This is a genomic window from Novosphingobium hassiacum, assembly GCF_014196055.1.
GTDB lineage: Bacteria > Pseudomonadota > Alphaproteobacteria > Sphingomonadales > Sphingomonadaceae > Novosphingobium > Novosphingobium hassiacum.
Genome location: NZ_JACICY010000002.1, coordinates 113,531 through 167,777 on the forward strand (window position 1 = coordinate 113,531; position 54,247 = coordinate 167,777).

Here is a 54,247-nt window from a genome sequence, read left to right on the forward strand (position 1 = left end):
GGCCAAGCCGACGATCGCACCCGTAGGGGCGCAGAAAAAGACAAGAAGAGCGAGACCATAAACGCATGACCGGACTTATGCAGGGAAAGCGCGGCCTGATCATGGGGCTGGCCAACGACAAGTCGCTCGCCTGGGGCATCGCCAAACGCCTGCACGAACAGGGCGCGGAACTGGCCTTTTCCTATCAAGGCGAAGCACTGGAAAAGCGCGTACGCCCCCTGGCCGACAGTCTTGGCAGCGATTTTCTGATCGAATGCGATGTATCGAACATGGACGCGCTCGACGCTACGTTCGACACACTCAAGGCGCGGTGGCCGACGATCGACTTCATCGTCCACGCGATCGGATTTTCCGACAAGAACGAGCTGCGCGGCAAATTCTACGACACCACGCTCGACAACTTCACGATGACGATGAACATTTCGGCCTACAGCCTGGTCGCCGTGACCAAGCGCGCGGTCGAGATGATGCCGGACGGCGGTTCGATCGTGACGCTGACCTATTACGGCGCGGAAAAGGTCGTGCCGCACTACAACGTGATGGGCGTGGCCAAGGCAGCGCTTGAGGCGAGCGTCAAGTATCTCGCCAACGACTGTGGCCCGGCCAATATCCGCGTCAACGCGATTTCCGCCGGACCGATCAAGACGCTGGCGGCCAGCGGCATCGGCGATTTCCGCTACATCCTCAAGTGGAACGAGCTGAACAGCCCGCTCCGTCGCAACGTGACCATCGAGGATGTCGGTGGTGCCGGCTTGTACCTGCTGTCCGACCTTGCCTCAGGCGTGACCGGCGAGACGCACCATGTCGATGCGGGCTATCACACGATCGGCATGAAGCAGGAAGACGCGCCGGACATCGCGCTGAGCTAGCGTCCAAACCCTTCCCACAGGGAAAGCGGGATAATTCGCGCAGAGGCCGCAGGGCACGCAGAGAGGTTGCGCTAAACTCTCTGCGGTCTCTGCGCGAAAAATTCTTGGGCTCTACCCAATGCCCGTTGGTAATCAGGGCTGCGGGGCGGGCAACGGCGCTGGTGGCTGGGCATCCGCAGCGGCGTCGCGTTCGCGCTTGAGACGGGCTTCGTATTCCTTTTCGATCTGCTCGACGCGGCCCTGTTCGGCTGCGGCGTCGGCGTCGATCGTCTGCAGGCGGCGGGCGCGTTCTTCTTCGATCAACTTGCCGAACTGAACGTCGGTCGAGTTGCGCTTTTCTGCGTAAGCCTTGTCGATCAAGCGCGTGAGGCAACCGGTGGCCCCGCCCGAACCGACGGCCGAGCATGAATTGGTGCCGAATGCTCCAACGGTTTCATAGGCCCTCACGCGCTGGCTCCACGCCTGGTTCACCGCAGCGTTGGGGTTGTCGCGCAAAGGTGCGGGGATGCGGAAGCGTTCTTCTTCTTCCTTGCGCGCGCAGACCGTGATCGTGCCGTCAGTTGAAGCAGGGCACGGATCGTCGCCGTAGATGATGATCTGGTTTACGCGTTCTCCCGCAGGGTCCGTCAGCGTGGTGTCCTGCGCGAGAGCCGGGAACGCGAATGCGCTGGTGGCAATCAGGGCGGCGGGCAACAGGCGCTTCATCTTGGATCTCCGGTAGGCTTGCCTGCAATATAGGCCGCCCGTGTAGTGAATGGTAGATGAAGCGGGACGTTCCCGGTTCAAATCCGCTTGCTGAGCGCGATCGCGGCGCGGCAACCGAGGCGGATGGCGTGAAACAGGACCGGATAGGCCGGGGCCTTTTCCGCGCCGGCCGCCAGCGCCGAGCCGAGGTGTTCGCGCTCATCATCGCGGAATTCGCGGATCATGGCGCTGAGCTCGGGGTCGTCCTCGCCCAGTTCCTCGAGCTGTTCGGTATAGTGGCGGTCGATCTCGGTCTCGATCGCAGCGGTGCAGGCCATGGCAGCTTCAGGACCGATCAGCGCGGTGGCCGCGCCCAGGGCAAAGCCCGCGGCGGACCACACCGGCTGGAGCGCGGTGGGCCGCACGCCGCGCTGCGCAATCAACGCGTCGAATTTCTGACGGTGCCCGGCTTCCTGTTCCGCCATCGCCGCGATTTCGGCCGAGTGCGGGGCACGGTCGCCCATCACCGCGAGCTGGCCTGCATAAATACGGGTAGCGCCGAACTCTCCGGCCTGATCGACGCGGAGCATGCTTGCGTGCTTCTGAGTCATGCCCTGCGTCCCTTACCAAGAGTTGCGAAAATCAGAACCGCGCCGGCCATCGAGATCAGGAAGTTGAAGCCTGCGAGGCTGACCCCGAACAGGGTCCACGGCGCGACATCGCAGCGCACGACCGGCGCGTTCATGATCGCGTCGAGCGGGTTGCCGCTGCCTGCAACGGTGGCGCAAGCGGTGACGCCTTCCCACCAGTTGTATTCGACGCCCGCATGGAAAGCACCGATCAGGCCCGATGCGGCAATGCAGATCGCGGCGAGGATCACGGCCATGTCGCCGCTACCCTTGCCCTTCATGGTAAAGGCCAGCAACGCCAGCACGATCGCGGCGATGTGCGGATAGCGTTGCCACCAGCACATCTCGCACGGGTACAAGCCGAAGCCGAATTGCGAAATCAGCGCACCACCCATCAGCGCGGCGGGCACGATCAGCGCAAGGGCATAGGCGGCGTTTCTGGACTGGACCGGTGTCATGGCCCCCAGCCCTATTACCGCTTCAGCTTGGCCGCAAGTGCACTACGGGGCGCAGTCCGGCCGAGCGTCTGGACAGCGTAGTAGAGCTGGAAGTCCTTGATGTTCTTCGCCTTGAGTTCCTCGGCCGTCATCTTGAACCGCGGATCGTCGAGCTTGTCCTTTTCAAGGTCCTTGTCGTCCAGCTTGATTTCGTTGATCAGATGGCCGCGCAGGTCGCTCTCACGGTAGGAACGCGCGGCGCGCTTGCGCAAGTCGGGGTCGGAAATCTGCGGCACAGCGATGTCGGGATCGATGCCGCCTTCCTGCACCGACTTGCCCGAAGGCGTGTAATAGCGCGCGGTGGTCAGCTTGATCGCGGTATCGCGGGTGAGCGGAATCAAAGTCTGGACGCTGCCCTTGCCGAAGCTGCGCTGGCCCATGACGACCGCGCGGTGCTGGTCCTGCAGCGCGCCCGCAACAATTTCCGAAGCGGAAGCCGAGCCTTCGTCGATCAGCACGATGATCGGCGTGCCCTTGGCGATATCGCCCTTGGTCATGATCTCGGCGGGATAGACCTCGTTATCGCGGGCATAACGGCCGCGCTGCGACACGATCGTGCCCTTGTCGAGGAACAGATCGGACAGCGCGACGGCTTCATCGAGCAAACCGCCCGGATTGCTGCGCAGATCGAGCACGAGCCCGGTGACCTTGCCGCCGGTCTTGACCTTGATGTCGTTCCACGCCTTCATCACCGAGGCACCGACATCGGCGCTGAAGCTCGATACCGAGATCACACCGACGTTGCCCTGGACTTCCCATTCGACGGGCTTCAGTTCGATGATCTTGCGGGTGATGGTCACATCGAAAGGCTCGTCGCGTCCCTGCCGGAACACGCTGAGGCGGATCTGGCTGCCGGGAACGCCGCGCATCTGATCGACCGCTTCGTCGAGCGAACCGCCGTAGATCAGCTTGCCGTCGAGGTGCGTGATATAGTCGCCAGCCTTGATCCCGGCGAGATCGGCCGGGCTGCCCTTGGTCGGCGCGATAACCTTGACCGCGCCGTCATCCAGCGTGACCGAAAGGCCCAGCCCGCCGTAAGAGCCTTCGGTCTGCGTCCGCAGGTTCTCGAAATCGCGCGCGTCGAGGTACGAGCTGTGGGGATCGAGCGTGGCGAGCATGCCGTCGATCGCGCCCTTGAGCAGCTTGTCGTCATCCACCGGCTCGACGTAGTTTGCTTTCACGCGCTCGTAGATCGCGACGAGTTTGCCGAATTCTGGCCCGGAGCGCGCGTCAACTGCGGCAAGGCCGGCGGTGGCGACAGGGATCAGTGCGACTGCGGTAACGAGTGCGCTGGCACGCAGCAGAGGTGCGAACTTCATTTGCCCTTGGGGCCTTTCGCGAAGAGTCGGGGTATCTTGAGGGTTGTATAACCACCAGTGGCTTAACGCCAGATGAGGTTTTTAACGGGGCGATCGACGAACGGCTGTCCGCGTTCGACCGGCGCTCTAACCACGCACCTGTTCGAGCGGGTTTACCGGCACCCCATCGCGGCGGACTTCGACGGTGAGGACGCTGCGACCCGCACCGGCGCTGCCGATGGGCGATCCCTGTACGACCCTTTCACCGACCGCGGCCTCGATACGCCCCAGATTGGTGACCAGTGTGGTCCAGCCGCCGTCATGCTCGACGATCACGATCCGGCCGTAGCCGCGATAGGGTCCGGCAAAAGCGATCCGGCCGTCGGCAGGCGAGACGACTTGCGCGCCGCCATTGGCCGCAAGCGCGATGCCCGAGGTCAGGCCGGTCGGCGACTGCTCGCCAAAGCCCGAGACGAGGCGGCCTGCGAGGGGAACGATCCAGGCGAGGTTGGAACCGGTCGGCGACACTGCGGCGGGCGAATCGACGACCATCAGCACTTCGCCCGGTCGGCTTGGCGGGAGCACCGGGCCGGGCAGCGCCGCAAGTCGGCTGCGCAACGCACCGTCGGTCTGAAGCTGGGCCATCAGCGAGGACAAGTCCCGGGCCTGTTCAGCCAGCGCCATCGCCTGATCGGCCTCGCGGCTGGCGACGCCTTGCGCGGCGCGCGAAGCGAGGCGCTGGCGGCTTTCGAGTGCGGCGAGTTCGACCTTGCGCGCGCTAAGCGCCTTTTCGCCCGCGCGCTGATCCCGCGCGGCGAGGCGCGCCTGTTCCTGAAGTTTGCGGCCACGCTGGATTTCGGCGCGCAGGCCTGCGGTGCGGCGACGCACTTCGGGCAGCATCGTTTCCATGACAGCGCGCAGATACACCGTGTCGCGCAAGCTTTCGGCGCGGACGAGGCTGAAGGCGAGCGGGCGGCGGGCCATCATCTGCAGCGCTGCGGTCAGGCGCACGACGGGTTCCTGCCGCTCAGCCATGCGATCGCGCAAGCTCTCACGCTGGCGGTCGATCAGCGCGATCTTGGCCTGCGCCAGTTCGATCTCGGCTTCGGACTGCTGGATGCGGGCGGCGACGGCGGCGGATTCACGCGCGGTGCGGTCTGCATCGGCGGTGGCGTTGCGCGCGGCCTGTTCGAGCTTCTCTGCGCGGGCGCGGGTCATCGCGAGCGATTGCCCGGCGCGGCGCAATGCCTCGCCCGCCTCGCCAGCGTCGGCAAACGGGGAAGCCTGCTGGGCAGACACCTGCCAGCCCGCGACCCCGGCCAGCGCCAGCATTGTGAGAATGAACGCGAAACGTGACGTCATGACGCTTGCTTATCCCTCGCGATGGTAGGGATGGCCAGCCAGAATGCTGGTGGCGCGCCACAGTTGTTCGGCGAGCATCGCGCGGGCGAGCATGTGCGGCCAGGTGGCCTTGCCGAACGCAATCAGCAGGTCTGCACTTTCGCGCGAGGCCTCGTCATGACCGTCGGCCGCGCCGATGAGGAACCGCGTTTCGCGCACACCATCGTCGCGCCAGCGGCCCAGAATCGCCGCAAATTCGCTGGAGGTGAGTTGCTTGCCGCGCTCGTCCATCGCGACGGTGCGCGATGGTGTCTGGCTGGGCGCGGGAATTACGCCACCCTTGTCGGGCAGCTCAGTGACCTTCCAGCCCCACGCGATCCGCTTGGCATAACGATCCACCAGCTCCGCCTCGGGCGAGCGGCCGATCTTGCCGCGAGCTATGATGTGGAGGAGCATTCGGGCGGTGTAGCGCGGTTAGGCGGGGAGTTGAATCCCCGAAGGGAAGAAGTACGGGGTTTCGCGCAGAGATCGCAGAGGACGCCAAGAGAAGGTTTCGCCACCTCTCCGCGTCCTCTGCGATCTCTGCGCGAAAATGATAAAAGCCCGAAGGGCTTTAAGCCGCGCCTGCGTCTCCGAAATTCCACATGCGTTCGAGGTTGTAGAACGTGCGGACTTCGGGGCGGAACAGGTGGACGACGACGTCGCCTGCATCGATCAGCACCCAGTCGGCAGCCGGCAGGCCTTCGATGCGGGCGTGGCCATAGCCACCGTGCTTGACGCGCTCGGCCAGCTTCTGCGCCATCGAGGCGACCTGACGGGTCGAGCGGCCCGAGGCGATCACCATGTAATCGGCGATCGAGCTCTTGCCTTCGAGGGCAAGGCTGACGACTTCCATCGCCTGGTCATCGTCGAGCGACGCCAGAATGAGATCGTGCAGGGCTGCGGCGGTCTTTTCGGCTTTTACCGGGACTTGGCTGGCTTTGTCGGCACTTGCCGAAATTGGTTGAACACTGGTCATGTCGCGCGAAATGGCCTCCGTGGCTCAAGAGTCAAGGAATAACGTTTGGATAGGACGTGAGTTTCGGGCTCGCGCCTGGCGGGCGCGAAGGCTTGGAGCAGGTGCAGGCTCAGGATTTGCCCCGCTTAACAGCGCGATGGGTGACTCCATCGCGCAGACCGACCGTGCCGATGCGGTCGGCCCAGTCCGGATCGGCGGCGCGAATCGCGCTGGCCGATCGAGAATCGGGATCGAAGCGAAGAATGGTCAGCGCCGGAACGCCTCGCACTGCGCCGGAAACGAGCTGTCCGGGCCGCTGACGCCAGCGGCGCAGCCAGGCCATGGCAGGACTTGCCAGGGCAGCGCCATCATATCCCGGCCTCGCGATCACTGCAATCGGCATCTCCCGTGCAATCAACCGCCAATCCTTCCAGCGGTGCAACTGGGCGAGATTGTCCGCACCCATCAGCCAGATGAATCGTCTTTTGGGATAGCGCCGCCGGATCGCGCGCAACGTGTCGATGGTGAAACGCGTGCCCAGTTCGCGCTCGATCGCAGTGGCGCGGATCGGCGCGTTGCGGGCCCGTGCCTGCGCGGAAGCAAGACGTGCGGCCAGCGGAGCCATACCCTTGGCGGGCTTGAGCACATTGCCGGGTGACACCAGCCACCACACTTCGACGAGGCCGAGAGCATGGTGTGCGAACAGCGAGATGCGGCGATGACCGCCGTGCGCCGGATTGAAACTGCCGCCGAGAAGTCCGGTAAACTTCAGGGACGCACCTGCCCCGTGCCGCGCACCAGCCACTTGTAAGTGGTCAGGCCTTCGAGCGCGACGGGGCCGCGTGCGTGGAGGCGCCCGGTGGCGATGCCGATTTCTGCGCCGAGCCCGAATTCGCCGCCATCGGCAAACTGGCTGGAGGCATTGTGCATGACGATCGCGCTGTCAGCCTCGGCAAGGAAGCGGTCGGCGACGGACTGGTCCTGCGTGACGATCGCGTCGGTGTGGCCCGAGGCGTGCGTCGAAACGTGCGTCAACGCGGCGTCGAGGCCGTCGACCACCGCGACCGAGAGGATCGCTTCGAGGTATTCGGTGTCCCAGTCCTCATCGCTCGCAGGCAGGATGCGCGGGTCGATGGCGCAGGCGCGGGCGTCGCCGCGCAACTCGCAACCCGCATCGAGCAGCGGTTCGACCAGGCCGTGCGGATCGGGGTAGGTCGCGTCGATCAGCAGCGTTTCCATCGCGCCGCAGATGCCGGTGCGGCGCATCTTGGCATTGAGCGCGATCGCTTTGGCCATCGCCGGATCGGCGGCGGCGTGAACGAAAGTGTGGTTGATGCCGTCGAGGTGGGCGAGCACCGGCACGCGCGCATCGGCCTGGACGCGGGCGACGAGGCTCTTGCCGCCGCGCGGAACGATCATGTCGATCAGCCCTGCCGCCGCAAGCATCGCGCCGACAGCGGCACGGTCCTGCGTGGGCATCAGTTGCACGGCGTCGGCGGGGACGCCGCCCTGTGTGAGGCCTGCAACCAGGGCTGCATGGATCGCGCGGTTGGAATGGACCGCCTCGGACCCGCCGCGCAGCAGCGTAGCATTGCCCGAGCGCACGCAGAGCGCGGCGGCATCGGCGGTGACGTTGGGACGGCTTTCGTAGATGATGCCGATCACGCCGACCGGGATCCGCACGCGCTGCAGGACCATGCCGTTGGGGCGCGACGATTCATCGATCACATGGCCGACCGGATCGGTCAGCACGGCGACTTGCGCCACCGCGTCCGCCATCGCGGCAAGGCGTTCGGGCGTCAGCTTCAGCCGGTCGAGCATCGCGGACGACAGGCCGTTGGCCGCGCCATTGGCCATATCGGTCGCGTTGGCGGCGAGGATGTCGCCTTCGGCAGCGCGCAAGGAGTCAGCGGCCAGCTGGAGAGCCTGCTCTTTTTCCGGAGAGGACATTCGCGCGAGTACCCGTTGCGCGGAGCGGGCGGCGCGGGCGATGCCTTCGACAAGATCGGTGACCGATTCGGCGGCTACGGTTTCAGCGGGCAATTCAAGCTGCGTGGACATGGGCGAGCCCTATCACCGTGCGGCGCTGGTGTCATCCGCCCGCACGAATCGAACCAGCTTTGCGCAATACATGCGCGACATCACAAAGCTGCAATCGATTCATCGGGCGACTCACACGCTTCGACCCGTGTAGGGACAATCCGATTCGCCACGGTTGGTTCCCGCAGGTAACGCGCCCGCCGACGGGATCGAAAAATAAATACGACGGGGGTCGCTCAATCTTGCCTACCATGAAGCTCGCCGGGGCAGTTGCCCGGATCCGGAGCTGGTTTCCCGAGCGTGAGTTTTTCATGCGCTCGCAGGGACAGGTCCGTTTCATTCGCATTTCATCGCGCCTGCAGATGGCAGTTGCGGGTGGAATTGCAGGGGCCGTGCTGCTCTGGCTGGTGGTCATGGCGGCAACGCTGATCTCACAGATTTCCGCGGCACAGGACCATGCTGCGCTGTTGCAGCGCGAGGCGGCCGTGGCATCGGCCGAAAGCCGCGTACAGAAGTATCGCGGTGGGCTTGAGGGCGTGGCGGACGACCTCGCCCGGCGGCAGGACTTCATCGAAAAGGCGATCCAGGGCACGATCGGCGAACTGCCCAAGGACCTGCCGCAGGGCACGGGTTCGGACAGCAGCGCCGAGGCCGCGAAAACCGTTCACAAGATCTCGATGGAACTGCCCGAAGCGCGACGGCTGGCACAGCTCGAAGCTCGGCAACTGGCTTTCATCGAACGCCTGACGCGCTACGCCGACGCGCGCGCCGCTGCGACCGAGACGGCGATTCGCCGGGTGGGGCTCAATCCCGCGCTACTCCGCGCCAGCGCTCGCGAGGCGCAGGGTGGTCCGCTGATCCGCCTGTTTACCGGACGCAACGACAGCCTCGATCCTCGCTTTGCCCGACTCGGCGCAAGCCTTGAGCGGATGGCGATGTTGCAAAAGGGTCTGGCGCGCATTCCCAACACGCTGCCCGCAAGCCTTGAATATATCTCGAGCGGCTTCGGCTATCGGTCGGACCCTTTCACTGGCGGCGCGGCGTTTCATGCAGGCCTTGATTTCCGTGGACCTGTCGGTGCGCCGATCTATTCGGCCGCTGCTGGCACGGTCAGCTTCGTCGGGGCGAAACAAGGCTACGGCAACTGCGTCGAGGTTTCCCACGGCAACGGCCTGATGACGCGCTACGCCCATATGTCGCGGACCGGCGCGCACGTTGGCGAAAAGGTCGACGCAGGCGCTGAAATCGGCAAGATCGGCAGCACGGGGCGTTCAACCGGCCCTCATCTTCATTTCGAGGTGCGGATCAACGACCGTCCGGTCAACCCGCGCCCATTCCTTGAGGCAGCCCATGTTCAATAAAAAGCCTGCGCCGCAAGCGCGCTCGCATAGCGGGAGTAATCCGATGGCCGCGACATTCTCGATTCTGGGCACCGACGTGTCGATCAAGGGCGATCTCAACGCCACTGCCGACCTTCACGTTGATGGCAGCGTCGAAGGCGACATCACTTGCGCCGCACTGGTTCAGGGTGAGAAGAGCACGATCACCGGCGCGATCCGCGCACAGAGCGCGCGGCTGTCGGGCACCGTGCATGGCTCGATCGAGGCAGGCGAGCTGGTAATCCTGAAATCGGCACGTATCCACGGCGACGTATCTTACGATGCGCTGACGATCGAACAGGGCGCGCAAGTCGACGGCAAGTTCGCGCATCGCGTCCATGCGGGCGAGGAACCCGCGCTGACTCTGGTGAGCTGACCCGCGCGGCGTCCCACAACTCAACTCTTGCTGATTCGGGCGTGGTCGCCTACATCGGCAACAAGCAAGGCCGCTCCGCAAGGGGCGGCCCTTATTGTATCCGCCGTTTTGGCACGCCTTTTCCGGGAGACCGCCGTGAGCACCTCGCCCACGTATCCGCTGATGCCACATGCGACCGCGTCGTGGCTCGTCGACAATACCGCGCTGACGTTCGAGCAGATCTCGGAATTCTGCGGTCTGCACATCCTCGAAGTGCAGGCGATGGCGGATGATCTGGCGGGCCAGAAGTACACCGGACGCGATCCGCTGCATTCGGGCGAACTGAACCAGGCCGAGATCGACAAGGGTCAGGCGAGCCCCGAATACAAGCTGAAGATGCAGCGCGCACCGATCGCGGTGAACCGCACCAAGGGCCCACGTTATACGCCGGTATCCAAGCGTCAGGACAAGCCCGACGGCATCGCATGGATCCTGCGCAACCACCCCGAAGTGTCGGACGCGCAGATCGGCAAGCTGATCGGCACGACGCGCACGACCATCGCCGCGATCCGCGATCGCAGCCACTGGAACATCAGCAACATCAACCCCAAGGACCCGGTGACGCTGGGCCTGTGTTCGCAGCGCGAACTCGATGCGCTGGTGGCCAAGGCCGCGAAGAAGGCGGGTTACGAGGACAATGGCGAGGCCGCACTGCGCCTCGGCACCGACCGCGACGCGCTGATCGAAGAACTGCGCGCCGAGCGCGATGCGCACGCCAAGGTCGCGTCTGCCGCCGCACAGGAAGCCGAAGCCGCAGCATGGCTCGCCCAGCGCCGTGCCGAGGGTATTTCGGACAGCTGATCTGCGATTGATTTTGAGAGTTTGAAAGGCCGCTCGGAAACGGGCGGCCTTCTTGCATTTGAGGTTGGCGCGATGCCCACCCCGCTGCGAGAGTGGGCTACCTTCTTCCCCCCTCCCGCAAGCGGGAGGGGTCGGGGGTGGGCTTCTTTTACCTCAACTTCAGCACGATCTTGCCGATGTGAGTGCCCTGCTCCATCCGCGCATGGGCAGCCCCCGCCTGATCGAGCGGGAAGCTCTGGTCCATGATCGGGCGCAATTCACCGGCAGCGATGATCGGCCAGACGGTTTCGCGGATTTCATCGGCAAGCGCGGCCTTGAACGCCTCGGTGCGAGGGCGCAGCGTCGATCCGGTGAGCGTAAGGCGGCGGCGCATGACTTCTGCCATGTTGATCTCTGCCTTGAGCCCACCCTGCACCGCGATCGTGACGTGACGGCCATCGTCTGCAAGGCATTTGAGATTGCGCGCGACATAATCGCCCGCAACCATGTCGAGCACCATCTCGACGCCCTTGCCGCCGGTAATGCGCTTCACTTCCTCGACAAAGTCGGTAGCCTTGTAATCGATCGCGTGCGCCGCGCCGATGGCGAGGGCTTGCGCGCATTTGTCAGGCCCACCGCATGTGGCGATTACGGTTACGCCGAACGCCTTGCCGAGCAGGATCGCCATCGAGCCGATGCCGCTGGTGCCGCCGTGGACGAGAATCGTCTCGCCACCCGCCACCATGCCGCGCTCGAACACATTGTGCCACACGGTGAACAGCGTTTCGGGAATCGCAGCGGCCTGATCGAGCGGAATATCGCCCGCGTTGAAGCACTGCGCGGCCTCGGCGATGCAATATTCGGCATAGCCGCCGCCTGCGACAAGCGCACAGACGCGCTGGCCGACGAACGGCACGACAACGCCCTCCCCCATCGCCACGACTTCGCCCGAGACTTCAAGCCCGGGCAGCGGCGATGCGTCGGCGGGCGGCGGATAGAAGCCCTGACGCTGGATCACATCGGGGCGGTTCACCCCGGCAAATGCGACCCTCACCAGCACCTGCCCCGGCCCCGGCGCCGGCACCGAGACGGTTTCGGGTCGCAGCACTTCGGGTCCTCCCGGCGTGTCCCAGCCCATTGCCGTCATCGTCTCGGGAAGGACAGTCATCGGGCAGCCTCGCGTTGGATCGAATACCAATTTCACATCGCTAGCCTACGCAGGGCGTTGACAGCAAGGCATTGCCGGGCACATTGTGCACTGCGAAGGAGATTGGTTCTAACAATGGACCTTGATGAGCGCCCACGCCCGAAAGGGGATCTGGCCAGCCAGCTGGCGACAGAGGCGCTCGACCCTTATTCGCATGCCGAATTGAACGAGCGCATTCAACTGCTTGAGCAGGAAATCATGCGCACTGTCGCGCACCGTGACAAGGCCAGCGCCCACCGCGTTGCCGCCGACGCGCTGTTCAGCAAGCCCCCTGCACCTTCAGGCCCTGCACCAACAGGCAGCGACAGTTGACGCGGGCCGCCCTTTCTTTTGCCGGGCGGCCATCCCATATTGCATTCAGTGCCCCTGTCCTGACGGTATTGCAGCCGCTGACATCGGTTATCGCAACGTCGCGCGGTTTAGCCCTGGTTAATCGCGCTCGTGCACTCTTCCGTTACGAGTCACCGTTGGCTCGCAATGGGAACCCACCGGCGCAAGCCAGAAAGTAGATCCATGCCCAGTTTCGCCCAGAGCCTCGAGAAAACGCTGCATACCGCGCTCGGCAATGCCTCCGAGCGTAGCCACGAGTACGCGACGCTGGAGCATCTCCTGCTTGCGCTGATCGACGATGCCGATGCCGCACAAGTGATGCAGGCCTGCGGTGTCGACCTGGGAGATCTGGGCGACGTGGTGCGCCAGTATCTCGATCAGGAATACCAGTCGCTGAAAACGCAGGACAAGGCCGATCCGCAGCCGACCGCCGGGTTCCAGCGGGTGATTCAGCGCGCCATCCTGCACGTGCAGTCCTCGGGCAAGGACACCGTGACGGGCGCCAACGTGCTGGTCGCGCTGTTCTCGGAACGGGATTCCTACGCGGTCTATTTCCTGCAGCAGCAGGACATGAGCCGCCTTGATGCGGTCAGCTTCATCAGCCACGGCATCGGCAAGGGCGGACGGCAGGTCGAAGGCCGAACCGCCAAGGGTGCAGAAGAAGAAGCACCCAAGCAGCAGGAAGAGCGCAGCGACGCCAAGGCTGGCCAGAAAAAGGAAACCGCGCTCGACCAGTTCACCGTCAATCTCAATGAGAAGGCGCTGAACGGCAAGGTCGATCCGCTGATCGGTCGTGGTCCGGAAGTCGATCGCACGATCCAGATCCTGTGCCGCCGCTCGAAGAACAACCCGCTCTACGTTGGCGATCCGGGCGTGGGCAAGACCGCGATCGCCGAGGGTCTGGCGCGCAAGATTGTCGAAGGCGAAGTGCCCGAGGTTCTGTCCGAAGCGGTGATCTATTCGCTCGACATGGGCTCGCTGCTGGCTGGCACGCGCTATCGCGGCGACTTCGAGGAACGGCTCAAGCAGGTCGTTTCCGAGCTGGAAAAGATGCCCCACGCGGTGCTGTTCATCGACGAGATTCACACTGTGATCGGTGCGGGAGCCACCAGCGGCGGCGCGATGGATGCATCGAACCTGCTCAAGCCCGCGCTGTCGGGCGGGACGATCCGCTGCATCGGTTCGACGACCTACAAGGAATTCCGCAACCACTTCGAAAAGGATCGCGCGCTGCTGCGCCGGTTCCAGAAGATCGACGTGAACGAACCGACGATCGAGGACACGATCAAGATCCTGAAGGGTCTGCGCACCGCGTTCGAGGACCATCACAAGGTCAAGTACACGCCCGATGCGATCAAGACCGCAGTCGAATTGTCGGCGCGCTACATCAACGACCGCAAGCTGCCCGACAAGGCGATCGACGTGATCGACGAAGTCGGCGCGATGCAGATGCTGGTGCCGCCGAACAAGCGCAAAAAGGTGATCACCGCGCGCGAGATCGAACAGGTCATCGCGACGATGGCGCGCATCCCGCCCAAGTCGGTCTCAAGCGACGACAAGAAGGTGCTCGAGCATCTCGACCGCGATCTCAAGCGGCTGGTGTTCGGTCAGGACAAGGCCATCGAGGTGCTGTCTTCGGCGATGAAGCTGTCACGCGCAGGTCTGCGCGATGCGGACAAGCCGATCGGGTCGTTTCTGTTTTCGGGTCCCACCGGCGTTGGCAAGACCGAGGTTGCGCGCAGCCTTGCCCAGATCATGGGCATTCCGCTGCAGCGCTTCGACATGTCCGAATACATGGAGCGGCATTCGATCAGCCGGTTGATTGGTGCGCCTCCGGGCTATGTCGGGTTCGATCAGGGCGGCCTGCTGACCGACGCGATCGACCAGCAGCCGCATTGTGTGCTGCTGCTCGACGAGATCGAGAAGGCGCATCCCGACCTGTTCAACATCCTGCTGCAGGTGATGGACAACGGCCGCCTGACCGATCACCACGGCAAGACCGTCGACTTCCGCAACGTGGTGCTGATCATGACCACCAATGCGGGTGCATCGGACATGGCGCGCAACGGAATCGGCTTTGGTGACGTGTCGAAGGCGGATGCCGGCGACGAGGCGGTGAAGAAGATGTTCACGCCGGAATTCCGCAACCGTCTGGATGCGATCGTGCCGTTTGGCTACCTGCCGCCCGAAGTTGTCAGCCGCGTGGTCGACAAGTTCGTGCTGCAGCTCGAATTGCAACTCGCTGACCAGAACGTGCACATCCAGTTCGATGCCGATGCGCGCGCATGGCTCGCCAAGCAGGGCTACGACCGGATGTACGGCGCGCGGCCGATGGCGCGCGTTATCCAGGAGAAGGTCAAGAAGCCGCTCGCCGAGGAGTTGCTGTTCGGCAAGCTGGCCAATGGCGGCGAAGTCCACGTCAGCCTCAAGGCCGAGGAAGGCAAGGACACCGCGCTGTCGTTCGAATTGACCCCAGCCGCGCCAAAGCTGGTCAGGAAGAAGGCACGCAAGGGCAAGGCTGGCAGCCCGGCTACGGAGACGAGCACGGACGAGGCTGAGTAAGGTTCTGCTCCGGTGAATTAAAGAGGGCTCGCCTTTCGGGGCGGGCCCTTTTTCTTTGAGGCAGCGTAGTTGCCCACCCCCACCCCTACCGCAGGCGGGAGGTGAAAAACGAGGGGTGTACTTCTCCCCTCCCGCCTGCGGGAGGGGTCGGGGGTGGGCTTTAGAATATTACCAAGTCGCGCCGCGCAACTTTGCGCTGTGTCCAATGGACACTGGAACGCGAGTGCGCCTCCGGCCATTGTGTGATTCATGGCCCCACCGTTCTCATGGCTGCGCCCCGAACCGCACGGGCTGTACATCACGCCTGCCGACGCTTGGATCGATCCGGCGCGTCCGGTCGATCTGGCGCTGGTGACGCATGGACATGCAGACCATGCACGCGGCGGGCATGGGCGGACGGTGGCGACGCCTGAGACGCTGGCGATCATGGGTTTGCGCTATGGTGTGGTCGAGGCCGGGTCGCTGCCGGTGGCCTATGGCGAGACGGTGACGTTGCGTGGTGATGTGCGCGCGACATATGTGCCGGCAGGCCACGTGCTGGGGTCGGCACAGATCCTGCTGGAGCATGCGGGCGAGCGCGTGGTGATTACGGGCGACTACAAACGCCGCGCCGACCCGACCTGCCCGCCGTTCGAGGTGACCGCGTGCGACGTGTTCGTGACCGAGGCGACCTTCGGACTGCCGCTGTTCAAGCACCCCCCGATTGCGGACGAGATGGCCAAGCTGCTCGGCGCACGGGAAAACGAGGAGGGGCGGTGTGTACTCGTCGGAGCCTATGCGCTGGGCAAGGCGCAACGGGTGATCGCCGAATTGCGCGCGGCTGGCTTTACCGAGACGATATGGCTGCATGGCGCGATGGAGCGGATGTGCCGGTTGTACGAGGATCACGGCGTCGATCTCGGTGATCTCAAGGCAGTCGCAGGCGTGCCGAAAAATGCGCTCGCCAACGCAATCGTCGTATGCCCGCCCTCTGCGCTCAACGACCGCTGGAGCAGGCGCTTGCCCGAGCCGATCACCGCGATGGCATCGGGCTGGATGCGGGTTCGGCAGCGCGCGCGGCAACGCGGGGTCGAATTGCCGCTGATCATTTCTGACCACGCCGACTGGGACGAACTGACCACGACGATCGCGCAAGTGAACCCCGCCGAGACCTGGATCACCCATGGCCGCGAGGAGGCCTTGCTGCGCTGGTGTGAACTGACCCAACGCAAGGCGCGCGCGCTGGCTTTGGTGGGATACGAGGACGAAGATGATTGAGCGTTTGGCCAAGGCGGCGCGCGTGCTTCGACAGGCCCAGCATGAGCGGGGTATTTCCACGCTTCCCACCCCCGATCAGCCTGAGCTTGTCGAAGGCCGCGCGCCCAGGTCACTGCACTGATGCAGCGCTTTTCCGCCCTGCTCGACGCGCTCGTGCTCACGCCTTCGCGCAATGCCAAGCTGGCGTTGCTCGCGGAGTACATGCGCGAGACGCCCGACCCCGACCGGGGATGGGCATTGGCGGCGCTGACCGATGGGCTGGATTTTCCCGCGGTCAAGGCGAGCACGATCCGCAGCCTGATGGCCGAGCGGGTCGACCCGGTGCTGTGGACCTTGAGCCGCGATTACGTCGGCGATACGGCTGAAACCGCCAGCCTGCTGTGGCCCGAACCGCTGGGCCAGCACCTGCCGCCCCCTTCGGTCGCCGAAGTGGTCGAGACGCTGCACGCCACGACGCGAGTGACCGCGCCCGGCATACTGGCCGAGCTGCTCGACCGTCTTGACGTCAATGGTCGCTATGCAATTCTGAAGCTTGCGACCGGCGCGATGCGGATCGGTATCTCGGCGCGGTTGGCCAAGGTCGCATTCGCGCAGGCCTTCGATGTCCGGGTCGAAGATGTCGAGGAATATTGGCACGGGCAGGCGGCGCCCTATCTGCCGCTGTTCGAATGGGCGGCGCAAGGCGCTGAACCGCCGCGCACTGACCTGCTGCCACTGTTCCGCCCGTTCATGCTGGCGCATCCGCTCGAGGCCGAGGCGCTCGACCTCACCGAGTTCGCGGCCGAGTGGAAGTGGGACGGCATCCGTGTGCAGATCGTCCACGTGGCTGGCGAGACGCGGGTCTATTCGCGCAGTGGCGATGATATCTCGGGCACTTTCCCCGAGGTCGCGTCTGCGCTGCACGAGCCTTGTGTGCTCGATGGCGAATTGCTGGTGCGCGGATCGCATCAGGGCGGCGAGACCGGTGGGGCGGCGAGCTTCAACGCCTTGCAGCAGCGGCTCGGGCGCAAGACCGTGTCGAAGGCCATGCTGCGCGATTACCCGGCGTTCGTGAGGCTCTACGATGTGCTGATCGACGGCGGCGAGGACCTGCGCGAATGGGCGTGGGAGCAGCGCCGCGCCCGGCTGGAATCGCTGGTGACGCGGCTCGATCCCGCGCGGTTCGATATATCGCAGGTGATCGAGGCCGCGACGTTCGAGGACCTTGTCGGAATTCGCGCCCGCGCGCGTGACGATGCTATCGAAGGCGTGATGCTCAAGCGGCGTGACAGTCCGTACGTCGCGGGGCGGCGTACCGGACTATGGTACAAGTGGAAGCGCGATCCGCTGCTGATCGATTGCGTGCTGATGTATGCGCAGCGCGGCAGTGGCAAGCGGTCGTCGTTCTATTCGGACTTCACCTTCGGTTGCTGGAATGGCGACCCCGACGCAGGCGCGGAACTATTGCCCGTGGGCAAGGCCTATTTCGGGTTTACCGACGAGGAATTGAAGTGGCTCGATCGTCATGTACGGCAGAATACTGTCGCAAAGTTCGGCCCGGTTCGCGAGACGGACAAATCGCTGGTGCTCGAAGTGGCGTTTGATTCGGTGCACGAAAGCAAGCGTCACAAATCGGGCGTGGCGATGCGATTCCCGCGGATCAGCCGCATCCGTTCGGACAAGCCCGCTCATGAAGCAGACCGGCTGGAGACACTGAAAGGCCTGATCGTACCCTGAGGGAACCACCCCTGCCCCAAAGCGGTTATGCAAAAAAAGGGGAGAGATTCGGCTATGGGCAACCTGATCTTCGCGATCCCGGCAGCGCTGCTGGGTAAAGTCGCATGGACTTCCATCCGCACCGGCACAGAGTGGACGAAGTTTCGCCAATGGGATGCCGCCGCGACGAACATCGCGATTGGTGCGGTTCTGGGTAGCGCAGCGGCGGGGCTCGCTGCACGCGCAATTCCATGGCGCGATTGACGCCGGTCAATTCGGCGTTGCGAAAAGCGGTCTAGTCAGCAGGCTCCCGGTCCCTGCCTGACGGAGCGATTGCCTTGTCCACCGACGCTGCTGAAGTTCCTGCCAGCCCTTACGAGCGGATCGGCGGCAGCGCCACGCTGCACCGCATTACCGAACGGTTTTACGACCTGATGGATCAAGATCCGGCCTATAGGGCGCTGCGCGATATGCACGCTGCCGACCTTGCGCCAATGCGCGAATCCCTGCCAAACTTTCTTGCCGGATGGGCGGGCGGCCCGCGTCAGTGGTTCGAAGCCAATCCCGGAAAATGCATGATGTCGATGCACAAGCCCTTTCCGATCACGCGCGAGACCGCCGGCCAATGGGCCGACGCGATGACGCGCGCGATTGCCGACGTCGCGCCGGACGATCGCGAGATTGCCGATGGGCTCGCGGACGTGCTGTCGCGGATGGCCCGGGGGATGGCGCAGGATTGATCCGCCGCACGCGCGCTCGATGTTGCGACTTCGCTCGACACGAGCGGGTCTTGACGGGTAGTCCGGTTGGATGATCCAGTATGATCGTTCCCGCCGCCGTTTTGCGATTGCGCTCGCCGCGATGGCGGGATTTGTCGATGCGGTGGGGTTCCTTTCGGCGGACGGGTATTTCGTCTCGTTCATGTCAGGCAATTCGACGCGGCTGGGCGTGTCGCTTGGCACCGATCCGATACGCGCGGCGATGCCGGCGATGCTGATCGCAGGTTTCTTGGCGGGCGTAACGGCTGGTGCGCTGATCTCGCGTGCCGCCGGAAGTTTGCGCAAGCCTGCGGTGCTGGCACTTGTTGCGCTGAGCCTGTTTGTTGCGGCGAGCGGTCGTGCGCTGGGTCTGCCAGCGGTAATGCTCGGCGCAATGGTCCTGGCGATGGGGGCGCTCAACAACACCTTCCAGCGCCGCGGTGAGGTGAGCGTGGGCCTGACCTACATGACGGGCGCGCTGGTCAAGCTGGGGCAAGGTCTGGCCAATGCCATCGGTGGGCAACCGAACACCGGTTGGCAATCATGGGCGATGTTGTGGGGCGGGCTGTTGTCGGGCGCGGTGCTGGGGGCATTTCTTCAGGACCGCCTGCCACTAGGCTGCCTGTGGATTGCGGCGGGCTATTGCGCAGCTATGATCGCAGTCGCTTTCAGGCTTCCGGCGGAATCCTGAACAGCTTCTCGCGCGAAGTTGCGCCGCGCAACATTTCAACCTGAGACGGCGCTACATCCAAGGCTTGTGCCAACAAATCACGTACCGCAGATGTCGCCTTGCCGTCCTCAGGCTTGGTGCGCACTTTGACCAGCACCTTGCCATCGGCAATTTCAATGCTCTCGCTGCGCGCTCCGGGCGTGACCCGCACGGCCAGCCTGCCGTCGCTGTCGGCAAGCGCGCGTAACGCCCCCGCCGATGGGTAATCAGGCTTCGGTCTGGCCAAGAATGGCAGCCTTGTGCGCTTGCCCGTTCGCGACATAGTGCTGCACACCGCGCTGCATATCGGCCAGCGCTGCATCGGTGAGGTCACGCATGTAGGCAGCGGGCCTGCCGCCCCACAACTGACGCGCGCCAATGCGCTTGCCCCCGGTCAGCATGGCGCCCGCGGCCAGCATCCCGTCCCTCTCGATCACAGTATTGCTCATCACGATCGCGCCGAGGCCGACGAAACCGCGATCCTCGATCACGCAGCCGTGGACCATTGCAAGATGGCCGATCAGCACATCTTCCCCGATGATTGTGGGGAAACCCTCCGGCTTGCCCGGTGCGGGACTGTCGACGTGGATCACGCTGCCGTCCTGGACATTGCTGCGCGCGCCGATGCGGATGTGATTCACATCGCCGCGCAGCACGCAGTTATACCAGATCGACACATGCGGCCCGATCTCTACGTCCCCGATGATTCGGCAACCTGGCGCGATGAACGCGGTTTCGTGGATGCGCGGTGTCTTGCCGTTCAGCGTGATGATCGAAACATCAGGATGCATGTCAGGCTCCGAGCAGGCGGGCCGCGTGGGCGGCGTGGTAGGTCAGGACGCCCGAGCAGCCCGCGCGCTTGAACGCGACCAGTGTTTCGAGGACCATCGCGTCACGATCCGCAGCGCCTGCGGCGACTGCGGCCTCGATCATCGCGTATTCGCCGCTCACCTGATAAGCGAAGACCGGCACGCCGAACGTCTGTTTCACGCGGATGGCGATGTCGAGATAAGGTAGCCCCGGCTTGACCATCACACTGTCTGCGCCTTCGGCCAGATCCATCTCGACTTCGCGCAAGGCTTCCTCGGCGTTGCCCGGGTCCATCTGGTAGGTCTTCTTATCGCCCTTGAGCAGCCCGCGCGAGCCGACCGCATCGCGGAACGGGCCGTAGAACGCCGAGGCATATTTGGCGGCGTAGGACATGATCTGAACGTTGTGGTGGCTGTGGCCCTCCAACGCGTCGCGGATCGCGGCGATGCGGCCATCCATCATGTCGGACGGCGCGATGATGTCTGCGCCTGCGGCCGCCTGATTGAGGCTTTGACCGACGAGCACTTCGACCGTGGCGTCGTTGAGCACGTAGCCCGCAGCATCGATCAAGCCATCCTGACCGTGGCTGGTATAGGGATCGAGTGCGACATCGGTGAGCACGCCGATATCGTCACCGCAGGCATCCTTGATGGCACGGATTGCGCGGCACATCAGGTTGTCGGGGTTCAACGCCTCCCGCCCGTCCTCGCTGCGGCGGTCTGGTTGCGTGTTGGGAAACAGGGCAAGACAGGGGACGCCGAGCGCAACGGCTTCCTTCGCGCGTGCGACGATGCCATCGACCGACCAGCGCGAGACGCCGGGGAGCGAGGCAATCGGATCTTCGACGCCCTGCCCTTCGGTGACGAACAGCGGCCAAATCAGATCTGCCGGGGTGACGAGCACTTCGCGATGCATCGCGCGGCTCCATGACGTCGAGCGGGTGCGACGCAGGCGGGTCTGGGGATAGCTGGACATGAGCAAGGTGCGTAGCGACTGCGCGCGTTGCGGGCAATCACCGGATCGCGGTGTTGGCCTTGATCGCGGTGATTTGCGCAAGCTTGGCCTTGAACGCGGCAAGCTGGCCTGGATCGACCGTCGCGCGGGTGGTGATCGCGCCGATCGAGAGCGGGTTCACCGTCTGGCCGTTGCGGTACATCTCGTAGTGGAGGTGCGGGCCGGTCGACAGGCCGGTCGATCCGACATAGCCGATCACCTGCCCGCGCCGAACGGTCATGCCCGACCCGACCGCGATGCGGCTCATATGGCCGTAGCCCGTGCCAAGCCCGCCCCCGTGATCGAGCCGCACATAGTTCCCATGGCCGCCGTGCCATCCGGCAAACGACACACGCCCGTCGGTTGCGGCATAGATCGGCGCGCCCCAGCCTGCGCCGAAATCAATGCCCGCGTGCATGCGCATATAGCCAAGGATCGGGTGCCGCCTTGCGCCATATCCCGAGGTGATGTGCCCGTTAACCGGCGCGCCGAGGAAGCCTTGCGTTTCCTGCGCGCCCTGCGCCATGCCCTGCGGCGAATAGAACGCGCCTTCGTTGCCCCAGCGCAGCAATTGCAGCACGGGCTTGTTGGCGCGGATCACGCCCGCATAGACGAGGTCTCCGGCTTGCGATTCGCCGCTGCTGGCACGGCGGTTGGAGAACACGAGGTCGAATTCATCGCCCGGCGCGATTTCCTCGAACGCCATGTGCTGATCGATCGCACGAAGGTAATCCTGCACGGCGACAGGCGGCGCACCGGCGGCTCGCGCCGAGCGGTAGAGGCTGCCGCCGACGATGCCGCGTATGCGCATCGGGGTCGTATCAACGGAAATGGCGTTTGTGGCGAGCGCGAGGCCGCCGCCGCTGCGCCGGATGTCCAATGCCAGATCGAAGCGCGGGCGGAACGAGAGCTGTTCGAGCGGACGTGGATCGGCGGGAGAATTACGCGCGCCAAGCCGGATCGCAAAGCGCGTGCCTGCGCTCAGCGAACCCGGCTTGATCTGCGGGCTGACGAGGTCGAGTACGCGCGTGATATCTGCATTGGCCAAGCCTGCACGCTGGAGCATGCGCGGGAAGCTGTCGCCTGCGCCCAAGGTTGCGGTCAGTTCGACGCTCGGTCGCTCGGGCGCTGCGGCGAGCGGGATCACGGCGGCGGTTGCAATCATGTGGCGGCCGTTGTCGGCACCATAGCCCAACGGACGCAGGCCCTGAACGCGGAGTTCATCGCGCGCGCCGTCATCGAGTGTCGTGAGGGGCGCGGCCTGCAGCGGGGCGAAGCTCGGCCACGACAGTACTGCCGCGGCACCAAGCGCGAGCATGGTCGAAAAACCACGGAACCAGCGGGCGCTGCCGATGTCTTCGGCAAGATCGGGGGCGATATCTCGCCGGGCGAACCAGCGTTCGATCCGGGTGCGTGCTGCGCTCCAATACGGCACCTGTCGACACGGCAGCTCTGGCAGCTCGACCGCGCGCGGCACCGCGACGCGCGAGCCGAAACCCGCGCCTGCGTTGGCCATCATCTGATCACGCGGTGTGAACACGTCGAACCCTGTACCCTGTTGTGACCGGGACTGCACCTTCAAGGTTAATGTTCGGTGAAATCGTGGCGCCTCAAGGGTGTGGCATCGGCGCCGGGGCACGGCTATGTCGTTGCCAAGGGGACGAACATTGAGCGACACGCAGATACTGAGCGATATGGCAGGGGCTTTGGCAGCGGCGCGAGCGGTCGAGCCGACTGCGGGCGATCATGCTGCACCCGGCCATACGCACGAGAGCGCGTGCCTCAACTGCGGGACGTCGCTGATCGGCAGCCATTGCCACGCCTGCGGACAGGCGGCGCATGTCCACAAGACACTGGGCGCATTCTTCCACGACCTGCTGCACGGCGTGTTTCACTTCGAGGGCAAGATCTGGCGCACTTTGCCGATGCTGGTGATCCGCCCGGGCAAGTTGACGCGCGAATATATCGACGGGCGGCGGGCCAGTTATGTATCGCCGATCGCGCTGTTCCTGTTCTGCGTGTTCCTGCTGTTCACAACCTTCAACACGTTGAGCGGCGACCTCGGTGCGAAGATGAACGTGTCTGTCGACACCGCATTGGCGAACCAGCGCGAGGACCTCGTAAAGCTCGAAGCAGCGCGAAAGGAGGCAGCTGGCGACGCTGCATCCATAGCCGAGATCGACCGGGCCATGGCCGAAACCCGTGACAACATCGCTTCGGTGGAAAAGCTCAAGGCCAATGGCGTGCGCATTTCGAACATCGATTCCAGCGCATTCACGACGAATAGCGACATCGGCTGGATCAACGATGCAATCGCGAAGGCCAAGGCAAATCCGGGCCTCGCGATCTACAAGGTGCAGAACTACAGCTACAAGCTAAGCTGGGCGCTGATCCCGATCTCGGTGCCGTTCCTGTGGCTGCTGTTTCCATTCAGTCGCCGCTTCGGGGTCTACGATCACACCGTATTCGTGACCTATTCGCTGTGCTTCATGACGCTGCTGGCGATCGTGCTGACGTTGCTCAACCAATTGAAGTTGGAAGGCTTGGCGATTGCCGGAATGGTATTGCCGCCAGTGCACATGTTCCTGCAACTGCGCGGTACCTACGGCCTGACCAAATTGGGCGCGTGGTGGCGGACGTGGCTCCTGAGCATGTTCGCGTTCACCGCATTGCTGCTGTTTGCCCTGCTGATCCTGGTCGAGGCGGGCGGTTGAGCGGCCATCCTGCCCGTAAGGTTCAGTGGCTTATCTGCAAGGCCAGTTGCGCGCGAACAGATCGCCTACAGCCGTGCTAAGCGTGACGCGTTCGCGAGCCGCGACCGGATAGGTCTCGAGGAACGCAAGAAACTGGTTGCTGTCCATCTTCACGTTGGGCGGAGGACATGAGCTGGGCCGACCGGAAGCGCGCTCGCGTTTAAGACGCGCGCGATAATCCGATCCCGCCTTCGTACCCAAGTCGCGCAGTGCTTTGATCTCCGACGAGAAGATCGCGCCGATGCCCTTTTCCTTGAGCGCATTGGCCCGCGACAGGAACGCGCCGACACTCACGTCGTCACTCGCCGCGCTCGCGGTGCCACTCGTCAGCATCAAGCCCGCCGCGAACGCCGTTAAAGCGTTGCGACACACACCCGAAGTCCGGGGTTCTCGCATCATGCGCCCTGTGGCAGCGTGTTTCCGACGAAGCGCCGACCTGCCTTGGGGATCGCTGACCCTTGCGCCGAAACTGGGCGAGCTGGACCGCTCGGTGTTTGTGGGCGGTCGATCTTGCCGCTTTCAAGCAGCGCCTTGATCTCGTCGCCGGTCAGCGTTTCATATTCGAGCATGGCCTGTGCGAGCAGGTGCAGCTTGTCCTCGCAATCCTTGAGGATCTGCGTGGCGCGAACATGCGCGCCATCGACGAGGCTGCGGATTTCGCTGTCGATCAGCTTGTTGGTCTCAGCCGAATTCATCGTGCGGTTCGACCCGCCGTAGCCGAGGTAACCTTCCTGCGCTTCTTCGTACTGCAGCGGACCCAGCTTCTCGGACATGCCCCACTTGGTGACCATGTTGCGAGCGAGCGACGTGGCGTACTGGATGTCGGACGACGCGCCCGAAGAGACCTTGTCGTGCCCGAAGATCAATTCCTCGGCGACGCGTCCGCCCATCGCAACCGAGAGATTGGCGTGCATCTTGTCGCGGTGGTACGAATAGCTGTCACGCTCTGGCAGGCGCATGACCATGCCCAGGGCGCGGCCGCGCGGGATTATCGTGGCCTTGTGGATCGGGTCCGATGCCGGTTCGTTGACCGAGACGATCGCATGGCCCGCCTCATGATAGGCGGTCATCTTCTTCTCGTCGTCGGTCATCACCATCGAGCGGCGTTCCGCGCCCATCATGACCTTGTCCTTGGCGTCCTCGAATTCCTGCATCGCGACAAGGCGTTTGTTGCGGCGTGCGGCCAGCAGCGCGGCTTCGTTGACGAGGTTGGCAAGGTCCGCGCCCGAAAACCCGGGCGTGCCGCGCGCGATCGTGCGCGGATTCACGTCAGGCGCGAGCGGTACCTTCTTCATGTGGACCGAGAGAATCTTTTCGCGGCCTTCGATGTCGGGGATCGGCACGACGACCTGGCGGTCGAAGCGGCCCGGACGCAGCAGCGCGGGATCGAGCACGTCGGGGCGGTTGGTCGCCGCGATGATGATGATGCCTTCGTTGGCCTCGAAGCCGTCCATCTCGACCAGCAGCTGGTTGAGCGTCTGTTCGCGTTCGTCGTTCGAATTGCCAAGGCCGTGGCCGCGATGGCGACCGACCGCGTCGATTTCGTCGATGAACACGATGCACGGCGCGTTCTTCTTGGCCTGTTCGAACATGTCGCGCACGCGGCTGGCGCCGACGCCGACGAACATTTCGACGAAGTCAGAGCCGGAAATGGTGAAGAACGGCACGCCTGCTTCACCTGCGATGGCGCGGGCGAGCAAGGTCTTGCCGGTGCCGGGCGAGCCGACGAGCAGCGCACCCTTGGGAATCTGGCCACCAAGCTTCGAAAAACGGGTAGGATCGCGCAGGAACTCGACGATCTCCTCAAGCTCCTCGCGCGCTTCATCGATACCGGCGACGTCGTCGAAGGTGACTTTGCCCGAACGCTCGGTCAGCAGCTTGGCCTTGGACTTGCCAAAGCCCATCGCGCCCGATCCGCCACCCTTCTGGACTTGGCGCAACGCGAAGAACGCAACGCCGAGGATCAGCAGGAACGGCAACGAGTTGACCAGAATGTACATCAGCATGTTGGGCTGTTCAGCCGCCTTACCCGCGTACTGGACGCCGTTGTCCTGCAGCAGCTTGGGCAGGTCCGAATCGCCCGGGACCGGAATGGTGGCAAACTGGCCACCATTCTTGAGTGTGCCACTGATCCGTTCGGGGGCGATCTCGACCGACTTGACCACACCTTCGGCGACCTGCGCGCGGAAAGCAGAGTAAGGGATTGTCGTCGCCGCCTGATCGGCACGCGGGCTGAACAGCGACACCACCATCAGCAGCGCCAGAAAAATCCCGCCCCAGACGAGGAGGCTCTTGATCCATGGATTGGCTGGCGGCTGGTCGTCGTTCATCGAGAGTCTTTCCAGATCTGCGCGCGATCGAGCGCTGCACCAGCCAATGTAGGACGGGCCGGGTGAATCGCAATATAACGCAAGCGCCGATTTTCAGCGACAGCCTTTCCGGTCAGGTGCTGCGCTTAGATGTTCGGGCGGGCGCACGGGTAAACCGCCATGGCCCGATGCGCGCATCCGCCTTGACCCCGGCGAGCGTTCCGACGCCGCCAGCGCGCAACGTTTCCAACAGACGCGTCAGGTCCGGCCCGCGTGGCGGCGTAGTCCGGAATGTTGCGAACAGCCTTTCGAGTACACGCAGCGCGAGCGTCTGGGGAAGGCCGGATGGCGGCTCCCACGTACAGCCTTCGCCAGACGCAACGACCCCGGCCCATAGCCGTTCCACTGCCCAATCGAGCGCGATGTCCGCATCGGCCAGCCAGGCGGCACTGGCCGCAAAGCCTTTGGGATCAAAGGCTTCGCTTGACGTCAAGGCGTCGCGAATCCGCACGCGTTCGTAGTGCTGGTCGCGGTTGGACGGATCGTCAGCTGGTTTCAGACCTTGCGCGCGGACAACCTCCAGCAGTTCATCGCGACGCCATGCCAGCAAAGGGCGCAGCAACGCGAGGGTTGGGTCGCCCGGTACGGTCGCGACGGGGCGCATGCCGGCCAGCCCGCGTACGCCCGCGCCTCGGTTGAGGCGCATGACCATGGTTTCGGCCTGATCGTCGGCATGGTGAGCGGTTACGATGGCAGACAGGTTTGCCGCGCGCGCCCAAGCGGCAAGCGCGGCATAGCGGGCGGTGCGGGCGCGTTCCTGCACGCCGCTGCCCTTTGCCATGGCGAGTGTGAGCGTGCTGTGCTCAATTCCGCGCGCATCACACAGGTCCGCAACCGTCGCAGCTTCCGCCGCCGCTTCAGGCCGTAATCCGTGATCGACCGTGGCGACGCTAAAGTTGCGCGGCGCAACTTCGTGGACGAGCAAGAGCAGAGCGAGGCTGTCCGGCCCGCCCGAAACGGCGAGCCCGACTTGGCCCGACGGAGCAAGTGCCTGCCATCCTTGCGCAAAACGCGACGCAGCGGGGGTCAGGCTGTCGTATGCTCCGCCCATATGTCGGGCACGATCATTTGCACTTCACCGAAGCGCGGGCGGTGTCGTACTGCGTCTTGATACGGCCTGCGACCTCCTGCGGATAGTTGGCGGCAAGTTCGGTAAAGGCACCGCAGGCTTTCTCATTATCTTTTAGACGCGCCATGGCGACCCCGAGATAGAGCAGGCTGTCGGGCGCGCGGGCACCATTCTTGTCGGCGAGGTAGTTCTGCAGGAAGAACTGCGCCGCAGTCCCGGGCTTGGCATCGTCGAGCCAGGCGCGGCCGAGCAGGTTGCGGCCATGGCTGATCATCTTGTGCTTGGGATAGCGATCGACGAAGATCTGCAGTGCTTGCTGCGCTTCAGGATAGAACTTGGCCTCCCACAGGCGGAAGCCGTACATGTACTCGTCTTGCCCTGCATCGGCAGTGGCTGGCTTTTCGATGGCCTGGACAGCTGCGACACGGGCTGCTGATGGCGTTGCCGGCTTTGTCGGCGTCGTGGCGACAGGTTTGGGAACCGCTGACGAAGTGGTGGGACGAGACGCAGGCACTGCCGGTGTGGCAACCGCCGGGGGCGAGGCGACAGGTTCAACCGTCGCGGGTGCCGCATCAGCTTCGAGTTTCGCCAGTCGCTCCTCGATCTTGGCCGCGCGATTCTGACCGTCCTCGACTTGTGCGGTCAGCCGCATCAGCTGCGCTTCGAGCGCTTCCATCCGCGCCAGCACATCACTGATCGCCGAGGATGCGGGTGTGCCGGTGACCGTCGCGGTCGTCTGGCCGGGAGTGATTTCGGGGACGAAGGTCTTGCCTGCGCCTTCGGGGAAGACCTTGCGCTGCAATGCGCGGATCTCGGCTTCGACCTTGCGTAAGCGGACATCGGCATCGGCGGTGGTCGAGGCCGTCGTCTTCGGCGCTGTCGTCTGGGCCAGCAGGGGCGTGGCGACAAGCCCCAGCGCGATGGCAACGAGCGGCATCCGAGCGCGATATGTGATAGTCATCGTCATTCCCGTAAAGCTGTGGCGCGCAAGCATTTACTTGCGCGCCCTGTAACCCTTGGGAGACAGAATGCCGCACTCTGTCGCGCAAGTCGAGATGGCGTCAGTTCAATTGCGTGGATGCAGGGGCCGTTTCCGCAGCCGGAGCAGCCTCGACGGAAGATGCCGGCACTGCGGCAGGAGCGTCGATCTGCTGCCCGGCGCTCGCGCGGCGGACGCTGGTTCGTGGTACGGGCGACGACAGGGCGGCAGTCGTGGCGTTTGCAGGCGGCGGTGCGGAAGCTGTGCCACGCGCCAGAAGCGCGGCGGCGCTGACGGGGACGTCCTTGACGATGCCTTCGCGCTCGGCGATGCGCGGCACGGCCTGGCCGCCGACGGTGATCGCAAGCGCGTCAGGCCGCCCGGTCCACAGGCGAGGTTCCTGCGCGCCCGAGGGAATGGTGAACGCCTCGCCCTTGGCCAGCTCCTTCTGCAGGATCTGCTGCCCCTGACCATCGTAGAACTTGACCCAGATGCGGTCCTCGGTGGCGGTGAACACCACCGGGCCGCTGGGCGAAGCAGCCGGAAGCGGCACGACCGCGACTTGCGACGGTGCCGCCGAAGGATCCTCCCCTCCGATCAGCGAGGGCAGATCTGCCGAGGGCAGATAGTAGCTTCGCCAGAAGATCATGCCGGCAAGGGCAATCACCACGACCAGCCCCACAGCCAGCCAGACGGTCAGGCGTGTGGGGGTCTTGGCCGGATCGCCGACCTCGAACTGGTTGAGCACACGCGGCGGCGGCGCTGGAGCCTGGCGGTCGAGTTCTGCCCGGACCGCATCGGTGATGGCCTTGTCGTCGAGGCCGACCACGCGTGCGTAAGTGCGGGCAAAGCCGAGCGCGTAGGGGCGCCCTGGCAGGACCGCGTAGTCACCGGCTTCGAGCGCTTGGAGGTGGCGCACGGTGACCCGCGTGCTCAAGGCAAGTTGCTTGATGTCAATGCCCGCCGCCTCACGCGCGGCGCGCAGCGTTTCACCTACGCCGATGCGCCGCGGTTCGCCTGCGGGCACAGGTGTGGAATCGATACTGGAAATGTCCTGTAGACCGCCGGCTTCCGCCAAGAGGGTACTCCCGTTATTCATGCCTTGCGGCTTTGCAACCCTTTGCGAGGGTTCGCGGGATCGCGGCGAAAGTCAACGTCGTTGCACCGGAACGGTCCGTTTTGCGCGACGAAACGCGCCCTCAAGACGTCAGTCGCACTCGATACCCTTGAAGAACGCCCACTCGGCCAAGGTCGAGCGCATGTCGCGCGGGGGAGCAGCAAGCCAGCCGTCCATCGCTGTGCGGATCTCCTTGATGTCGACCTTGCGGATCAGTTCCTTGACCGGGCCGATGGCCGCGGGCGTGATCGACAGCCGAGTGATGCCGAGACCGAGCAGCGCGAGCGCTTCGAGCCTGCGCCCGCCCATTTCGCCGCAAACGGTGACGTCGGTGCCGAACGGCGCGACAGTCGTGACGACACGGCGCAGAAAGCGCAGGATCGCGGGGCTGAGCCAGTCGTAGCGTTCCGCCAGCTTGGGGTTAGCGCGGTCGGCAGCGAACAGGAACTGCGTAAGATCGTTGGTGCCGATCGACAGGAACGACAACTTGGGCGCGAGCACATCGAGGCATTCGGCAAGTGCAGGCACTTCGAGCATCGCGCCATAGCGGATCGCTTCGGGCAGGAGCTTCTTGCGCTGGCGCAGGAAGTTCAGCTGGCCCTCGAACACGGCCTTGGCGGCATCGAATTCCCACGGTTCGGTGACCATCGGGAACATGACATTGAGCGTGCGCCCACCCGAGGCTTCGAGCAGGGCGCGTGCCTGAACCTTGAGCAAGCCGTCGCGTTCAAGCGCGACCCGTAGCGCGCGCCAGCCCATTGCCGGATTTTCTTCGGCGTCGCCATCGTTGTGGCGCAAGTAGGGCAGGACCTTGTCGCCGCCGATATCAACCGTGCGAAACACCACCGGGCGATCACCCGCTGCGTCGAGCACGTCACGGTAGAGCCGGGTCTGGCGTTCACGCGAGGGCAAGGTGGCCGAGACGAGGAACTGAAATTCGGTGCGGAACAGGCCGATGCCGTCCGCGCCGGTCAGGCCGAGCATCGGCGTATCGTCGCGCAGCCCGGCGTTCATCAGGACGACGATCCGCGTACCGTCTCGCGTGATCGGCTCAACCTCGCGCATGGCGGCGTAGTGCTGCTGGCGTTCGCGGTTCTTGGCAAAGCGGGCCTCGAACGCCTCGATCAGGGTGGGCGCGGCGCGGACATCGACCACGCCCTGATCGCCGTCGAGCAGAAGATGATCGCCTTCGCGAACCTTGCCACGCAGCGCTCGCATGCGTCCGACGACGGGAATGCCCATTGCGCGCGCGACGATCACGACATGCGCGGTCAGCGAGCCTTCCTCGAGGATCACACCCTTGAGACGACGCTTGTCGTATTCAAGCAGTTCAGCTGGCCCGAGATTGCGCGCGATCAGGATCGCATCGCCCTTGAGGCCCATCGTGGCTGCCGTGCCGAGCTGGCCTGAGACGATCCGCAACAGCCGGTTCGACAGATCCTCGAGATCGTGCATGCGATCGGCGAGCAGCGGGTCGTCGATCTGACGCATGCGCATGCGGGTGCGCTGCTGGACACGTTCGATCGCGGCTTCGGCCGTGAGCCCGGAATCTATCGCGTCGTTGATGCGGCGCGACCAGCCTTCGTCGTAGGCGAACATGCGGTAGGTATCGAGCACCTCGACATGTTCGCCGCCAACACCGAATTCGGCCTGGCTGGCCATGCGGTCGATCTGTTCGCGCATCTTGTCGAAGGCAAGATAGACGCGCTGGCGCTCGGCCTCGGTATCTTCGGCGACGATATGTTCGATGGTGACGCGCGGCTGGTGGAAGACCGCGATGCCGCTGGCGAGGCCCTTGACCAAGGTCAGGCCCTTGATCCGGTCAGGGCCAGTCAGGTGCGCCGCATCGCCGAGCGTATCCTCGCCGTCGATCAGGTCTGCGTTGGCAATCAGCTCTGACAGGACCATCGCCACGGTCTGCAGCGCCTCGATCTCGACCTCTTCATAACGGCGCGGTTCGACGTGCTGGACGGCGACGACACCCACCGCACGCTCACGACGGACGATTGGGACACCGGCGAAGGAGTGGAACTTCTCCTCGCCGGTTTCGGGACGGAAGGCGAAGTCCGGGTGGGCGGCCGCTTCGGCCAGATTGAGCGTTTCGACATTGCCCGCGATCGTGCCGACGAGGCCCTCGCCCGTGGCCAGGCGGGTGACGTGGACCGCCGCCTGATTAAGGCCGCGGGTGGCGAAAAGTTCGAGCATGCCTTCGCGCAACAAGTAGATCGAACAGACTTCGGAATTAAGGTTTTCGCCGATGACTTCGACGATCTGATTGAGCTTGGCTTGGGCGCCAGCGCGCGAGGCCATGACCTCGTGTAGCGAGGTGAGGATCTGGCGGGCGGCGGCGACGGCACTGAGCATGGCTGATGGTTAGCCTAGTGCGCGGGGTTTGGGAATGCGGGGGTGCACCGGCGTGATGAGATAGCAAAAAAGAAAGAGCCGCCCGTCAGGGGCGGCTCCGGCTTTTCAGAAGGCGGTCAGGATCAATGGGATCGCGAGAGCGCTTCCTTGATCTTGAGCTTTTTCCGCTTGAGTTGCGCTACCAGCGTGTCGTCCGGGAGGGGCCGGGTCAGTTCGGATTGGATTTGCCGTTCGAGCCCGGCATGTTTCATCTGAAGTGCGCTGACATGCGTCGATTCCATGCGTTTCCTCCTAAAGGGTAAGCCCCCGTCAGAACCCGGCACAGGCCATCCCCGTGCGGGGCGGCGCCGACCTGCCGAGGGGATGCGAGGGAATTGCATCCGACTCAGCAAGGCAGCGCGTTGTCATGCTCCCACATTCGCCGTATCTTGCAAGTCAAACCGCGTCGGGATGCAGGGCATACGGGTTGGGCCGTAGGTCATCCGCCAGCCCCGGTTCATCGCGTGGTCGGGTTATTTCGGGAGTTTCGCGTACAGTGACCGAAGAGGAAATGCGCAAGCGGCTGCTGGCCTTGCGTCTCGAACACCGCGACCTTGATGCTGCCATCGACGCTTTGACGTCTGCCGGAACACGCGACCAGTTGCAGATAGCGCGGCTGAAAAAGCGTAAGTTGCTGCTGCGTGACCAGATCGCGATGATCGAGGACTATCTGATTCCCGATATCATCGCTTGAATTCAAGGGGATGAGCCGAATGGAGCGCTTGCGCCCAGTCGGTTCGACCTGTCCCGTTAAGAAACGTCCCGCGATTGGGCGATCGCGCGCCAGATCAACGGCTGGCGCAGCGAGTCGCAGCCGATTATGCGCATTGACCATGGCCCTGATGCCCAGTCTGAACCCGCGCATCGTCGAAGCGCTTTATACCGAGGCGCTGAGCCTTGCCGAAGCGGTGCGCGCGGGGTTCGAATGGCTGCGGCGCGAGAACGCCAGGGCCGGCGCGGACATTGACGACGACGACCTGCGCCGCGTGCAGGTGTCGTGCGAGGGACTGCGCACGACCACACGGGTGATGCACTGCCTCGCCTGGCTGCTCAACCATCGCGCGCATTTCGCCGGCGAACTTTCGGAACTGCAATTGCGGCGGCACGGGCGGTTGATCGCCAATTTCCCGGCGAGCGAGGCTGACGCCGTCAGGGTATTGCCACAAGATATCCAGCGGCTCGTGGCTGACAGCGAGCGGCTGTATCAGCGCATTCAGCGGCTGGAAAACGCCTGGCGAACGAACGGGTTGAGCGGCGACAGCGCCGTACGCCGGTTGCGCGAACGCGTGGCACAGGCAGTTGGCGACGCTACGACCGCGGCCTGATTTGTCGGGGCAAAGTTGACGTCATGACGGAGTCCCGGGCTGTTCGCCGAGCATGGTCTTGAGCCCCGACACTTCATCTTCGCTGAACCACAGGCCGAGCTTTGACCGCCGCCACAGCACATCTTGTGCGGTCATCGCCCATTCGCGCGTGGTCAGGTGGTCGAGTTCGGCTTCGCTCAGACCCTGTCCCAGCGGCCGCCCCATGTCGCCACGCGCGAAGTTCAGCGCTTCGGTCCCGTAGGCGCGCGCGAGGCGGTGGACCGTGGCACGCGAAAGCTGGCCGGCCTGCGCGGTAATCTCGTGTTCGAGCGGTGCGAGGTTGTCCGCTTCGTCGAGCCCGTCGGGGGTGAAATCACCACCAGGGAGCGGCGCGGTGGCGGTCCACCCGGCGTTGTCGGTGACGCCGAGGCGTTCGAGCGCGGCTTCGGCGAGCGTGCGGTGGGTGGTGATCTTGCCGCCCAGCACCGTCAGCAGCGGCGCGGAATGATGATCACTGCCACGGTCGAGCTCGAAGCGGTAGCCGCGCGTTGCGGCTTCGGGTTTGCCCGAGCCGTCGTCGGCGAGCAGGCGCACCCCGGCGAAGGTATGGATGACGTCTTCGCGCTTGAGGCTGCGGCGGAAGTACTGGTTGGCGGCGTCCAGCAGGTAAGCGATCTCGGTTTCGCTCGCCCTGGGCGGATCGGCATCGGCGCCGTCCTCGCTGTCGGTCGTGCCGATCATGGTGAAGGCGTATTGCCACGGGATGGCGAAGCAGATGCGTCCGTCGCGCAACTGCAGGAACAGCGCGCGTGGATCGTCGTGCAGACGCGGGACGACGATGTGCGAACCGCGCACACGGCGCAGCAGTCCGGGGCGTGGGGCATGGGCGGCGTCCATCACCTGCCCCACCTGCGGCCCTGCGGCGTTGACGACGATGGCGGCGTGAAAGATTTCCGGGCCTGCCTCGATCCGCCACAGGTGGCCTTCGCGCGCGAGTTTGGTGACAGCGCATCGGGTCCGCACCTCGGCGCCGCGATCGGCGGCGTCGCGGGCGAGCAGGACGACCAGCCGCGCATCGTCGACCCAGCAATCGGAGTATTCGTAGCCGCGCCGGACCTCGGGCTGAAGACCCATGCGACCGTCCAGTTTTACGCGCTTCGTGGGTGGCAGCGCCTTGCGCCCGCCGATGCGGTCATAGAACCACAGCCCGGTTCGCAGCATCCACCAGGGCCTGCCTTCGGGCACGATCGGCAGGACGAAGCGCATCGGCCAGACGATGTGCGGCGCCTGCCGCCACAGGATCTCGCGCTCGTGCAGAGCCTCGGACACCAGCGCGAACTCGCGATGTTCGAGATAGCGCAAGCCGCCGTGGATCAACTTGGTCGAGGCAGACGACGTGCCCTGCGCCAGATCGCCGCGTTCGAGCAGCAGCACCGAGAGGCCGCGCCCGGTTGCATCGCGCGCGATGGCCGCACCGTTCACGCCGCCGCCGATCACGGCCAGATCATACGGGCGATCGTACGGGGTCTCCATCCTGGGCACCTTGATACGCCGTGAGGCGATGCGCAAGGTTGCGTGAGGGGAAGACAATCTCCATAGCTTGAGGGATGGCACAGATGCCCCCTATCCCTGATCGCGAGACCTGGCCGACCGGCCTGTCCGAACAGCTCGAGCCGCTGGTGCGCCGCGTGCTCGCGCCCAATCCTTCGCCTTACACGTTCACGGGCACGCAGACCTATATCGTCGGCGCGGGTCGCGAAGTGGCGGTGATCGATCCGGGGCCGAACGATACGGGCGCTGCGGGCCATGCCGATACCAATGGTGCAGGCCATGTCGACGCGATCCTCAAAGCGGTGGGCGATGCCAGGATCGTGGCGATCGTGTGTACGCACACGCACCGTGATCACAGTCCGGCCTCGCGCCCGCTGCAGGCAGCGACCGGTGCACCGATCATCGGGTGCGCACCGCTGGCACTGGACGACGATGGCCCGCGCGCCGATGCCGCGTTCGATGCGGATTATGCGCCCGATCGCGTGCTGGCCGATGGCGAGCGGCTGTCGGGCGATGGCTGGACGCTGGAGGCAGTGGCGACGCCCGGGCACACCAGCAATCACTTGTGCTATTCGGTCGTCGAGAGCGGCGCGCTGTTTACCGGCGATCACGTGATGGGCTGGTCGACTTCGGTGGTGTCTCCGCCCGACGGCGACATGGCCGACTACATGGCGAGCCTGCAGAAGCTCTACGATCGCGAAGACCGCGTGCTCTATCCCGCGCACGGGCCGCAGATCGACAATCCGCGCCAACTGGTGCGCGGAATGCTCGGCCACAGGCGGCAGCGTGAACGCCAAATCGTGAGCCTGCTCGAGGACGGCGGCTCCCATGCGATCCCGGAATTCGTGAGTGCGATGTACAAGGGGCTCGATCAGCGGCTGCATGGTGCGGCGGGACGTTCCGTGCTGGCGCATCTCATCGATCTGGAACGGCAGGGCCGCGTGGCGGTTGAAGACGAACGATGGATGATCCTTCCCTGACCAGCTCGCCCCCACCCCGCGTGGATACCCCTCCCCTGCATCGCGAGACCTCGCTGGCGCGCGTTTCGATGCTGCCATGGGGATTGTTTCTGCTGGCACTGGCGGCAGCGGCATTCCTCGCGTGGAAGCTGTGGCAACCCGAGGACATCGGCGATCCGCTGGCGACGAGCCTTGTGGCGTTCGAAAAGCAGGACAAGCTGACCGTGTTCAGTGCGGAGCTGGCCCCGGTCGTATCAAGCAACGATTCGCGAATGTTCGGGTTGGTCAACGCAAAGCAGGTCGCGGTGATCCCGGCGCGGGTAGACTACACGATCAATCTTGCGAGCGTTGGCCGCGACCGGCTGTCATGGAATGTCGAGGCGCAGACGCTGGGCGTGCGCCTGCCGCCCCTGACGGTCAGCCGCCCCAACCTCGACGAGGCGCGCGCGCAATATCTGCGCGATGGGTTGTGGATCGGCCGCGATGCACAAGACAAACTGACGCGCGACAACACGCGTCTGGCCGAGGCGCAGGCGGTGCAGCAGGCGGCCAATCCAGTGCTGATGAATCTGGCGCGACAGGCGGCAAAGGAAGCGATCAGCCAGAACCTGTCGATCCCGCTGCAGGTGGCCGGTTACACCAAGGCCAAGGTCGTAGTCACTTTCGACCAATGACCATTTCAATGTGACGGGCGTCATTGGAACAGCGCAGTCCGGCGGGTATAACTCCCTCTGGACTGGTCGGAGACTGTTCATGGCTACCGCCTCAATATCCGGTACTTATCCCTACACCCGCGACCAACGCTTTTTTGTTCGCATGGCCGTCGGAATGTCGGCGTTCATCGTCTTCGCCTTCGGCCAATGGGCGCTGCGCGGATTCGTGGATGCGAAAAGCGTGCCGATCTGGGTCCATCTTCACGCCGTTGCGATGCTCTCGTGGCTCGGGCTGCTGATTGCGCAGACCATACTGGTGGGTGCCGGGAACATCCCGCTGCATCGCAAACTGGGATGGCTTGGACTTGCGCTGGTGCTGACCATCGCCGGGCTTGGCATGTTCACAGGGCGCTTGGCGATCGAAATGCACCGTGTCCCGCCGTTCTTCACCAACGCGCACTTCCTGGCGCTCACGCATGTCGAGGCGCTTGTGTTTCCTGCGTTGGTCGGCGCTGGAATCGCACTGCGCCGGAGGACGCAATGGCATCGGCGGCTGATGCTGGGGGCGACGGTCGTCGTGATGGAACCCGCCTTCGGACGGCTCGTCCCGGCCCCACTACTCGGCCCGGTCCTGACCCCGATCGTTACGTTGGCATTGCAGCTTGGCGTCGTCGCGATCATTGCACGCCACGACCTTCGGCAAACCGGCGCAATTCACCCGGCAACGCGGCTCACTGCGCTCGTGCTCGTCCTCGTGACAACAGGGATCAACGCGCTGGAGGTATTCCCGCCGTTCGTTTCGCTGGCACAAGGTATTGCGGCGGGCGGGTGAGGTCCCTAAGTCCCGCTCTCGTCCCGGCGCGGTTAGCCGGGCGGGAGGACATGATGACTGCCCAGCCCCTGAACCTGTCCGGACTCGACCTGCGCGCCGAGATCGATCGCCTGCGCAAGGAGCGCAACGCAGTGATCCTGGCGCATTACTACCAGCGCCCGGAAATCCAGGACCTGGCCGATTTCGTCGGGGATTCGCTGGAGCTTTCGCGCAAGGCAGCGGCGACAGATGCCGAGGTGATCGCGTTCTGCGGCGTGAAATTCATGGCCGATACCGCCAAGATCCTGTCCCCGCAGAAGATCGTCGTGCTGCCCGACATGGACGCCGGGTGCAGCCTTGAGGATTCGTGCCCGCCGGACAAGTTCCGCGCGTTCCGCGAGGCGCATCCCGATCACATCGCGCTGACCTACATCAACTGCTCGACCGAGGTGAAGGCGCTGTCGGACGTTATCGTCACGTCGTCGAGCGCCGAGACGATCCTGGCGCAGATCCCGCCCGAACAGAAGATCATCTTTGGCCCCGACCGCCACCTTGGCGGATACCTCAACCGCAAGTTCGGCCGCGACATGCTGCTGTGGCCGGGCGTGTGCATCGTGCACGAGGCATTTTCGGAGACCGAGCTGCTCAAGCTGATGGCGCAGCATCCCGGCGCGCCGGTGGCAGGCCACCCCGAATGCCCGCCGCACATCATCGATCACTGCGATTACGTCGGATCGACCAGCGGCATCCTGCAGTTCGCCAAGACGTTCACCGGCGATACCCTGATCGTGGCGACCGAGCCGCACATCATCCACCAGATGGAGCTGGCGATCCCCGAAAAGACCTTCATCGGTGCACCGGGTGCGGACGGCAACTGCAACTGCAACATCTGCCCGTATATGGCGCTCAACACGATGGAAAAGCTGTATATCGCGCTGCGCGACCTGCAGCCGCGCATCGAGATCGCCGAGCCGTTGCGATTGGCCGCGAAGAAGAGCCTCGACCGGATGCTGGATATGGCCAGCGGGACAATCGGTCTGGGTGATCTCGGGGCCGTGCCCTTCCGCGCCTAATTCAGGCCTCTTTGCCCTCGGTCGTCGGTTCGGCGATTCTTGCCAGCACCAGCGCGGCGCCGACCAGTGCCATGCCGATGGCGTCGGGCAGGGTGAGGACTTCGCCGAAAGCGAACCAGCCGGCGATGATCGAGACTGCGGGCTGGGTGAGCAGGACGAGGCCGATCACCAGCGGCGGGAAGTGGCCTAGCGAATAGACGAGCAGGCCCTGACCGATGATCTGGCTGGCGATCATCAAGCCGATCACCGGCAACCAGTGCTGGGGCAGGACAGGCTCGCCCAGGGCAAGTGCGATTGCCAGAAGCACCGGACAACCAGCAAGGCTCGACCAGAACAGCAGGCTCCACGAACCGAAGCGCCCACGCACGTTCTGCACCAGCAGGATGTAGACGACGTAGAACAGTCCGGCGAGGATGCAGAACAGATCGCCTGCAAAAGTACGCGCGTCGATCTCCATCGAGCGGCCGAGCAAGAGCCCTGCTCCGCCGAGCGCCATCGCTACCGCCGCGTATTCGCGCAGGTGCGGGCGGCGGTGCAGCGCGATCAGGCCCCAGACCATCAGGATCACGCTCCCCGAATTGCCGAAGAGCGTGGCGTTGCCGAGCCGGGTCATCTCGATGCCGACGTGCCAACTGGCCAGATCGAGTGCGAAGACCACGCCTGCAACGGAAAGGATCACCCAGTCGCGGCGGGCATAACCCCACATTGGTTCGCGGCGCGCGCGCGCGAACACTGCGAGTAATGGAAGAGCCAGAAAAAGGCGCCAGAGGCCCGCCGAAACCGGTCCGCTGTCGGCAATCCGGACGAACCAAGGACCCAGTGCGAGCGCAACGTTTCCTGTCAGCAGCGCAAGGAAATGCATCGGTCCGGGTCGCAAAGGATGCGCGGCGTCACTTGAAATCGTCATAGGGTCCGCTTAATCCAGTTGCAAAGCGAAACTGAGTGTTTCGCCGATGCGCAATTCACGGAGCCTTGTAGCATGCATGATCCCCTGTTTCAGCCCATCAGCCTCGGTGCAATCGAAGCTCCCAACAGGATCGTGATGGCACCGCTCACCCGAGGGCGTGCCACGCGCGAGCATGTGCCCACCCCGCTCATGGTGGAATATTACCGCCAGCGAGCCAGTGCGGGCCTGCTCATTTCCGAAGCGACCGGTATCAGCCAGGAAGGGCTCGGCTGGCCGAACGCTCCGGGCATCTGGAGCGACGAACAGACCGAGGCCTGGAAGCCGGTGACCGAGGCGGTGCATGCCGCTGGCGGACGCATCGTCCTGCAGCTGTGGCACATGGGCCGCATCGTCCATCCCGATTTTCTGGGCGGCGAGCCCCCGGTTTCGGCATCGGCGACGCGCGCGCCCGGTCACGCCCACACCAATGATGGCACCAAGGACCACGAAACCGCGCGTCCGCTGCGCATCGACGAAGTGCCGCGCCTGCTCGGCGATTACGAACGGGCTGCGCGCAACGCCAAGGCAGCGGGCTTCGATGGGGTCCAGTTGCATGCCGCCAATGGCTACCTGATCGACCAGTTCCTGCGCGATGGCACCAACTTGCGGACCGATGAATACGGCGGCAGCCCGCAGAACCGCGTCCGGCTGCTGCGTGAGGTGGTCGAGACGCTGATTGGCGTGTGGGGCAAGGAGCGGGTGTCGATCCGCCTGTCACCCAACGGCGATTCGCAAGGGGTCGACGACAGCAACCCTGCTGCCGTGTTCGGCGAAGCCGCGCGCGTGCTGGAGCAATTGGGCGTCGCCTTCGTCGAACTGCGCCAGCCGGGTCCCGGGGGCACGTTCGGCAGCACCGATGTGCCGCAGCAGGACGGACTGATCCGCTCGATCTATACAGGGCCGCTGTTGCTCAACAGCGACTATACGCCCGAGCAGGCCGCGGCCGATGTCGCCTCGGGCCGGGCCGATGCGATCAGTTTCGGGCGTCCGTTCATCTCGAACCCCGATCTGGTGGCGCGCATCGAGGCGGGCGCTCCCATTAATCCGAACAAGGGGGTGCCGCAGACATGGTATTTCCCCGGCGAGTTTGGTTATACCGACTATCCGACGCTGGCGGAAGAAACCGCGCTCGCGTGACCTGATGGAGTAGTGCCGCATGCCGCCAAGATCATGGCTTTTCGTACCCGGCGACAGCGACAAGAAGCTGGGCAAGGCCATGGCTACGGGCGCGCATGCGGTTATCGTCGATCTTGAAGATTCGGTGGCGGTGGCTGCCAAGCCGCAGGCGCGGGCGATGGCCCGCGACTGGCTGGCGATCCACCGCCAGCACGTGACCGAGAACCGTCCGGTCGCGCGCTGGGTGCGGATCAATGCGATCGACACCGGCCTGTGGCGCGAGGACCTCGAGGTCGTCATGGCCGGTGCGCCCGACGGCGTGATGCTGCCCAAGTGCGAAGGTCCCGAGCAGTTGCGGATGGTCGCGGCCGAGATCTACGAACTGGAACAGCGCAATCGCGTTGCCAATGGCGCGACCCGAATCCTGCCGCTGGTGAGCGAGACCGCGACGTCCGCGCTGACGATTCCCAGCTACGTCGATGTACCGATGCCGCGCCTTGCCGGGCTGACCTGGGGTGCCGAGGACTTGTCAGCCGTGCTCGGCGCGACGCGTAAGCGCGACGCGAAGGGCGCGTGGACCGATGCGTTCCGCTTCATCCGCGCGCAGTGCCTGCTGACGGCGCACGCCAAGGGCGTGTGGGCGATCGACACGCTTCACGATGATTTTCGTGACGAGGCAGGGACGCGGCGGGCGGCGGAGGCGGCGCGTGGTGACGGGTTCACCGGGATGCTGGCGATCCACCCGGATCAGGTGCCAATCATCAATACGGCCTTCGCACCGACCGAGGCAGAACTGACCGAAGCACAGGCGATCGTCGCGCTGTTTGCGGCGAGTCCGCATGCCGGAACACTGCAGTATAATGGCCGGATGGTCGACCAGCCGCATTTGCGGATGGCGAAGCAGCTACTCGGTATCGCCTGATGTGGTCGGTTTGCTGGCGGGCGCCGGCAGGGTTATTGTAGGCGATTCTTCAGGTTTGGCTGCGTCGCTTGTCGATGGAGCGGCCTTTTTCGCAGGCTCTGACCGGACCGGGGCCATCGGCGGTGATGCGGTCGAGGTATCGAGGTCAATCATGGCATCGCTGATCGAGCCGGGCAGGACCTCGGCTGTCGTGGCGGCAGCGTTACCATCGGCAGGCTTCTGCCCGCAGGCTGCGGCCAGCAGGCAGATCGCAAGGGCGGCGTAACGAGTGGTCATGCAGACTCCGGTCGATCCAAGGGCGGGCACGGCGTGTCGAGCCGGGCGAGGAACGCATCGAGGTGCGACAGCAGCGCCTCATCCCAAGCCTGCGCTGTAACATCGCGGCCGAGCGCAGCAAGACTGGTCACGCCGAACGCCTCGATCCCGCAAGGGACGATGCCGCCGAAATGCGAGAGATCGGGCGAGAGGTTCACGGAGAAGCCGTGCATCGTGACCCAACGGCGGATGCGCACGCCGATCGCCCCGATCTTGGCCTCGCGCCCGTCGGGACCATGGGTCCAGATGCCGATGCGGCCTTCGGCGCGCCACGCCTCTACGCCGAAATCGGCAAGTGTCTCGATCACCCAGCCTTCGAGCGCGTGGACGAAGCCGCGCACGTCGCGCGCGCGGGTGCGAAGGTCGAGCAGCAGATAGCCGATGCGCTGGCCCGGGCCGTGATAGGTGTAGCGCCCGCCCCGTCCGGCTTCGACGACCTCGAAGCGGGGATCGAGCAGTTCGTCGGGCGAAGCGCTGGTGCCGGCGGTGTAGACCGGCGGATGTTCGAGCAGCCAGATCTGCTCAGGCGCGCTACCTTGGGCGATGGCGACATTGCGCGCCGACATGGCATCGAGCGCCTCACGGTAGGGCACCTGAACGTGCTCGCGCCGGATTTCGATGGAGTCGCCTGCAGCCATGAGCTTGCGCATGGCTCGGGCCGCACGCGCTGGCAAGGGGTCAAAAAGCAAATCGGGGGTTCGACACGGGGCGGTACCCGCTGCTAGGAAGCGCGCATGATGCCACGACTGGACAGCAGCCTCGCCTGGAAAACCGCGACGCGCCTCGTATCGAACAACCGCGAGGTGCTGATGGCGATCGCGGGGGTGTTCTTCCTGTTGCCGGGGCTCGCGTTTTCGGTGTTCGTGCCCGAGCCGCAGATGGCCCCCGGCACGCCGCCGCGCGAGATGATGGAAATCATGGCCGAAGCTTGGACGTCGTCGCTGCCCTTGCTGATCGTCGTGACGCTGCTGCAGATGGCCGGGACCATCGCCACGCTGATCGTGATGACCGACCCGGAGCGCCCGACCGTCGGCCAAGCAATCCGTCGCGGTTTCGCAGCGCTCGGGCCGTATGTTCTGGCGCAGATTATGGTCGGCGTCGCTTTGGGCACCACGTTCCTGCTGCTGGTCAGCCTTGCCACCTTGTCGCAGGTACAGGCGATCGCGGCGATCGTGATTCTGGCGGTGTTCGTCGGCATGGTGTGGTGCAGCCTGCGTCTCGCGCTGGTTGCGCCGGTGCTGGCGATCGAGGCCGAGCGGAACCCGGTTGCCGCGCTGCGTCGGTCGTGGACCCTGACGCGCGGCAATTCGGGACGGTTGCTGGGCTTCTTCGTGCTGGCAGGCCTGCTGTTCGCAGTGATCTATGGCCTCACGATGATGCTGGTCGGCGTGGTGCTGGTGCTGATGACCGGCGGCAGTGTCCAGCACGTGCTGACGGCTGCCGTATCGAGCGCGATCACATCGGGCGCGCTGGTCTATTTCATCGCGATTCTGGCGGCGGTCTATACGCAGCTCGCCGGTCCGCCGAAGGGTGAAGTTGTGGGGATTTTCGAGTAGGCGGCTGCAAGATAGCAGGCCCTCCCCCGGCCCCTCCCGCAGGCCGGAGGGGGAAGGACGAAGCTATTCCTTCCAGCCCCACGAGATCACGCAAGGCGGGACGTTGACGGGTTCGAAGCCCTTGTCGATGTGGCGGAAGAACTGGCCCATCATTTCGCGCGCGCGGGCGGTGTACTGGTAGACCAGGAATGCGCCGCCGGGGCGCAGCACGCGGTGCGTCGCACCCATGATCGCAGGGCCGACGCCTTCGGGCAGGGTCGTGAACGGCAGTCCCGAGAGCACATAGTCGGCATGATCGAAACCATGTGCGCGCACGATTTCCTCGACGTCGGCAGCCGAGCCGTGGATGGCGGTGAAGCGGCTGTCACCGATGGTTTTCGACAGATATTCGATGAAATCGGGATTCGTATCAATCACGATCAGGTGACCGTCGCGCCGCAGCTTTTCGAGCACCGGGCGGCAGAAGGTGCCGACGCCGGGGCCGTATTCGACGAACAGGCGGCAGTCTTCCCAATTCACCTTCGACAGGACGCGCTCGATCGTCCGCCCCGAGGACGGCACAATCGCGCCGACCATCGCGGGGTTCTTGAGGAAGCCCTTGAAGAAAATACCGGCTGGGCCGAGCATGCGTTCTGCCTTGCGTTTTGCCCGATGGATTAGAGGCTCACGCGCCGCCTGGGTCGAATTCATGCAGGAAATTGTCCTCTGCCGGTCAAGCTGACATCGCGGTCGCAAATTTGACCCGGCATTGCAAGCGTGCTGCACCATACCTACCGAGAATGAACGTTCGATCCGGAGACACTGCAGCGGCGATGACAACGAATCCGGGACATGTACGCCTGCCCAAAGAGCGCATGGCGCTGCTGTTTGCGGTCATGCTGGTGACGGCGGCTGGCAATACCGCCATGCAATCGGTCATGCCGTCGGTCGGCACGCGGTTGGGAATTGCGGACGTCTGGGTGAGCCTTGCCTACTCGTGGTCGGCGCTGCTGTGGGTGTTCATGGCCCCGTTCTGGGCGCGGCGGTCGGATCGGCGCGGGCGCAAGGCCATGATGGCGCTGGGCGTGGTCGGCTTCATCGCGTCGTTTTCGCTGTGCGGCGCGATTCTCCACTTTGGGCTGGACGGGTGGTTCAGCGCCAGCCTGACTATGATCCTGTTTGCGCTCGCCCGCTCGTTCTACGGCGGATTCGGCTCGGCCGCACCGCCTGCGGTGCAAGCCTATGTCGCCAGCCGCACCGGTCGCGCGGATCGCACCAAGGCACTGTCGCTGGTCGCCTCGAGCTTCGGCCTCGGAACCGTACTCGGCCCGGCACTCGCGCCGCTGATGATCGTGCCGGGACTGGGGCTGGTCGGGCCGTTCGCGATCTTTGCGCTGCTGGGCATCATCGTGCTGGTCCTGTTGCGCACGAGGCTGCCGGACGACGACCCGGGCTTTGCCGCGCGCGGGGAGATCGTGACCGCTCCATTCGGTGCAACGTCGGACGCGCACTGGGCAGACGATGATTCGCCCGACGAACCGCACGGCGCGGTGCGGCAGCACGAGGGCGCAGATCGCCTGCGCTGGAGCGACACGCGGTTGCGTCCGTGGCTGTTGGCGGGCCTGGTCGGCGGCCATGCGCAGGCGATGATGTTGGGTGTGATCGGCTTCCTGCTGCTTGACCGGCTCGGGCTGAGGGCCGATCCCGATGCGGGCGCGGGGCCGGTGGGTCTGGTGCTGATGGCCGGCGCATTTGCGACGCTGCTGGCCCAGTGGGGGCTTATCCCGATGCTCGGGATGGGACCACGCACATCGACGCTATGGGGAATGGGGCTGGCCGCCTTGGGCGTACTGCCGGTGGCGCTCGGGACCAGCCTTCACGCGATCGCGGTCGGCTTTGCGATATCCTCGCTGGGTTTCGGCATGTTCCGGCCAGGCTTCATTGCGGGCGCAAGCCTTGCGGTATCGCCACGCGAGCAAGGACAGTCCGCCGGGATCGTGGCGTCGATCAACGGCGCGCCGTATATTGCCGCACCCGCGATCGGCGTGTGGTTCTACAACCATTCCGAATGGCTGGCGTGGGGTACGATGGAGGCATTGGCGCTGACCGTGGTGGCGCTGTGCGTTTTCGCTATGGACAAGGATCGCGCCTGAGCCTGACTGACGGAGACTTGCCAAGCCGCCAATTCCCCGGCAAGCGACGCTTGATGCCTGCGCCGAGCACTTCCCAGAATGTCATTGCGCGCGGCGTCGGCTCAAATGCTTTCAGCTTCATCATCCGGTTCGCGGCTAAGGCCTCGTTCCTCTATGTCGGCGCGCGGCTTTACGGCGCAGTAAACTACGGCGTGTTCACCATGGCCAGCGCCATGGTCGAACTGGCGGTCCCTGTGGCCAGTCTGGGCCTGAAGCGGATGATCTTCCCGTGGCTCGAGGAAGAGGCGCACGGCGATGCGCCACGCCCCGCGATGCATGTCGTGATCGACGCACTGGTGCTGGCGGCGATGGCCGGTCTGGTGGTTTCGCTGGTGCTGATGGCAGCAACGCAGCTGTTGCCCGCATCGCTGGCATCGGACCAGTTGCGGCTGGCGTTCCTGCTGATGGCTCCTGCCGTGCTGGGCCAGATCACCGGCGACATCGCGCTGGCAGCGACGCGCTGGACGCACCGGATGCGTTACGAGGTGATCGCGCGCGGGCTGGTGGAGCCTTACGTGCTGACCGGCGTGGCGCTGGCAGCATGGTACTTCGGCATGAACGGGACGGGCATGCTGCTAGGCTACTGGGCGGGCTCGATCGCGCTGGCGGGATTCTCGTTGTGGAGCGCGCGGCATTGCCTCGGGCCATTGCAATTGCGCCGCTGGCGGCTCGACCTGCAGCGTCTGGCAAAGCGCGCGCGGTCGCTGGTTCCGGCAAGCGGGAGCGACTTCCTGACCAATCTGGCGCAGCGGATCGATCTCTATCTGGTCGGCTTCCTGCTCGGCGATGCTGCGGTCGGCGTCTATGGCGTGCTGCGTCAGTTGCGCACCCCGATCCTGCAGGTGCGTCAGGCCTTCGACGGCATCCTGACCCCACTGACCGCACGGACGCTCAAGGCCGATGGCGACTTCACGACAGGGCAAGCGACCGCAGCGGCGACGCGCGTGGTGCTGACGATCCAGCTGGGGCTGGTGCTGCTGATGGCGGCAGCGGGCGATGCTCTACTCGACCTGTTTGGCGCGCATTACGCAACCGGCTATTCGGCGCTGCTGGCGATGATCCTGGCCGAGACGATCAATGGCGCTTTCGGCGTGTCGGAATTGATCCTCTATTATCGCCGTCCCGCCCTGGCGCTGACCGTGAACCTGATCCTGATCGCGATTGCCGCGGTGACGATTCCCCTGCTGACTCCGCACTACGGCATTCTGGGGGCATCGATGGCTATGCTACTGGCGGCGGTCGTGGCGGCGCTGCTGCGGCGCTATTGGCTGGCGGGGCTGGGCGTGCGACGCCATCCGCTGCACGCGGCAGTTCCTGTGCTGGCCGCTGGACTTTCGGTCGTCATGGGCGCGTATCTAGGATGGATCGCGCGGATGAGCGTGCTGCAGGGCGCCTCGAACGGAGTCATGACGGCGACGCCGCCGCTGATCGCACTGGCAATCTATGTGGCGCTGATCGTGGCCTGGCGCAAAGTGCGACCGGGTGTGCTGTCCTTGGACCGCTACCGGATCAGCTGAGTAGCGGTGCGGGACCCGCCCCCGCGCCGTCGATCCGCGCAGCCGTGGCCGAAGCCGCGTTGTTATGCAGCCGCACCGAGATCAGCAGCAGTGCGTTGAGCACGACAGCCTGATAAAAGAAGTACCACACCGGGCTACCTGCCAGCATTGCCAGGCCCAGCACGATCGCGCGGGGATTGGGGCCGAGCAATTTCAGAAATGCCAACAGCGGTTTTTGCTCGCGCGCAACCTCGGAGCGGATTGCATCGAGGCGCTGCGTGTCGTGGCGCGCCATCGCATCGCCGACGGCAGCGTCGATCCGGCGGGCGTGCGGCGTCATACCGGCCGCCAGATGGAGGTACCCTTGCGCGATCGGTTCAAGCAGGCGCGCGAAGATGCCGTGCGAACCCAATATGCCCGAACCGCTTTCGCGTGAATTGTTCAGCCACGGCACGCCGTAGGTCCAATACTGGTAGAAGCGTCGCTGAACCTCGACGTGGTTGGACTGGACGATATGCGAAACGCCTGCGGCCAGCGTCCAGGCCCACGCCTGTCCTGCCCCGACCTGGCGGGTCAGGACGAAAGCGAGCAGCACATAGACGATGATATGGCTGACGTAGTCGCAGACGCCATCGACCATCTCACCGATCGGACTGGTCTTTCCGGTAAGCCGCGCCAGATCGCCGTCGGCCCCATCGACGACATGCCAGCTCATGTGCAGCGCCATGCCGAGCAGCGCGCCCCACGGCCAGCCCAGAGGCCACGGGCCGCCGGTCGAATCCATGTTGAAATAGACGACACCGGCCATAACCACGAGCAACCCGCCGAATACCGAGACCATGTTCGGGGTCAGCGGCGTGCGTGAAAGCAGTTTGGCCAGCCGCCATGCAAGGGGGTGATACAGGTAAAAATTCAACGAATCCTGCATCTCGCGCGGGCGCTTGGGGCGCTTTGCGTCCCGGGCGTCAGCGGGCCTCGTCATTTTTGTGCACTCCCTTGCGTCGTCATGGCTTGGCGACTGACCGGCACGGCTATATAAATCCGCCGCCCGGGTAAACAGGGTCGGCGCATTTGTTTGCACCGAATAGCGAGCGCGGACGGGGGTTGCGTGCACGGTAACCAGGGTAGATCGAACATTTCCACTTCGGGACTCATCGTATTTTCCTCCGGACGTGATGCCGACCGGCTCGTCGCCGGTATCCCGGCCGCGGCCCGCGTAGTCCGCGAAGCTCGGCTCGCCGGGCTCGCCGCGTGTCAGGTCAGCGGTGGTGCGGGGTGGCAGCCGAACGCAAATACCCGTGCCGAAACCGCCCGCTTGGGTGAGGCGATGCCGGTATCTTTCACGCTCACAGTTCCCGATCCGCTAGCCCGCTTCGCGGTAATCCGCGGCGATGCACTTCCACCTGCGGGCGCTATAGCGGCAGCCGTCGCGGGCGGTAACGAAGCAATCGACGGGATCGAGATCGCGATCGGATCGGGCCTTGACGACGCTCTCGCGCGAGCAGTGGCTGGCGCCAACGGAGCCGCAGAGCGGCTGAAGGCTGCAAGTCGCAAGATCCTGCAATCCACCGCCAAACCGACCGACGGGATCGTCTCGCGCCATATCAACCGGCCGATTTCGCAGGCGATCTCGGCCGTTGCGCTGCGCGTTCCCGGATTTCGTCCGATCCACGCGACGGTGGGCACCGCACTGATCGCCATTGCCATGTTCGCCTGCCTGCTGTTCGGCGGTGAAATCGGCCTGATTGCAGGCGCACTGCTGTTTCAGGCCGCGTCGGTCTTCGATGGCGTCGACGGCGAGGTTTCGCGCGCGACATGGCGCACCTCGCCCGAAGGCGCGCGGATGGATAGCCTCATCGACGCAGTGACAAACCTGGCGTTCATGCTTGGCGTAGCGCTCAACCTCCAGTTTCAAGGCCGCATGGGGGCCGCCGCGCTGGGCTATATCGGGCTTGGCTTGCTAGCAGTTGGCCTGTTCATGATCGGACGCGTTGCCGCGCGCAGTAAGGCCCCGTTCAGCTTCGATCTTGTCAAGGAGCACTACCGGGCCAAGGGTGCGACCGGCGGACCTGCCGGAATGGCTGGCCCGATGGACAAAAAACCATCGCAGATCATGCAATGGCTGACATTCATGACCAGCCGCGATTTCTTTGCACTGGTCTTCGCACTGTTGATTGCGGTGGGACTTGCAGCACAAGTCCTTGCGCTTTTCGCAATCGCGGCGGCAGGGTGGCTGGTTGCAGTCATCCTCGCTCTTGCGCCGAAGCAAGCTTGACGGCGGGGATTCTTCTTGCTTTTGGCGCGTGTTTTGGAAATGAGGCTTAATCGTTACAGCCGCCCGAGGGCGCCTGTGTGAAGGGATCAGAATTCATGAAGCCAATCAAGGTCGCCGTGATCGGCGTAGGTAACTGCGCTAGCTCGCTGGTGCAGGGGGTTGCCTACTACCGCAACAACAATTCGTCGCAGGGCCTCATCCATGACCGGATCGGCGGATACGGCGCTGGAGACGTGGACTTCGTGCTCGGCGTCGACGTCGATGCGCGCAAGGTCGGCAAGGACATTGCCGAAGCAATTTTCGCTGCGCCGAACAACACCACGGTGTTCCAGCAGAACGTGCCGATGACCGGTTCCAAGGTCATCATGGGCTACGTTTCGGACGGCGTTGCCGGACACATGACCACGGTCGGCGAAAAGGGCTTCATCGTCTCGGACGAAGCCGAAGCCACGCAGGCCTCGATCGTTCAGGCGCTCAAGGACAGCGGCGCTGAAGTTCTCCTGAACTTCCTGCCGGTCGGTTCGCAGCTGGCAACCGAGTTCTACATGAACTGCGCGCTTGAAGCTGGCGTTGCGGTCGTGAACTGCATGCCGGTGTTCATCGCATCGACCCCCGAATGGGAAGCCAAGTTCCGCGACAAGCGCATCCCGATCGTGGGTGACGATATCAAGGCGCAGGTCGGTGCCACCATCGTTCACCGCGTCCTGTCGAGCCTGTTTGCGGCGCGCGGCGTCAATGTCGAGCGCACGTACCAGCTCAACACCGGCGGCAACACCGACTTCATGAACATGCTCGACCGCCAGCGCCTGGGCAGCAAGAAGGAATCGAAGACCGAAGCCGTGCAGGCAATGCTTGCCACGCGCCTCGCCGACGAGAACATCCACGTCGGGCCTTCGGACTACGTGCCATGGCAGAAGGATAACAAGCTGTGCTTCATCCGCATGGAAGGCCAGCAGTGGGGCAACGTTCCGATGAACCTGGAACTGCGCCTGTCAGTCGAAGACAGCCCGAACTCGGCAGCTTGCGTGATGGATGCGATCCGTTGCTGCAAGGTTGCGCTCGAGCGTGGTGAGGGCGGTGCCCTGATCGGTCCGTCGGCCTACTTCTGCAAGCACCCGCCGCAGCAGTTCAACGACGATGTCGCAGCCCAGATGGTCGAGGAATATGCCTCGGTCGAAAAGCTGGCCGCTGAATAAGTCACTGCTCCTGCATTGAAAAAAGGCCGACCGGGCGTAACGTCTGGTCGGCCTTTTCATGTTTTGAACACTCGCGAATACAGAGACCTGTCGATGGACGCCCTGATCATTGCCGCCGGTTACGGCAGCCGCCTTGCCGACCTTTCGCCGTCCAAGCCGCTGACCCCGGTGGCCGGCGTACCGCTGATCGAGATTGGCGTGCGTCAGGCAATGCATGCCGGCGTAACCCGCGTGGTCGTAGTGACCGGGCACAAGGCCGATCTGGTCGAGGCCTTCCTTGCCGACCTGTCGTTGCGCGTAGGGATCGAGATCGTGCCCGTGCGCCTGTCGGACTGGTCGACGCCCAACGGCTATTCGGTCATGGCGGGAGCCACGCGGTGCGAAGGCAACTACCTGCTGATGATGGCCGATCACATGTTCGAGGCCGATATCCTCGAGCGTCTGCTGGGCGAGGATCGCGCCGATCGCGGTGTGACGCTGGCGATCGACCGCCGGGTCGACAGCCCGCTGGTCGATCCCGACGACGCGACCTGGGTCAAGATGGACGCAGAAGGCCGGATCACCGCGATCGGCAAGCACATCACGAGCTATGACGCGGTCGATTGCGGTGCGTTTCTGGCGACGCCAGAGCTGGCGATTGCGATCCGCGATGCGATTGCGCAGGGCAAGTCGGGCAGCCTGTCAGACGGGATGCAGCGTCTGGCCGATGCCGGTCGTGCGGGCACGATGGACATCGAGGATGCATGGTGGATGGACGTAGATGATCCACGCGCGCACAATCTGGCCGAGGAACTCGCGCCATGGCATCTTGCGCTGACTTTCGCGACGGTGCGCGAAGGATGACACGGGGAGCCTTGTGGCACCCCGCGCAGATCACGGATATTTGAGGTGGATGCGGGTCGACAGGCCCGTCTTCGCGACATTCAGGCGCACCGAGCGGAACGAGGGAATGCTAGCGATCGTCGGCGGGTTGTTGGAAAAGCCGAAACCTTCTTCGGGCAGGCCGAGCACGCCGCTGCGCTTGATGTTCCGGCTCGAATCCTCGTCATGATAGACCGCCAGCGCATAGACGCCGGGCTTGGGCACGTAGAGGCACATCTTCGTTTCGCCCGCCGTCGCATCGACGCGGCCGACGTACATGGAACCATGCTTGACGAGGAACTTGCGCGGCTCGTCGGCATAAAGCGTTACCGCCATCAGCCCTTTGCCATTGCGCACGCCATCGATCGTCACGTTGACATACGTATCGCTAGCCGGGCCTTGGCAGTTCGGCCCGGCTGCGCGCGCAGCGGTGGCGCCGCCGGTCAAGGCGGCAACAGTGGCAGCGGCAGCGATGGCCGTGGCGTGCAAACGTCTCGGCTTGGTCATAGATTATAGCCCCAGATCAGCTTTCAAAGCGATGCCTTACACATCGCCATCCCCTGCCGGCGGCATACCGGCAGTTTTCGTATCCGTTAAGTAGGATTCGCGCCGTGAATAACCGCTGAACTTTGCGGCGACCGACCGTTCATCGCAGTAGCTGGCGCGCGAATCGCCGGAAACAGGGAGCTCTACGGGACATTGCGTGTGGATAAGCCGGTGGACAACGCTTGCCCGCCTGATTCGCGAGCGTTAACCGCTTTGGCTTGGGTGGCCTGCTGCAAGCACCAGGCGCTACGCACCGCCGCCCGCTGCAGGACTACCACCAGATGACCCCGTTGATTTCCCCGTCGATCCTGTCCGCAGATTTTGCCAAACTGGGCGAGGAAGTCCGCGCGATCGACGCTGCGGGAGCCGACTGGATCCACGTCGACGTGATGGACGGGCATTTCGTGCCGAATATCACGATCGGGCCAATGGTGGTCAAGGCGCTGCGCCCGCATACGGCAAAGCCGTTCGACGTCCATCTGATGATCTCTCCGGTCGATGGCTACCTGCAGGCCTTTGCCGACGCCGGGGCCGATATCATCACCGTGCATCCCGAGGCCGGACCGCACATCCACCGCACGGTGCAGGCGATCAAGGCGCTGGGCAAGAAAGCGGGCGTTTCGCTCAATCCCGGAACGCCTGCCAAGATGCTCGACTATTTGATCGACGATGTCGATCTGGTGCTGGTGATGAGCGTCAATCCCGGGTTCGGCGGGCAGAGCTTCATCGCCAGCCAGTTGCGCAAGATCGAGGCAATCCGCAAGGCGATCGACAAGTCGGGGCGCGACATTCACCTCGAAGTCGATGGCGGAGTGGATCTGACGACGATCCGCTCCTGCGTCGATGCCGGTGCCGACGTGCTGGTCGCCGGAACCGCCACTTTCCGAGGTGGGCCGAGCCAATATGCAGCTAACATTGCTGCCTTGAAGGGCCTAGGCTGATATGCGCGAGGGCGGCTCGACGATGACCGGAAGCCGCCCGGTGGCAGGCGTCGGACAAAGCCGGCCCGCCATTCCCCTCAACACGACGCAGGAGGAACCGCTGGCCGAACCCGACGACAGCCGATTTTCCCCGCTCAGCGAGCCTCAGGGCGGCGTCGATCCCGGCATGATCGAACCGGGTCGGGCCTTGGCCCTGGCCGATTTTGCCCCGCCTTCGCTGGGTGCGGGCGACAGGCTGGTGCGATTTGCCTATCGGTTGGGTCTTCCGCCCAGCGCCATCCATCCGTTTCGCAAGCGCGCCAGGACGCGGCTGACGGCAACGGTCACCAATCCCTTGCCGGGCGATGCGGCCGCAGGGAAGGCGCTGCGCGCCGGGCATTTTCTGGTCCATGGCTTCAAGTCGCCGATAGCGGACACCGCGTTTTCCGGACCGCGCCTGCCGCCTTCGTTCGAGCGCCTCGTTCATGGCTTCCGCTGGCTGCGCGACCTTGAATCCGGGGGTCAGCGTCCGCAGTGCACGCAAGTTGCCGAGCGCATTCTCGGCACCTGGCTCGCTGCGAACACCAAGCCCGATGGCACGCCGGCTTGGGATATCGGCAACGTCGGGCACCGCCTGCTCAACTGGATGGTGCACGCGCCGCTGCTCCTGTCCGGGCAGGACCGCAATTTCCGCAACACCGCCCTCCACGCGATCGACGATACCGCGCGCTGGCTCGACCGCCACGTCGGCAAGGCAGACAACCGCCTGTCCGAGGTCGCCGGATGGTGTGCGCTGGTCGCGACCGGTCTGATCATGGCCGATGGCAAGGCGCGGCGACTGTTCGGCGAGGCCGGGCTGGTGCGTGCGCTGGGCGAGCTGGTCAGCGACGACGGCGGCGTACTCTCGCGCAGTCCGCTGTGCCAGATCGAAGCGATCGAACTGCTGGTGTCGCTGCGCGCCTGCTACGAAGCGGTGCGTGCCGAGCCGCTGCCGCAGATCGGCACGATGTTGGGCCTGCTGGTGCCACCTCTGCTGTCGCTGCTGCACGGCGACGGAGGCCTGGGCAACTGGCAGGGCGCTGGCGCAATCGACGACCGCAGGATCGAGGCGCTGGTCAAGGCGACCAGCGTACGCACGCGGCCATTGCGCGATGCACGGCAGTGGGGATACCAGCGCGCGACTGCGGGCAAGGCGGTGCTGCAGTTCGACGCGGGGCCACCGCCTGTGGCGCGGCATGCGCGTGATGGCTGTGCTTCGACGCTGGCTTTCGAATTCAGCCACGGGCACGACCGGCTGATCGTGAATTGCGGCGGCGCGGCATTTGCGGGCGGATTGATCCCGCTCCGGCTCGAACAGGGGCTCCGCGCGACAGCGGCGCATTCGACGCTGACGATCGACGATTTCAATTCGACCGCGGTCCTGATCAACGGGCGGCTGGGTTCGGGCGTGTCCGAGGTCGAAGTCGATCGGCGCACGCTGGCGGCCGACGCGGCCGGCCCGAACAATTCAGGTGGCGGCGCGACGCGGATCGAGGCGAGTCACAACGGCTATGTCGGACGCTATGGCCTGACTCATCGCCGCATCCTGATCCTGCGCGACGATGGCAGCGAGCTTCGTGGCGAGGATCTGCTGGTC

57 protein-coding genes (2 of these 57 cut by a window edge) are annotated in these 54,247 nt (G+C 64.6%); 29 read left to right on the top strand and 28 right to left on the bottom strand.

Annotated elements, in window-relative coordinates; genetic code table 11:
* Both GGQ88_RS05195 and fabI read left to right on the top strand, forming a co-directional pair.
* Positions 1 to 69, top strand: the 3' portion of a protein-coding gene (locus GGQ88_RS05195) for a YihY/virulence factor BrkB family protein (RefSeq protein WP_183612075.1). Its footprint begins 966 nt before the window's first position; the window shows 69 of its 1,035 coding nt (coding positions 967-1,035); its start codon lies off the left edge, out of view; its stop codon occupies positions 67 to 69.
* Positions 66 to 869, top strand: a complete 804-nt coding sequence (gene fabI / locus GGQ88_RS05200) for an enoyl-ACP reductase FabI (protein WP_183612076.1) — start codon at positions 66 to 68, stop codon at positions 867 to 869. The genes GGQ88_RS05195 and fabI overlap by 4 nt, the downstream gene beginning before the upstream one ends.
* Positions 870 to 1,001: 132 nt before the next feature.
* On the opposite strand, the gene GGQ88_RS05205 is transcribed toward fabI, so the two are convergent.
* From GGQ88_RS05205 to GGQ88_RS05245, 9 genes are all read right to left on the bottom strand, one after another.
* Positions 1,002 to 1,574 (bottom strand): hypothetical protein, encoded by a 573-nt coding sequence (locus GGQ88_RS05205; RefSeq protein WP_183612077.1) that lies wholly within the window; start codon positions 1,572 to 1,574, stop codon positions 1,002 to 1,004.
* Positions 1,575 to 1,651: 77 nt separating this feature from the next.
* A complete protein-coding gene (locus GGQ88_RS05210) occupies positions 1,652 to 2,164 on the bottom strand; it encodes a demethoxyubiquinone hydroxylase family protein (protein WP_183612078.1) in 513 nt (170 codons plus the stop codon).
* Positions 2,161 to 2,640 carry a disulfide bond formation protein B gene (locus tag GGQ88_RS05215; RefSeq protein ID WP_183612079.1) on the bottom strand — a complete coding sequence of 160 codons (480 nt, stop codon included), beginning with the start codon at positions 2,638 to 2,640 and terminating at the stop codon, positions 2,161 to 2,163. The genes GGQ88_RS05210 and GGQ88_RS05215 overlap by 4 nt, the downstream gene beginning before the upstream one ends.
* Positions 2,641 to 2,654: 14 nt before the next feature.
* Positions 2,655 to 3,998: a S41 family peptidase gene (locus GGQ88_RS05220; RefSeq protein WP_183612080.1), complete on the bottom strand. Its 1,344-nt coding sequence runs from the start codon at positions 3,996 to 3,998 to the stop codon at positions 2,655 to 2,657.
* Between the two features lie 126 nt (positions 3,999 to 4,124).
* Positions 4,125 to 5,339 (bottom strand): murein hydrolase activator EnvC family protein, encoded by a 1,215-nt coding sequence (locus GGQ88_RS05225; RefSeq protein ID WP_183612081.1) that lies wholly within the window; start codon positions 5,337 to 5,339, stop codon positions 4,125 to 4,127.
* Positions 5,340 to 5,348: 9 nt separating this feature from the next.
* Positions 5,349 to 5,774: a 23S rRNA (pseudouridine(1915)-N(3))-methyltransferase RlmH gene (locus tag GGQ88_RS05230; protein ID WP_183612082.1), complete on the bottom strand. Its 426-nt coding sequence runs from the start codon at positions 5,772 to 5,774 to the stop codon at positions 5,349 to 5,351.
* A gap of 157 nt (positions 5,775 to 5,931) precedes the next feature.
* The gene (rsfS, locus tag GGQ88_RS05235) at positions 5,932 to 6,336 is read right to left on the bottom strand and encodes a ribosome silencing factor (protein WP_183612083.1); all 405 of its coding nucleotides are present in this window, start codon (positions 6,334 to 6,336) and stop codon (positions 5,932 to 5,934) included.
* A 109-nt stretch (positions 6,337 to 6,445) separates the two neighbouring features.
* Positions 6,446 to 7,120, bottom strand: coding sequence for a nicotinate-nucleotide adenylyltransferase (locus GGQ88_RS05240; protein WP_343057097.1), 675 nt, complete (start codon positions 7,118 to 7,120; stop codon positions 6,446 to 6,448).
* Entirely contained in the window at positions 7,084 to 8,376 is a 1,293-nt protein-coding gene (locus tag GGQ88_RS05245) for a glutamate-5-semialdehyde dehydrogenase (protein WP_183612084.1), read from the bottom strand. The genes GGQ88_RS05240 and GGQ88_RS05245 overlap by 37 nt, the downstream gene beginning before the upstream one ends.
* Positions 8,377 to 8,606: 230 nt before the next feature.
* Between GGQ88_RS05245 and GGQ88_RS05250 the strand changes: the two genes are divergently transcribed.
* The 3 genes from GGQ88_RS05250 to GGQ88_RS05260 all read left to right on the top strand — a co-directional run bounded on the left by GGQ88_RS05250 (position 8,607) and on the right by GGQ88_RS05260 (position 10,950).
* Positions 8,607 to 9,716, top strand: a complete 1,110-nt coding sequence (locus GGQ88_RS05250; protein ID WP_221214547.1) for a M23 family metallopeptidase — start codon at positions 8,607 to 8,609, stop codon at positions 9,714 to 9,716.
* A gap of 43 nt (positions 9,717 to 9,759) precedes the next feature.
* The gene (locus GGQ88_RS05255; protein WP_183612085.1) at positions 9,760 to 10,110 is read left to right on the top strand and encodes a bactofilin family protein; all 351 of its coding nucleotides are present in this window, start codon (positions 9,760 to 9,762) and stop codon (positions 10,108 to 10,110) included.
* Positions 10,111 to 10,272: 162 nt separating this feature from the next.
* The gene (locus GGQ88_RS05260; protein ID WP_183612454.1) at positions 10,273 to 10,950 is read left to right on the top strand and encodes a cell cycle transcriptional regulator TrcR; all 678 of its coding nucleotides are present in this window, start codon (positions 10,273 to 10,275) and stop codon (positions 10,948 to 10,950) included.
* Positions 10,951 to 11,098: 148 nt separating this feature from the next.
* Here the strand turns inward: GGQ88_RS05260 and GGQ88_RS05265 are convergent, their stop codons facing one another.
* A complete protein-coding gene (locus tag GGQ88_RS05265; RefSeq protein ID WP_183612086.1) occupies positions 11,099 to 12,097 on the bottom strand; it encodes an NAD(P)H-quinone oxidoreductase in 999 nt (332 codons plus the stop codon).
* A 114-nt stretch (positions 12,098 to 12,211) separates the two neighbouring features.
* On the opposite strand from GGQ88_RS05265, the gene GGQ88_RS05270 reads away from it, so the two are divergent.
* From GGQ88_RS05270 to GGQ88_RS05300, 7 genes are all read left to right on the top strand, one after another.
* Positions 12,212 to 12,448 (top strand): DUF1192 domain-containing protein, encoded by a 237-nt coding sequence (locus GGQ88_RS05270; protein ID WP_183612087.1) that lies wholly within the window; start codon positions 12,212 to 12,214, stop codon positions 12,446 to 12,448.
* A gap of 201 nt (positions 12,449 to 12,649) precedes the next feature.
* Entirely contained in the window at positions 12,650 to 15,028 is a 2,379-nt protein-coding gene (clpA, locus tag GGQ88_RS05275; protein ID WP_183612088.1) for an ATP-dependent Clp protease ATP-binding subunit ClpA, read from the top strand.
* Positions 15,029 to 15,277: 249 nt separating this feature from the next.
* Positions 15,278 to 16,285: a ligase-associated DNA damage response exonuclease gene (locus GGQ88_RS05280; protein WP_183612089.1), complete on the top strand. Its 1,008-nt coding sequence runs from the start codon at positions 15,278 to 15,280 to the stop codon at positions 16,283 to 16,285.
* 120 nt (positions 16,286 to 16,405) lie between these two features.
* Complete coding sequence (locus tag GGQ88_RS05285) at positions 16,406 to 18,001, top strand: cisplatin damage response ATP-dependent DNA ligase (RefSeq protein ID WP_183612090.1); 1,596 nt, start codon at positions 16,406 to 16,408, stop codon at positions 17,999 to 18,001.
* A gap of 54 nt (positions 18,002 to 18,055) precedes the next feature.
* Positions 18,056 to 18,244 carry a hypothetical protein gene (locus tag GGQ88_RS05290; RefSeq protein WP_183612091.1) on the top strand — a complete coding sequence of 63 codons (189 nt, stop codon included), beginning with the start codon at positions 18,056 to 18,058 and terminating at the stop codon, positions 18,242 to 18,244.
* 74 nt (positions 18,245 to 18,318) lie between these two features.
* Positions 18,319 to 18,720, top strand: coding sequence for a group II truncated hemoglobin (locus GGQ88_RS05295; protein WP_183612092.1), 402 nt, complete (start codon positions 18,319 to 18,321; stop codon positions 18,718 to 18,720).
* A gap of 70 nt (positions 18,721 to 18,790) precedes the next feature.
* On the top strand, positions 18,791 to 19,429 hold the full coding sequence (locus GGQ88_RS05300; RefSeq protein ID WP_183612093.1) for a YoaK family protein: 639 nt from the start codon (positions 18,791 to 18,793) through the stop codon (positions 19,427 to 19,429).
* Here GGQ88_RS05300 and GGQ88_RS05305 read toward each other — a convergent pair.
* The 4 genes from GGQ88_RS05305 to GGQ88_RS05320 are packed head-to-tail and all read right to left on the bottom strand — an operon-like array spanning position 19,407 to position 22,790.
* Complete coding sequence (locus tag GGQ88_RS05305; protein ID WP_183612094.1) at positions 19,407 to 19,694, bottom strand: DUF167 domain-containing protein; 288 nt, start codon at positions 19,692 to 19,694, stop codon at positions 19,407 to 19,409. The two genes, GGQ88_RS05300 and GGQ88_RS05305, sit on opposite strands and share 23 nt — an antisense overlap.
* Positions 19,675 to 20,238, bottom strand: coding sequence for a gamma carbonic anhydrase family protein (locus GGQ88_RS05310; RefSeq protein WP_183612095.1), 564 nt, complete (start codon positions 20,236 to 20,238; stop codon positions 19,675 to 19,677). Before GGQ88_RS05310 ends, GGQ88_RS05305 begins: the two co-directional genes overlap by 20 nt.
* A 1-nt stretch (position 20,239) precedes the next feature.
* Complete coding sequence (gene hemB / locus GGQ88_RS05315; protein ID WP_183612096.1) at positions 20,240 to 21,232, bottom strand: porphobilinogen synthase; 993 nt, start codon at positions 21,230 to 21,232, stop codon at positions 20,240 to 20,242.
* 37 nt (positions 21,233 to 21,269) lie between these two features.
* Positions 21,270 to 22,790, bottom strand: coding sequence for a peptidoglycan DD-metalloendopeptidase family protein (locus GGQ88_RS05320; protein ID WP_343057099.1), 1,521 nt, complete (start codon positions 22,788 to 22,790; stop codon positions 21,270 to 21,272).
* A gap of 127 nt (positions 22,791 to 22,917) precedes the next feature.
* Here GGQ88_RS05320 and GGQ88_RS05325 point away from each other — a divergent pair, with 127 nt between their 5' ends.
* Complete coding sequence (locus GGQ88_RS05325; RefSeq protein WP_246385554.1) at positions 22,918 to 23,964, top strand: DUF3667 domain-containing protein; 1,047 nt, start codon at positions 22,918 to 22,920, stop codon at positions 23,962 to 23,964.
* A 30-nt stretch (positions 23,965 to 23,994) separates the two neighbouring features.
* On the opposite strand, the gene GGQ88_RS05330 is transcribed toward GGQ88_RS05325, so the two are convergent.
* The 7 genes from GGQ88_RS05330 to GGQ88_RS05360 form a co-directional block, all read right to left on the bottom strand.
* Positions 23,995 to 24,339: a hypothetical protein gene (locus GGQ88_RS05330; RefSeq protein ID WP_183612098.1), complete on the bottom strand. Its 345-nt coding sequence runs from the start codon at positions 24,337 to 24,339 to the stop codon at positions 23,995 to 23,997.
* A 59-nt stretch (positions 24,340 to 24,398) separates the two neighbouring features.
* On the bottom strand, positions 24,399 to 26,333 hold the full coding sequence (ftsH, locus tag GGQ88_RS05335; protein ID WP_183612099.1) for an ATP-dependent zinc metalloprotease FtsH: 1,935 nt from the start codon (positions 26,331 to 26,333) through the stop codon (positions 24,399 to 24,401).
* 112 nt (positions 26,334 to 26,445) lie between these two features.
* The gene (gene tilS / locus GGQ88_RS05340) at positions 26,446 to 27,423 is read right to left on the bottom strand and encodes a tRNA lysidine(34) synthetase TilS (protein ID WP_183612100.1); all 978 of its coding nucleotides are present in this window, start codon (positions 27,421 to 27,423) and stop codon (positions 26,446 to 26,448) included.
* Between the two features lie 13 nt (positions 27,424 to 27,436).
* Positions 27,437 to 28,402, bottom strand: a complete 966-nt coding sequence (locus GGQ88_RS05345) for a tetratricopeptide repeat protein (RefSeq protein ID WP_183612456.1) — start codon at positions 28,400 to 28,402, stop codon at positions 27,437 to 27,439.
* Between the two features lie 100 nt (positions 28,403 to 28,502).
* A complete protein-coding gene (locus tag GGQ88_RS05350) occupies positions 28,503 to 29,519 on the bottom strand; it encodes a helix-turn-helix domain-containing protein (RefSeq protein WP_183612101.1) in 1,017 nt (338 codons plus the stop codon).
* A gap of 108 nt (positions 29,520 to 29,627) precedes the next feature.
* A complete protein-coding gene (gene ptsP, locus GGQ88_RS05355; protein ID WP_183612102.1) occupies positions 29,628 to 31,901 on the bottom strand; it encodes a phosphoenolpyruvate--protein phosphotransferase in 2,274 nt (757 codons plus the stop codon).
* A gap of 122 nt (positions 31,902 to 32,023) precedes the next feature.
* A complete protein-coding gene (locus GGQ88_RS05360) occupies positions 32,024 to 32,182 on the bottom strand; it encodes a YdcH family protein (RefSeq protein WP_183612103.1) in 159 nt (52 codons plus the stop codon).
* Positions 32,183 to 32,436: 254 nt separating this feature from the next.
* Here GGQ88_RS05360 and GGQ88_RS05365 point away from each other — a divergent pair, with 254 nt between their 5' ends.
* Entirely contained in the window at positions 32,437 to 32,634 is a 198-nt protein-coding gene (locus GGQ88_RS05365) for a DUF465 domain-containing protein (protein WP_183612104.1), read from the top strand.
* Between the two features lie 139 nt (positions 32,635 to 32,773).
* On the top strand, positions 32,774 to 33,265 hold the full coding sequence (locus GGQ88_RS05370) for a DUF1465 family protein (protein WP_183612105.1): 492 nt from the start codon (positions 32,774 to 32,776) through the stop codon (positions 33,263 to 33,265).
* Positions 33,266 to 33,286: 21 nt separating this feature from the next.
* On the opposite strand, the gene GGQ88_RS05375 is transcribed toward GGQ88_RS05370, so the two are convergent.
* A complete protein-coding gene (locus GGQ88_RS05375; protein ID WP_183612106.1) occupies positions 33,287 to 34,777 on the bottom strand; it encodes a glycerol-3-phosphate dehydrogenase in 1,491 nt (496 codons plus the stop codon).
* 74 nt (positions 34,778 to 34,851) lie between these two features.
* Between GGQ88_RS05375 and GGQ88_RS05380 the strand changes: the two genes are divergently transcribed.
* The 4 genes from GGQ88_RS05380 (at position 34,852) to nadA (ending at position 38,291) form a co-directional block, all read left to right on the top strand.
* Positions 34,852 to 35,775 carry an MBL fold metallo-hydrolase gene (locus tag GGQ88_RS05380; protein ID WP_183612107.1) on the top strand — a complete coding sequence of 308 codons (924 nt, stop codon included), beginning with the start codon at positions 34,852 to 34,854 and terminating at the stop codon, positions 35,773 to 35,775.
* Positions 35,757 to 36,428: a DUF4230 domain-containing protein gene (locus GGQ88_RS05385; RefSeq protein ID WP_183612108.1), complete on the top strand. Its 672-nt coding sequence runs from the start codon at positions 35,757 to 35,759 to the stop codon at positions 36,426 to 36,428. Before GGQ88_RS05380 ends, GGQ88_RS05385 begins: the two co-directional genes overlap by 19 nt.
* A gap of 79 nt (positions 36,429 to 36,507) precedes the next feature.
* On the top strand, positions 36,508 to 37,239 hold the full coding sequence (locus GGQ88_RS05390; RefSeq protein WP_183612109.1) for an adenylate cyclase: 732 nt from the start codon (positions 36,508 to 36,510) through the stop codon (positions 37,237 to 37,239).
* Positions 37,240 to 37,292: 53 nt separating this feature from the next.
* Positions 37,293 to 38,291 carry a quinolinate synthase NadA gene (gene nadA / locus GGQ88_RS05395; RefSeq protein ID WP_183612110.1) on the top strand — a complete coding sequence of 333 codons (999 nt, stop codon included), beginning with the start codon at positions 37,293 to 37,295 and terminating at the stop codon, positions 38,289 to 38,291.
* Position 38,292: 1 nt separating this feature from the next.
* Here nadA and GGQ88_RS05400 read toward each other — a convergent pair whose 3' ends face one another.
* On the bottom strand, positions 38,293 to 39,153 hold the full coding sequence (locus GGQ88_RS05400; RefSeq protein WP_246385556.1) for a DMT family transporter: 861 nt from the start codon (positions 39,151 to 39,153) through the stop codon (positions 38,293 to 38,295).
* Between the two features lie 117 nt (positions 39,154 to 39,270).
* Between GGQ88_RS05400 and GGQ88_RS05405 the strand changes: the two genes are divergently transcribed.
* Both GGQ88_RS05405 and GGQ88_RS05410 read left to right on the top strand, forming a co-directional pair.
* Entirely contained in the window at positions 39,271 to 40,374 is a 1,104-nt protein-coding gene (locus tag GGQ88_RS05405; protein ID WP_183612112.1) for an alkene reductase, read from the top strand.
* A gap of 19 nt (positions 40,375 to 40,393) precedes the next feature.
* On the top strand, positions 40,394 to 41,275 hold the full coding sequence (locus GGQ88_RS05410; RefSeq protein WP_183612113.1) for an HpcH/HpaI aldolase/citrate lyase family protein: 882 nt from the start codon (positions 40,394 to 40,396) through the stop codon (positions 41,273 to 41,275).
* Here GGQ88_RS05410 and GGQ88_RS05415 read toward each other — a convergent pair.
* Positions 41,258 to 41,551, bottom strand: a complete 294-nt coding sequence (locus GGQ88_RS05415; RefSeq protein ID WP_183612114.1) for a hypothetical protein — start codon at positions 41,549 to 41,551, stop codon at positions 41,258 to 41,260. The genes GGQ88_RS05410 and GGQ88_RS05415 overlap by 18 nt on opposite strands.
* Entirely contained in the window at positions 41,548 to 42,228 is a 681-nt protein-coding gene (gene lipB / locus GGQ88_RS05420; RefSeq protein ID WP_183612115.1) for a lipoyl(octanoyl) transferase LipB, read from the bottom strand. Before lipB ends, GGQ88_RS05415 begins: the two co-directional genes overlap by 4 nt.
* A 96-nt stretch (positions 42,229 to 42,324) precedes the next feature.
* Between lipB and GGQ88_RS05425 the strand changes: the two genes are divergently transcribed.
* Positions 42,325 to 43,146: a glycerophosphoryl diester phosphodiesterase membrane domain-containing protein gene (locus GGQ88_RS05425; RefSeq protein WP_183612116.1), complete on the top strand. Its 822-nt coding sequence runs from the start codon at positions 42,325 to 42,327 to the stop codon at positions 43,144 to 43,146.
* 63 nt (positions 43,147 to 43,209) lie between these two features.
* Here GGQ88_RS05425 and GGQ88_RS05430 read toward each other — a convergent pair whose 3' ends face one another.
* A complete protein-coding gene (locus GGQ88_RS05430) occupies positions 43,210 to 43,836 on the bottom strand; it encodes a class I SAM-dependent methyltransferase (protein ID WP_183612117.1) in 627 nt (208 codons plus the stop codon).
* A 164-nt stretch (positions 43,837 to 44,000) separates the two neighbouring features.
* On the opposite strand from GGQ88_RS05430, the gene GGQ88_RS05435 reads away from it, so the two are divergent.
* Both GGQ88_RS05435 and GGQ88_RS05440 read left to right on the top strand, forming a co-directional pair.
* Complete coding sequence (locus tag GGQ88_RS05435; protein WP_183612457.1) at positions 44,001 to 45,278, top strand: MFS transporter; 1,278 nt, start codon at positions 44,001 to 44,003, stop codon at positions 45,276 to 45,278.
* Between the two features lie 53 nt (positions 45,279 to 45,331).
* Positions 45,332 to 46,834, top strand: a complete 1,503-nt coding sequence (locus GGQ88_RS05440) for a lipopolysaccharide biosynthesis protein (RefSeq protein WP_183612118.1) — start codon at positions 45,332 to 45,334, stop codon at positions 46,832 to 46,834.
* Here GGQ88_RS05440 and GGQ88_RS05445 read toward each other — a convergent pair.
* A complete protein-coding gene (locus tag GGQ88_RS05445) occupies positions 46,827 to 47,795 on the bottom strand; it encodes a CDP-alcohol phosphatidyltransferase family protein (protein WP_183612119.1) in 969 nt (322 codons plus the stop codon). The genes GGQ88_RS05440 and GGQ88_RS05445 overlap by 8 nt on opposite strands.
* 126 nt (positions 47,796 to 47,921) lie before the next feature.
* Between GGQ88_RS05445 and GGQ88_RS05450 the strand changes: the two genes are divergently transcribed.
* The 3 genes from GGQ88_RS05450 (at position 47,922) to GGQ88_RS05460 (ending at position 51,127) form a co-directional block, all read left to right on the top strand.
* Positions 47,922 to 49,088 carry a CDP-alcohol phosphatidyltransferase family protein gene (locus GGQ88_RS05450; RefSeq protein ID WP_183612120.1) on the top strand — a complete coding sequence of 389 codons (1,167 nt, stop codon included), beginning with the start codon at positions 47,922 to 47,924 and terminating at the stop codon, positions 49,086 to 49,088.
* A 95-nt stretch (positions 49,089 to 49,183) separates the two neighbouring features.
* Positions 49,184 to 50,284 (top strand): inositol-3-phosphate synthase, encoded by a 1,101-nt coding sequence (locus tag GGQ88_RS05455; RefSeq protein ID WP_183612121.1) that lies wholly within the window; start codon positions 49,184 to 49,186, stop codon positions 50,282 to 50,284.
* A gap of 93 nt (positions 50,285 to 50,377) precedes the next feature.
* On the top strand, positions 50,378 to 51,127 hold the full coding sequence (locus GGQ88_RS05460) for a phosphocholine cytidylyltransferase family protein (protein WP_183612122.1): 750 nt from the start codon (positions 50,378 to 50,380) through the stop codon (positions 51,125 to 51,127).
* A 30-nt stretch (positions 51,128 to 51,157) separates the two neighbouring features.
* Here the strand turns inward: GGQ88_RS05460 and GGQ88_RS05465 are convergent, their stop codons facing one another.
* Positions 51,158 to 51,652, bottom strand: coding sequence for a DUF2141 domain-containing protein (locus GGQ88_RS05465; protein WP_183612123.1), 495 nt, complete (start codon positions 51,650 to 51,652; stop codon positions 51,158 to 51,160).
* Between the two features lie 320 nt (positions 51,653 to 51,972).
* On the opposite strand from GGQ88_RS05465, the gene rpe reads away from it, so the two are divergent.
* On the top strand, positions 51,973 to 52,632 hold the full coding sequence (gene rpe / locus GGQ88_RS05470) for a ribulose-phosphate 3-epimerase (RefSeq protein ID WP_183612458.1): 660 nt from the start codon (positions 51,973 to 51,975) through the stop codon (positions 52,630 to 52,632).
* A gap of 22 nt (positions 52,633 to 52,654) precedes the next feature.
* Positions 52,655 to 54,247, top strand: the 5' portion of a protein-coding gene (locus GGQ88_RS05475; protein ID WP_183612124.1) for a heparinase II/III family protein. The gene runs 285 nt beyond the window's last position; the window shows 1,593 of its 1,878 coding nt (coding positions 1-1,593); the start codon lies at positions 52,655 to 52,657; its stop codon lies beyond the right edge, outside the window.

What these genes read in the sequence shown, in the direction of transcription:
- fabI (WP_183612076.1), top strand. Translation starts at nt 66, where the DNA reads ATGACCGGACTTATGCAGGGAAAGCGCGGCCTGATCATGGGGCTGGCC.
- GGQ88_RS05205 (WP_183612077.1), bottom strand. Translation starts at nt 1,574, where the DNA reads ATGAAGCGCCTGTTGCCCGCCGCCCTGATTGCCACCAGCGCATTCGCG.
- GGQ88_RS05210 (WP_183612078.1), bottom strand. Translation starts at nt 2,164, where the DNA reads ATGACTCAGAAGCACGCAAGCATGCTCCGCGTCGATCAGGCCGGAGAG.
- GGQ88_RS05215 (WP_183612079.1), bottom strand. Translation starts at nt 2,640, where the DNA reads ATGACACCGGTCCAGTCCAGAAACGCCGCCTATGCCCTTGCGCTGATC.
- GGQ88_RS05220 (WP_183612080.1), bottom strand. Translation starts at nt 3,998, where the DNA reads ATGAAGTTCGCACCTCTGCTGCGTGCCAGCGCACTCGTTACCGCAGTC.
- GGQ88_RS05225 (WP_183612081.1), bottom strand. Translation starts at nt 5,339, where the DNA reads ATGACGTCACGTTTCGCGTTCATTCTCACAATGCTGGCGCTGGCCGGG.
- GGQ88_RS05230 (WP_183612082.1), bottom strand. Translation starts at nt 5,774, where the DNA reads ATGCTCCTCCACATCATAGCTCGCGGCAAGATCGGCCGCTCGCCCGAG.
- rsfS (WP_183612083.1), bottom strand. Translation starts at nt 6,336, where the DNA reads ATGACCAGTGTTCAACCAATTTCGGCAAGTGCCGACAAAGCCAGCCAA.
- GGQ88_RS05245 (WP_183612084.1), bottom strand. Translation starts at nt 8,376, where the DNA reads ATGTCCACGCAGCTTGAATTGCCCGCTGAAACCGTAGCCGCCGAATCG.
- GGQ88_RS05250 (WP_221214547.1), top strand. Translation starts at nt 8,607, where the DNA reads ATGAAGCTCGCCGGGGCAGTTGCCCGGATCCGGAGCTGGTTTCCCGAG.
- GGQ88_RS05255 (WP_183612085.1), top strand. Translation starts at nt 9,760, where the DNA reads ATGGCCGCGACATTCTCGATTCTGGGCACCGACGTGTCGATCAAGGGC.
- GGQ88_RS05260 (WP_183612454.1), top strand. Translation starts at nt 10,273, where the DNA reads ATGCCACATGCGACCGCGTCGTGGCTCGTCGACAATACCGCGCTGACG.
- GGQ88_RS05265 (WP_183612086.1), bottom strand. Translation starts at nt 12,097, where the DNA reads ATGACTGTCCTTCCCGAGACGATGACGGCAATGGGCTGGGACACGCCG.
- GGQ88_RS05270 (WP_183612087.1), top strand. Translation starts at nt 12,212, where the DNA reads ATGGACCTTGATGAGCGCCCACGCCCGAAAGGGGATCTGGCCAGCCAG.
- clpA (WP_183612088.1), top strand. Translation starts at nt 12,650, where the DNA reads ATGCCCAGTTTCGCCCAGAGCCTCGAGAAAACGCTGCATACCGCGCTC.
- GGQ88_RS05280 (WP_183612089.1), top strand. Translation starts at nt 15,278, where the DNA reads ATGGCCCCACCGTTCTCATGGCTGCGCCCCGAACCGCACGGGCTGTAC.
- GGQ88_RS05285 (WP_183612090.1), top strand. Translation starts at nt 16,406, where the DNA reads ATGCAGCGCTTTTCCGCCCTGCTCGACGCGCTCGTGCTCACGCCTTCG.
- GGQ88_RS05290 (WP_183612091.1), top strand. Translation starts at nt 18,056, where the DNA reads ATGGGCAACCTGATCTTCGCGATCCCGGCAGCGCTGCTGGGTAAAGTC.
- GGQ88_RS05300 (WP_183612093.1), top strand. Translation starts at nt 18,791, where the DNA reads ATGATCCAGTATGATCGTTCCCGCCGCCGTTTTGCGATTGCGCTCGCC.
- GGQ88_RS05310 (WP_183612095.1), bottom strand. Translation starts at nt 20,238, where the DNA reads ATGCATCCTGATGTTTCGATCATCACGCTGAACGGCAAGACACCGCGC.
- hemB (WP_183612096.1), bottom strand. Translation starts at nt 21,232, where the DNA reads ATGTCCAGCTATCCCCAGACCCGCCTGCGTCGCACCCGCTCGACGTCA.
- ftsH (WP_183612099.1), bottom strand. Translation starts at nt 26,333, where the DNA reads ATGAACGACGACCAGCCGCCAGCCAATCCATGGATCAAGAGCCTCCTC.
- tilS (WP_183612100.1), bottom strand. Translation starts at nt 27,423, where the DNA reads ATGGGCGGAGCATACGACAGCCTGACCCCCGCTGCGTCGCGTTTTGCG.
- GGQ88_RS05345 (WP_183612456.1), bottom strand. Translation starts at nt 28,402, where the DNA reads ATGACTATCACATATCGCGCTCGGATGCCGCTCGTTGCCATCGCGCTG.
- GGQ88_RS05350 (WP_183612101.1), bottom strand. Translation starts at nt 29,519, where the DNA reads ATGAATAACGGGAGTACCCTCTTGGCGGAAGCCGGCGGTCTACAGGAC.
- ptsP (WP_183612102.1), bottom strand. Translation starts at nt 31,901, where the DNA reads ATGCTCAGTGCCGTCGCCGCCGCCCGCCAGATCCTCACCTCGCTACAC.
- GGQ88_RS05360 (WP_183612103.1), bottom strand. Translation starts at nt 32,182, where the DNA reads ATGGAATCGACGCATGTCAGCGCACTTCAGATGAAACATGCCGGGCTC.
- GGQ88_RS05370 (WP_183612105.1), top strand. Translation starts at nt 32,774, where the DNA reads ATGGCCCTGATGCCCAGTCTGAACCCGCGCATCGTCGAAGCGCTTTAT.
- GGQ88_RS05375 (WP_183612106.1), bottom strand. Translation starts at nt 34,777, where the DNA reads ATGGAGACCCCGTACGATCGCCCGTATGATCTGGCCGTGATCGGCGGC.
- GGQ88_RS05380 (WP_183612107.1), top strand. Translation starts at nt 34,852, where the DNA reads ATGGCACAGATGCCCCCTATCCCTGATCGCGAGACCTGGCCGACCGGC.
- GGQ88_RS05385 (WP_183612108.1), top strand. Translation starts at nt 35,757, where the DNA reads ATGGATGATCCTTCCCTGACCAGCTCGCCCCCACCCCGCGTGGATACC.
- GGQ88_RS05390 (WP_183612109.1), top strand. Translation starts at nt 36,508, where the DNA reads ATGGCTACCGCCTCAATATCCGGTACTTATCCCTACACCCGCGACCAA.
- nadA (WP_183612110.1), top strand. Translation starts at nt 37,293, where the DNA reads ATGACTGCCCAGCCCCTGAACCTGTCCGGACTCGACCTGCGCGCCGAG.
- GGQ88_RS05400 (WP_246385556.1), bottom strand. Translation starts at nt 39,153, where the DNA reads ATGCATTTCCTTGCGCTGCTGACAGGAAACGTTGCGCTCGCACTGGGT.
- GGQ88_RS05405 (WP_183612112.1), top strand. Translation starts at nt 39,271, where the DNA reads ATGCATGATCCCCTGTTTCAGCCCATCAGCCTCGGTGCAATCGAAGCT.
- GGQ88_RS05410 (WP_183612113.1), top strand. Translation starts at nt 40,394, where the DNA reads ATGCCGCCAAGATCATGGCTTTTCGTACCCGGCGACAGCGACAAGAAG.
- GGQ88_RS05415 (WP_183612114.1), bottom strand. Translation starts at nt 41,551, where the DNA reads ATGACCACTCGTTACGCCGCCCTTGCGATCTGCCTGCTGGCCGCAGCC.
- lipB (WP_183612115.1), bottom strand. Translation starts at nt 42,228, where the DNA reads ATGGCTGCAGGCGACTCCATCGAAATCCGGCGCGAGCACGTTCAGGTG.
- GGQ88_RS05425 (WP_183612116.1), top strand. Translation starts at nt 42,325, where the DNA reads ATGATGCCACGACTGGACAGCAGCCTCGCCTGGAAAACCGCGACGCGC.
- GGQ88_RS05430 (WP_183612117.1), bottom strand. Translation starts at nt 43,836, where the DNA reads ATGAATTCGACCCAGGCGGCGCGTGAGCCTCTAATCCATCGGGCAAAA.
- GGQ88_RS05435 (WP_183612457.1), top strand. Translation starts at nt 44,001, where the DNA reads ATGGCGCTGCTGTTTGCGGTCATGCTGGTGACGGCGGCTGGCAATACC.
- GGQ88_RS05440 (WP_183612118.1), top strand. Translation starts at nt 45,332, where the DNA reads ATGCCTGCGCCGAGCACTTCCCAGAATGTCATTGCGCGCGGCGTCGGC.
- GGQ88_RS05445 (WP_183612119.1), bottom strand. Translation starts at nt 47,795, where the DNA reads ATGACGAGGCCCGCTGACGCCCGGGACGCAAAGCGCCCCAAGCGCCCG.
- GGQ88_RS05455 (WP_183612121.1), top strand. Translation starts at nt 49,184, where the DNA reads ATGAAGCCAATCAAGGTCGCCGTGATCGGCGTAGGTAACTGCGCTAGC.
- GGQ88_RS05460 (WP_183612122.1), top strand. Translation starts at nt 50,378, where the DNA reads ATGGACGCCCTGATCATTGCCGCCGGTTACGGCAGCCGCCTTGCCGAC.
- GGQ88_RS05465 (WP_183612123.1), bottom strand. Translation starts at nt 51,652, where the DNA reads ATGACCAAGCCGAGACGTTTGCACGCCACGGCCATCGCTGCCGCTGCC.
- rpe (WP_183612458.1), top strand. Translation starts at nt 51,973, where the DNA reads ATGACCCCGTTGATTTCCCCGTCGATCCTGTCCGCAGATTTTGCCAAA.